Below are 55,804 nucleotides of genomic sequence, written 5' to 3'. Positions count from 1 at the left end.
AACAGAATGCTATCGCTGCATAGTTGAACAGTGATGTTCAGCAGTGTTCAGCGTAAATGTATCAGCAACAAAAGGTCGCCTTCTCTCTTTCCCAGATCCCGGTGGAAGCTGAGATTGGCTAGACGCAGCTTTTTCCGGCGAAACCAGCCTCCTGCCCAATAGGGATCCCATCTATACAACCCAGGGATCCAGTGAGCGGCGCTGTTGGCTCCAGAGGGATCCCATTGGTTGAGACGGGCTTTCTCTGGGTTGACTTTGAGGGGATGTTCTGGGGCTTCCCAACATGAAGATGACCCTGAGGAAAATGCAAACTACTGTTTCAGTTTCCACATACTTCTCCACATCTCGAAGGTTTGCTTAGAGATTGAGCTAGAGTGTTTCCAGTGGGTTCCTGTGGTGGGCCGCCTTGTTAGGAGGGCAAGACATGAAAGTTGGAGATCGGGTGCGGGTGCGTACCAGCGTGATTGTCTATCACCACCCGGAACATCGCAATCAACCTTTTGACCTCAAAGGTATGGAAGGGGAACTGAAGGCCGTGCTTCGGGATTGGAATGGCCGCCCGATCAGCGCCAACTTTCCCTTTCAGGTGCAGTTTGACAACAAGTTCCGTGCCCATCTCCAAGCTGATGAGCTGGAGGTGGTGGAGTCGGCTGGTTCTGGAGAGTCTGCTGAGACGGCTGCCTAGTTGAGGCCCAGCAGCGTGCGGTTGGTTTCCAGAATCGGCCTGATCAACTTGGTTTCTTCGGGGGTGAGGTAATTGGCTATCACTTCTTGCAGAAAGCGATAGGTGGCCTCGCAACTGCGTTGGGTGCGGAAGGCCCGCATTAAGGTCTGGAACCAGTAGAGAAATCGATCTTTGTAGCGTTGCTCATCGTCCAGGAGCATGGCCAAAGCCGAGAGGCGCAAAACCCGCACGGTGTCAGCCTTCCACTTGTTGCTGAAGTCTTCCACCCCTCGCATGAGCAAGTAGGGATCCAGCGCGCGCATTTTCATCTCCACATCCCGGATGATCTGGGCTTCCGCCGCCTGGATCTTGCGATAGGCGCTCAGGCGTAGGTCAAAGGAGGCTAGATAGGTCTCCATGAACTGCAGCTCCTCATCCCTGAGATAGCGCCCGTCGGCAGTGATGCTCAGTTCGCGCAGTTGAGTCAGCATAGGGATCCCTGGGCAAGCTGGAATGAGAGTGGAAAAAACACCACCTATCCTGGCTGACGGCACAGCCTTGGTCTCTCAATCCTATCCCCAAACTCCCGGCCAGAAGAGCGGGATTGCAGGGATCCCCGGCAACCCTCTCAGTCAGGTTAATATTAATTAACAGTCTGTTGCTGCAAGAACCCACCCGACCCCAGATTGTTACCCATAGGTCACCATCTGCGAGTTCGATTCAAAAACACCCTTTGGGAGGAAACACTTCCGTGAGTCAGAAAGGTAAAAACAAGAAATGGAGAAGCGCGGGGTTATATGCGCTACTGGCCATCGTCTTGATCTCTTTAGCCACCACCTTCTTGGGTACCCGCCCGGCTGAGCGTTTGGAGATCAGCTACTCCGACCTGATCAGCCGTGTTGAACGGGGCGAGGTCAGCAAAGTTTTGGTGGAGACGGCCCCGGATGGTCGCCAAGTTGCCATTGCCGAGGCAGAAATCAACAACCGCGCCACCCAAGTGCAGGTGAATCTGCCCCCCCTTACCCCTGAGTTTGAGAACACCCTGGTTGCCAACGGGGTGGAGCTGGCGGTACGCCCTGTTCAAGAGGAGGGGCTACTTGGGCGCATTCTCAGCACCTTCTTCCTGCCGGTTTTGCTCTTGCTGGGGCTCTTTTTCCTGCTGCGGCGGGCTCAAAATGGCCCAGGCAGCCAAGCTCTCAACTTCGGCAAATCCAGGGCACGGGTGCAGATGGAGCCGAAAACCCAAATTACCTTCAACGATGTGGCCGGCATCGATCAGGCCAAGCTGGAGCTGGCAGAAGTGGTGGATTTCCTGAAAAATTCAGAGCGCTTCACCGCTTTGGGAGCCAAGATCCCCCGCGGGGTATTGCTGGTGGGCCCGCCCGGCACAGGTAAGACCCTGTTGGCCCGCGCCGTAGCCGGAGAGGCGGGTGTGCCCTTTTTCTCCATTTCCGGCTCCGAGTTTGTGGAGATGTTTGTTGGGGTGGGGGCCTCGCGGGTACGGGACCTGTTCGAGCAAGCCAAGCAAAATGCTCCCTGCATCGTCTTCATCGATGAAATTGATGCAGTCGGTCGCCAGCGGGGAGCTGGCTTGGGGGGTGGCAACGACGAACGGGAGCAGACTCTGAACCAGCTGCTCACCGAGATGGACGGTTTTGAGGGCAACTCCGGCATCATCGTCATTGCGGCCACCAACCGCCCGGATGTGCTGGATGCGGCGCTGCTGCGGCCTGGCCGGTTCGATCGCCAAGTTACGGTGGATCGCCCCGACTTCCAAGGCCGCCTGGAGATCCTCAAGGTGCACGCCCGCGGTAAAACTCTGTCTGCGGATGTGGATTTGGAGAAGTTGGCCCGCCGTACTCCTGGGTTTACCGGTGCCGATTTGGCCAACCTCCTGAACGAAGCAGCCATTCTGGCAGCCCGCCGCAACCTCACCGAGATCTCCATGGACGAGATCAACGACGCGGTGGATCGGGTGTTGGCCGGTCCGGAGAAGAAGGATCGGCTGATGAGCGAACGGCGCAAGGAGTTGGTGGCCTACCATGAGGCGGGCCATGCCCTGGTGGGATCCCTTCTGCCCAACTACGATCCCATCCAAAAAGTGACGATCATCCCCCGGGGACAAGCAGGTGGCCTCACCTGGTTCATGCCCAGCGATGACGACATGGGACTAACCACCCGTGCCCATCTGAAGAACATGATGACCGTTGCCTTGGGTGGGCGTGTGGCCGAAGAAGTGGTCTACGGAGAGTCGGAGATCACCACGGGGGCAGCCAGCGACCTGCAACAGGTGGCCCGCATCGCCCGCAACATGGTGACCCGCTTCGGTATGAGCGATCGCCTGGGAAATGTAGCCCTAGGTCGCCAGTACACCAACATTTTCCTGGGCCGGGAAATCGCCGCAGAACGGGATTTCTCGGAGGAAACAGCGGCCCTCATCGACGAAGAGGTGCGGCGGCTGGTGAACGAGGCCTACCAACGGGCCACCTACTTGATTCGGGAAAACCGTGCCCTCTTGGATCGGATCGCCCGTCGTTTGGTGGAGGCCGAAACCATCGATGGGGAAGAGCTGCAGGCCATCATCGACAACTCTGAGGTGGTGATGCTGCCCCCCGAAGAGGAGCCAGAGCCGCTGACGCTTCCTATGGCCGTCAACGCCAGCGCCTAGTCTCTTGTCCCCAAGCTCAAACTTGGGATCCCTGCTTTTCCTCTTGAGGAGAGAGGGATCCCACTGTTTTGTATGATTTGCGCTGGGAGAGGGGGAGTCCACCCTAGCCGGCAACAGCCGAACCCAACAAAGTCCGGCTCGCCTCTGCTTCCAGGGGCTGAGGCTCGTAGATTTTCAGCACGTACTCGGCTACCATGCGGTCGGTGTTGAAAACGGGGTTGAGGGTGCGGATCGCCTCCTTCATGCGGGCAATCCAACGACGTGGGATCCCTTTCTCATCCCGGTCGTAGAACATGGGGATCACCTCATACTCCAACAAGTCGTAGAGGGAGTTGGCGTCCAAGTCGTCTTGGGCAGCGGGATCCAGACCTTCGATTTCTTGGCCAATAGCCCAGCCATTGCGACCGTTGTAACCCTCCGGCCACCAGCCATCCAGTACCGACAAATTCAATCCCCCACTGAAGCCCACCTTTTGCCCTGAGGTGCCGGAGGCCTCCAGAGGGCGTCGCGGGTTGTTCAGCCACACATCAACCCCCTGCACCAAATTGCGAGCGACATAGGCATCGTAATTTTCGATGAAGGCGACCCGGTTGGCCACCTCAGGCCGGTTGGACCATTCCACCACCCGCTGAATCAGGCGCTTGCCCCCTTCGTCCCGGGGATGGGCCTTGCCGGCGAAGATAATCTGTACAGGGTACTCTTTGTTGGTGAAGATGCGGGTAATTCGCTCCAGATTTCGCAGGATCAAATCTCCTCGCTTGTAGGTGCTGAAGCGGCGGGCAAACCCAATCGTCAAGACCTTGGGATCCAGCAACTGGTTGACCGCTTGGATGCGCTCATTGCTTTCGCCGCGATTGCGCCGGGCCCGCAACACCCGGTGACGGGTAAAAGACACCAGCCGCTCCCGCAGAGCCTCTTTGCGCCGCCACAGTTCTTCATCTGGGATCCCTTCCACCTTGGCCCACAGTTCCGGGTCTGACACCCGCTCCGGCCAATCGGGGCCCAAGTACTGGTCGTAGAGGTTCCAGAAGAGGGGGGAAACCCAGGTACGGGCGTGAACCCCATTGGTAATGGAGCTGATGGGCACCTCATCCACCGATCGCTCAGGGTAGAGCACATGCCACATTTCGCGAGAAACCCGTCCGTGGAGCTTGCTTACGCCATTGGCTGCCCGCGCGTACCGCAAAGCCAGCACCGTCATGTTAAAGCGCTCCCAGGGATCCCCGGTGCGCCGAGCTCCCAAGGCCAAAAATTGTTCCCGCGTCAGGCCCAGTTGAGGCCAGAAGGAGGCAAAGAACGCATCCATCTCATTGGGGCTAAAGGCATCGTGGCCAGCCGGCACCGGTGTATGGGTAGTAAACACACATTTTTCCCGCACCTTGGCCTCCGCCGTCTCGAAGGGGGTGCCCCGCGCCACTTCCTCCCGCAGCAACTCCAGCGTCAGGAAAGCAGCGTGCCCTTCATTCATGTGATAGACCATGGGATCCAAACCCAACTGGCGCAGCAGGCGCACCCCACCGATACCCAGGATGCACTCTTGGGCAATGCGAGTATCGGTGCTGCCCCCGTAGAGGTGGGCGGTAATCCAGCGGTCGATGGGGTCGTTCTCCGGCAGGTCGGTGTCCAGCAGAAAGAGCGGCACCCGGCCCACGTCTGCTCGCCAGGCCCGCGCCTTCACCAACCGCTGCCGCATCGCCACTTCCACCAACAGAGGGCTGCCATCCGGCTGACGCACCAGAGTCAACGGCAGAGACTCAAACTCAGAGTCTTCGTAAAGCTCCCCCTGCCAGCCATTGTTGTCCAGGCGCTGTTGGAAGTAGCCCTGACGGTAGAGCAACCCGATGGCCACCAGGGGCACTCCCAAATCCGAGGCCGACTTGAGGTGATCGGCAGCCAACATACCCAGCCCGCCAGAGTAGGTGGGCAAAGACTCGTGCAAGCCGTATTCGGCACAGAAATAGGCGATGGGACGCTGCCAGTCGTAGGTTTTCATGGTGCGCTTGGCCCAGGTATCCTCAGCCGCCATGTACTGCCGATAGGACTGCACCATCCGGTTCAACGTGTTGAGGTAGTTCACATCGGTGGCCAAGGCTGCCAACCGCAAGTAGGAAACCTCCTCCAGCATGCGCACCGGGTTGTGGGAGGTTTTTTCCCACAGGGCGGGATCCATTTCCCGGAAAATGGTGAGGTGATCCGGGTTCCAGGTCCACCAATAGTTGCGGGCGATCTCGCACAGGGGCGTGAGCGCTTCCGGCAGCACCGGACAACGTTCGGGAAAAGCAGGAGCTAAGGTGGCAATGGACATAGGACAGATACCTGGGGTTAAAGTTATGGGCTCGAAAAAGAAGAGGTAGAGGTCGATCCTGGTAAACGTATCTCAATTATTATTGAGCCGATCCTGAGGATTCTGAGGGGGGAATTCAAGATCTCTACAAAATCTTCAGGGGACGTAACCCAAATTTTCCAGGGCTTCTCCCGATCTTGCCACAGCAGCGCGGAGCCTTCAAAAGCAGCGTTCACAGGCAGCCCAGCTTTCGATTCCGGCAGAAGCTGCCCGTCTAGAAGCTGCCCGTCTATCTTCAGAGATGGTGCAACGTTAGAGTTAACTCAAAGTTAACAAAATCTACAGAACCCCAACGAACCCTTGGGGAACCCCTCCGGTTCAATTAAAATGCTGCTTCTCATAAGCTCTTAAAAACTGCAGCCGCTTTTGCTACCAATCGATGATTTTGTTGGCTTCTCCCTGAAGTTGAGCCCTAACGTCCTTCCACCACTGCCAAGGTGGTGTTGCGGTAGTAGTGGCTGAGGATCTGTTGGTAGGAGTAGTTCTGGCTGGCCATCCCAGCCGCTCCCCACTGGCTCATGCCGACGCCATGTCCGTAGCCGCGCCCCTGAATCTCAAAGAAAGCCGGGAATGTCCCTGCCACAGGAGCCAGGCTGGCCGTAGTGGTGGCCTCTCCGCGTGGACTAATGGCAATCTTTGTGCTGCGCAACCCAAGAGCCCGACGAAAATCGCCGGCATTGAGATCTTTGATCCCTTGGGATCCCGTCAAGCGCACCGTGATTGCCCGTCCCCACGGGGAGCTGCGCAGTACCTCCACAGAACGAATGGCACCGATCCCGGCAGCCAACTGCTGAATCTGCTGGGCAGGAACGGTGGCCGTCCAGCTAAACACGGGTGAGTGCTGATCGAAATCCGGCACCCCCTGTAAGTAGGGCCGCGACTCTAACCAGACATTGCCTGCATCATCCGTATGTCCCCCCGCAGAGGAGTGGAAAACCGCATTGATCAACTGCCCCTGGTAGATGAGAACCTGCCCGGCGGTCTCACGGGCAGCCGCTTGGGTACGGCTGGATTCGGCAGCCACTCCCTTGTAAACCTGCCAATCAATCCCGTTTCCTAAGTCAAAAGGCTGCTGGGAACGGCGACTGCGGTGGTAGAGGGCATAGGTGCGGGAGGCCACGGCTTGGGCTTTAAGAGCCTCCATGGGAAAACGGTGTCCCATCTCGCTGCCCACCACGCTGGAAACGTAGTCTTCCAAGCCAACTTGGTTGATGGCAATCACCCCACGCTCGCCGGGGATCAACTCCACCAAGCCACGGTACCAATTCTGGTCGATAAACACTAACCCATCGGAGGTGGTGGGCTGTAGGTAAAGACGTTCTCCCTGTTGGCCGGCCAAACTGACTGCTGAACCCGAACGGCTGGCCTGCAGCGGTTGCATGGCCTGCACCTCTGCCAGCGGCTGTCCCTGGGCATTCAATAGGCGGGCTCCGGTAGAGCTGCCGACGGTGACCTGGGGCTTGTTGACGGCAATACCTACCCGCAGCAGCACCCGTGCCTGCACCGGAAAGGTCAAGCACAGCCAAGCCCAAACCAGAAGGGCAATACTCCTAAGCCAAGCTGATGGGAGAGGAGAGAAGGAGAGGGCAATAGTCACACACCAATCCTCTGGGAAAGAGTATCACAGCCGGCGAGGGATCCCGGACAAGTCGGGTTCTCAGAATCTGGACATAACCAACCTCAACACCTCAGGCAGCCACCGCCCCTCGGACAGCCTTTTTTGGGGCTGGTGCAGGACGCGAGTGAGGACCAGCCGAACCCGATATGACAGTATCAAAAACCTCTGGCGGATGCACGACCCCAGCCCGTTCTTTTTGCCCCCAATTTCTTCCTCAGGTTGTGCGCGGGATCCCGCGCCGGCGGCAAAACCACTGCTGCAATAGGCGGCGACACTCGGCCTCGCAGACTCCGCCGATGACCTCCGGGCAATGGAAGCTGGCGGCAGAAGCTGGCAAATTGAGCACGCTGCGCAGTGCTCCGGCCTTGGGATCATCGGCGCCGTAGATTACCTGGGCCAGCCGCGATTGGCTGATTGCCCCCGCACACATGGGGCAGGGCTCCAGGGTCACATACAGCCGACAGCCCTGCAGCTGCCAATCGCCCAAGCGCTGCCCTGCCTGCCGTAGGGCCAGAATCTCCGCATGGGCCGTGGGATCCCGATCCCGTTCCCGCCGGTTGCTGCTCAAAGCCAGCAACTTTTCCCCTGGCCCCACCACCAGAGCGGCCACCGGCACCTCTCCGGCTTCTCCCGCTTGCTCAGCTTCTCGCAAGGCCAACTGCATCCAGGCGCGGTGGCGCTGCCACGGATCCCGCCCTTGTGGCTCGGAGGAATGGAGCATACTCGGATCCCCGATCATTTTGGGCGTTTCGAGCACTGCCTCTGTCCGCAAGATTTGCTAGGGTAAGCACACATACCCCGAACATCCAAAAGTAAAGAGTAGGAATAGATAGAATAGACCAGGAGTGAACTGGGTCTTGATGGCGTAAGTCGGGGGAGCGGGTTCACGCCTTTTGAGTCTTGGCGATACGGCTTAGCTTTGGGAGGGAGCATGGCGCGGATTCTACGGCATACACTTTTGGCGATGGCTCTGTTTGGTGGAGGCGTCGCAGGTGGGGTCTGGCTATCGTCTCGAGCGGGGCAGGAGTGGTTACAGCAAACTCCCCTGATCACTTGGACGCGACGGGCCGGTGAGGGAGTGGGATCCCTTTTGCCCTGGTCTGAGCCCCGCCCTGAGGCTGCGAATTCTGCTCCTCCGGCCGATGCTGTCCGGCCTTCCAATTTTATTGCTGCAGTCGCCCAAAAGGTCGGCCCAGCGGTGGTGCGCATCGATGCCACCCGCACCGTGTCGAGGGGGGTCAACCCAGAACTGTTCAACCAGCCCCTGTTTCGCCGCTTCTTTGGGGATCAACTACCGCAGTTGCCGCAGGAGTTTCGGCAAGAAGGCACCGGATCGGGGTTTATCATCGACGCCAGTGGCCTGATCCTCACCAACGCCCATGTGGTGGAAGGCAGCGAGCGAGTCAGGGTTCACCTGCTGGATGGGCGCACCTTTGAAGGAGAGGTGAAGGGCTCAGATCCGGTTACCGATATCGCAGTGATCAAAATTGAGGGGGAGAATCTGCCCACGGTTACCCTGGGTAACTCTGACTTGGTGCGACCAGGGGATTGGGCTATTGCCATTGGCAACCCGCTGGGCCTAGACAATACCGTGACTGCCGGGATCATCAGCGCCGTCGGGCGCTCCTCCGGGCAAATTGGAGCTGTCAACAAGCGGGTGACTTTCCTGCAAACGGATGCGGCCATTAACCCCGGCAACTCGGGCGGCCCGTTGCTGGATGCGGAAGGGCGTGTGATTGGGGTGAATACGGCCATCTTCCAGCGAGCTCAGAGCGTCGGCTTTTCCATCCCCATCAACCGCGCCATGGACATTGCCGAGCAATTGATCCGGAATGGTCGGGTAGAGCACGCTTTCTTGGGCATTCGCATGATCACCCTCAACCCTGACATTGTGGCGCGCCTCAACCGCGACCCCGCTCGTCCCACCACGCTGACAGTGGAAGAAGGGGTCTTGATCGGGCAGGTGATTTCGGGATCCCCGGCTGAGGAGATTGGCTTGCGGGAGGGGGATGTGATCACTGAAATCAATGGGCAGGCCATCCGCGATGCCGAGCAGGTGCAGCAGTTGGTGGAAGCCGCTGGGGTGGGCAATACGCTGACGCTGCGGGTCATCCGCGATGGACAAGCGCGCACCTTCCAGGTGAAAACTGGAGTGCTGCCCGTAGACTTCTAAGCAGTTTTATGTGCCGTCAATTTGATCCCCGTGACACAATGGCCCTAGAGGCGGGGGTCAGGTATGGCTTGGGCAGTCGGCGAAAGACTACAGGGGGGGCGCTACCGCATTGAGGCCATCTTAGGAGAGGGGGGCTTCGGCATCACCTACCGGGCCTGGGATAGCGTTCGTGCCGACCAGGTGGTTATCAAAGTTTTGAACGACAGCCTTCGTGAGGATCCCGACTATCCCCACTTCCAGCAGAACTTCATGAATGAGGCGCTGCAACTGGCCCGCTGCCGCCACCCCCATGTGGTGAAGGTGGAAGAAGTGATCTGGGAGCAGGAGCGCTGGTGTATTGTCATGGAGTACATCCGCGGCCAGACTCTGCACCAGCTTCTGCGGCAAAAAGGGCCATTGCCCCTGCCGGAAGCCCTGCGCCTGACGCGGGAGGTGGGATCTGCCCTGATGGCCTTGCACGAACAGGGGATCCTGCATCGGGATGTGAAGCCATCCAACATCATGGTGCGGGAGGGATCCGGGCAGGCAGTTTTGATCGACTTTGGCCTAGCTCGCGGCTACACCCAAGGTCTGATCCAACGCCACACCTCCTACGGCACCGATGGCTATGCTCCTCTAGAGCAATACGACAGCTTGCGCCGCCGCGGCGCCTTCACCGATGTCTACGCCTTGGCAGCAACCCTCTACACGGCGCTGACGGGGATGGTGCCTATGTGTGCGCCAGTGCGGGCCACAGGCCGCCAGTTGGATACCCCTCGCAGCCTTAACCCCAACATTCCCGAGGTTGTGGAGGCTGCCATTCTCAAAGGGATGGCTCTCCACCCCGAAGAGCGCCCACAAACCATGGCCGAGTGGCTGGCCCTGCTGCCGGGAGCGGCCTCTCAAGAAGAGAAGAAGCCGCTGACCTTTGAGCCCGCCATCCGCACTCAAGATCTGCGGCAACTGGAGCGGCTTCTGGCCCCGCAACCCCAAGATGAGCTGGAACAGCTCCTGGCCCAGCACTCGGCAGAAGAGCTGGAGCAAATGGTGGCGCCCCCTACCCCTGCCACGACAAAGAAAAAAGAGGGGGCATCCGGATCCCTGGTTTCTCCCGAAGTTTGTCTAGAGGGACAGGGATCCCTGCCCGCTACTCTCCCCTGGCCAGACTGGGTGGGAGAAGCGGCTCCTGCCCTACAAGGGCTGTGGGATCGGCTGCGGGCTGGCCAGTGGGGGGAAGCCGATCGCTGGACGACGGCTCTAATGTTAAAGCTGGGCGGGCGATCCCAGGTGGGCTTTTTCGATCCCAAGGATGTTGAAGCTTTCCCCTGCCCGATGCTGCGGCTAATCGACCAACTTTGGACGCAGGCCAGCCATGGACGCTTTGGCTTTACCGTCCAGAAGCAGCTCTGGCAGGAGTGTGACTCGGAGAAAAGGGGAGGGCTCAGCTCGAGATCCTTCTCGGCCTTGCCCCGCGAAGAGTGTATGGGAGAGAAAGTGGGCTGGCAGATCCAGGGCCGCTGGCTGGAGTACGGGGAGCTCAAAACCAACTTGGAAGCGCCCAAGGGCCATCTGCCGGTGGGCTTTTTCTGGGGATACTCGGGGGGGTTACGCGCAGCCCTGCTGATGCTGGATCGGGCGGTATTGAAAAAGTTCAAAGCCTGCCTGTAAAAAACTTCCCCCTCCTGGGGATACAAAGCCAGAACGGCGAAAAAAGGGAGAGTGGACGCCTATCCCCTCAAGAAATCGAGGAGGATTGCCGGGCACTCTTCTCCAAAAGGGAGGTTGCCTGAGGGCTTTCGCGAACGGCCAGTCCCAAGTGAATCAGCGCTGTCTCAACAGTATTGACCTGCTCTGCCAAAGCTTTCCACCCTCTTGCTTTTATGCCGTAGCGCTTACTAAAGTAAGCTCGAGCGGCTGCAAAGGAAGCAAAAGCTTTTTTTAGGGTCGCTGCTGTCCAGGGCTTGGCATTCAGCCGTAGCCAATTCCTTTGACCTTGCTGCTGTCGCTCGGCAACAAGCTGTCCTGTCAACTCAAGGAGCTCAATATAGTTGCGACGCGAGGCCGCGATTGCCGTTTCAAGGCTCTCGATGAGACCCATGGTTATCCTCCAAATTCGCTTGATAAATATCCTGCTCGTTCTTCTGAAGCAACTTTCTAGAACCCGTAGAAGGCAGGTTAGCCTTAAAAATAGCCATGATCCTGTTCAGGTAACTTTGCAGTGAGCTCCTAATCTCTGGAATGGGAATGTAGTTTACCGCGTTCTGAAGCTGGTCAAAGATATGTTTAAGTTCCTTCAGAGCTAAAATGGCACGGCTGACGATCTCCTGGACTTGCAGCTGCTCTTCTGCAAGCTCTCTTATTCTATTGGCCAGCTTCTGATTTTCGTGTTCTTTCTCGACGAGCAAATCTAAAGCTACTTCCTCGCTCTCTTCTATTCTACGCTTAAGTTTTAGGTTTTGCTCTTCCAGAAATTCAATCTGCTCGATTAATAAACCTAACTCGCGCAAAGAACTAAATTCAATACCTCTGCCCACGAGAAAGTTAACAATTTGGTCGCTGCACTCTTGTCTTTGAAGCTGTAGTTCTGTGAGTTTAGGCTCTGCCAATTCCTTTAAGACTCTATGAGCTATTCCTACCCCCAGGAAATCGCCGTCGCCATGTCCAGGAATACTAACCCTCAAATGCCCGCGAACAGCTTGCGTGGGATGTCTGGCACGACGACGGACAATCTCCCAGCCCCACTTTCTTGCCTGAGACAAAATGTCTCGTTTCCGCCAATTTCTTGAAGACTGAATAGTGGTTTGAATCTCTCTCTGCTCCTCTATAACTTCTTCCCGCCTCTTAAGGAGATAGCCAAGCTCGTCTTCTCTGAGACAATCCATAGAACAGAACCTTAAGTGAAACTTCCTTACCTAGTCTACTCGGTTTTCACGGAGACCTGGGCTGATTGTACGGCAAAACCTCACCTCTCAGAAGCTATTGACGTTAAGAAATACTTAGTAGTTTTTCTAACAAGGTTTCTAAGTAACAACACAGCGGCAGAGCGAGCCAGCTCTGTAAAAAAACTCCCCTCTCCCCTTGGGAGAGGGGCTGGGGGTGAGAGGGTGGAGAGCCTTAGTAGCGATGCACCAGCTTATTGATGGGCTTGAAGATGTCGGCCTCAAACCTCTTGCCCTTGAGCATGCGGTTCCAGTACAGCCAGGGCAACAGGTGCACCTTGGCCAAGTACATGGAGTAGCGCTCCCGCGTTGGATCCAGGGGGAAAGAGGGAGCTAGCTTCCCGTCGTAGGCAAACTCTGCCATGATCAGGGAGTTGTAGCCGGTGATCAGGGGGCAGCAGGTGTAGCCGTCGTAGCGGGCCGGCAGCGGCTTGGACTGCATGGCCGCCAAGAGGTTTTCCGCCAGCACCGGCGCCTGCTTGCGGGCCGCGGCTGCCGTCTTGGAAGTTGGCAGGGAAGAGGCATCCCCCAAAGCAAACACGTTGGGGTAGCGGGGATGCTGCAGCGTCCATTTGTCCACCTCCACCCAGCCGCCGGGCCCTGCCAGAGGGCTGCGCTTGACAAAGTCCGGGGTGCTCATGGGCGGAGCCACGTGGATCATGTCGTAGTGCAGGCTCACCTCCTCTTTGCCGCCGTCGGTGGTGACTTCAAAGATGGCCTCCCGGGTCTCGGGCCGGATGGCCTTGAGGTTGTGCCTGAACTTCACCTGGATCCCGCGGCGCTCCACCACCTTCTCCAGGGCGGCGCTGTATTCGGGCACCGCGAAGAGGGTAGGGGTGGCGGTGCAGAAGATAACTTTGGTGTTGACGCCAACGCCGCTTTTGCTCTTGAAAACGTCGTCGGCCATGTACATGATTTTTTGGGGCGCGCCGCCGCACTTGATGGGAGTGGCAGGGTAGGTGAAGATGGCCGTGCCCCCCTGGAAGTTGCGGATGGTCTCCCAGGTGTAGGGGGCGTAGTCTTTGGAGTAGTTGCTGGTCACGCCGCCCTTGCCCAGCGCCTCCGGCAAGCCCTCGATCAGGTGCCAGTCAATTTGGATGCCGGGGGCCATGATGAGGTAGTCGTATTCGATAACTTGGCCATCCTCGGTGATGACGCGGTTGTGATCCGGATCCAGCTCGGTTACTCGCGCCTGGATCCACTTGGCTCCCCTGGGGATCACGGTTTTTTCATCGCGCACAAACTTGGCCAGCGGCGCAATACCCCCACCCACCAACGTCCAGCCGGGCTGGTAGTAATGCTTGTCGGATGGCTCGATGATGGCAATGTCGAGGTTGCGCTGGCGCTCCAGCAACTGGGCTGCTGCGCTGATGCCGGCTGCCCCTCCCCCGACGACGACAATCTGATGGCGGAGAACCGACGCGGACCCCTTCGATCCGATCCCTTGCACCTCAGAGCGCGCGCCGTTTTGCGGCACTGCTGCTGACTGCGCCTGGAATTCCCTTGGCTTTGTAGTCGGTACCACGATAACTCCCTCTAAAACTCAAAACGGAAACAAAAAAAAAAGAGACCGATAGACCCGTCGGCCATATTAAAAACAGCAAGAGAGCCAACCAACCCATCCAAGAGCCCGGACAGGTCAGCTAGCATGGGAGGCCGAAGCACTTCGGCTCCCCACAAGCTCTAGCTAATCATACTACCTAATAAGAATATATTCATCCTTTCTATCTATCTATCTGTCGAGAATTTTCAGCAAATCTTAGCCGCCTCCTTAAACGTTGTTGACGCTTGCCTTAGCAAGAGCTGCTCGGGGAGCGTTTTACTGGGAAGGGCAGGCGGCATCCGCTAGGCTGTCAGATGGAGGAAGGTCGGCAGCTCGTCCTGCCGTTGTGTTGTTGTAACTCAAGATTCCGAACATGGCCAAACCTTCATCCCCTGAGCTGCTCCCGGCCCTTGCCTGGCATGCCCTGCCGGAGGAGCAAGCCATCCAGCAGCTCCTCGGAGAGGAGCTCTCTTTGCCGACGCTGTTGGAAAAAGGCCTCTCCCAGGCGGAAGTGGAGCGGCGGCAGAAGCAGTATGGCCCCAATGAGCTGAAGGCCAAGGCAGCTACCCCCGCATGGGTCAAGTTTCTGCAGCAGTTTAACCAGTCGCTGCTCTACATCCTGATGGTGGCCGGGGCGATCAAGGCGTTCCTAGGCTCCTGGCGCAACGCCATCGTAATCTGGGCGGTGGTGGTGATCAACGCTCTCATCAGCTACATCCAAGAGTCCAAGGCGGAGGAGGCGATTGCCGCCCTGGCCAAGTCGGTGGTGACGGAAGTAACGGTGATGCGGGAGGGGCAGAAAGTGCGGGTGCCCTCGCGGAAGCTGGTGCCGGGGGATGTGGTGCTCTTGAGCTCGGGAGACAGGGTGCCTGCCGACCTGCGCCTGGTAAGCGTGCGCAACTTGCAGGTGGACGAATCGGCCCTCACGGGAGAGTCGGTGCCGGTGGAAAAACGGCTGGGATCCCTCCCCGAAGACACGCCGTTGGCCGACCGCCAGAACATGGCCTATGCCGGCAGCTTCGTCACCTTTGGCCAAGGGGCGGGGGTGGTGGTGGCCATCGGCAACCAGACCCAAACAGGCCGCATCTCCAAGCTGATCGAGGAAGGGGGATCCCTGCAAACTCCGCTGACGCGCAAGTTTGAGGCGTTCAGCCTGACCTTGCTGAAAATTATCCTCACCTTGGCGGCGCTCACCTTTTTGGTGGGCCTGGTGCAGGGCCAAGCGGCAGTGAGTGTCTTTGAAGCGGCAGTGGCGCTGGCGGTGAGCGCTATCCCCGAAGGCTTGCCGGCGGTAGTTACCGTAACCCTGGCCATTGGGGTCTCCCGCATGGCCCGACGCCACGCCATCATCCGCAAGTTGCCGGCGGTAGAAACCCTGGGCAGCGCCACGGTGATTTGCTCGGACAAAACCGGCACCCTCACGGAAAACCAGATGACGGTGCAGGCCATCTACGCCGGATCCCAGCTCTACCAAGTTACGGGCAGTGGCTACAGTCCTCAGGGACAAATCCTGGCCCAGGAGGGGGGTGATCCAGTGGAAGTGGAGCGGCTGCTGGCGTTACAGGCTTGTCTCTTGGCCGGCTGCCTCTGCAATGACACCCGTCTGCAACCCAAAGACAACGGCCAGTGGGAGGTGGTAGGGGATCCCACCGAGGCGGCTCTGCTTGTGGCAGCCCAGAAGGGGGGTCTGGATCTGGAAGAACTGCAGCGCCGCCGCCCTCGCCTGGACAGCATCCCCTTTGAATCCGAGTTTCAGTACATGGCCACCCTGCACCGGCTGGGGCCAGAAGAGCATTGCCTCTATGTCAAGGGATCCGTAGAGGCTCTCTTGTCCCGCTGCCATAGCCAGATGGGATCCCAGGGGGAGATCCAGTCTCTAGAAGAGGAGCGGATTCGCCAGCAGGTGGAGGCCTTGGCACGGCAGGGGCTGCGAGTTCTGGCCTTTGCCCAAAAAACCGTCCCCAGCAGCCAAACTCGGGTGGATCACCCCGATCTGGAAGGGGATCTGGTTTTCTTGGGATTGCAAGGAATGATCGACCCGCCGCGGCCAGAGGCCATTGCGGCAGTGCATTCCTGCCAAACGGCTGGGATTCAGGTGAAGATGATCACCGGCGACCACGTGCTCACGGCTCAAGCCATTGCCGAGCAGATGGGCCTGGGGGGTGGAAAACCTGTGCAAGCCTACAGCGGTCGAGATCTGGAGCAGCTCAGCCCGGAGGAATTTGTGGAAGCTGCCAATCGGGGATCCGTCTTCGCGCGGGTGGTGCCAGAGCAAAAACTGCGCCTGGTGGAAGCTCTGCAAGCGCGGGGGCAGATCGTGGCCATGACCGGCGATGGCGTCAACGACGCTCCGGCCCTAAAGCAAGCAGATGTGGGGATTGCCATGGGGCGAGGCGGCACCGAAGTGGCCAAAGCTGCTGCCGACATGATCCTGACCGATGACAACTTCGCCTCCATTGAGGCAGCCGTTGAGGAGGGGCGCACGGTTTACAACAACCTGCTCAAAGCCATTGCCTTCATCCTGCCGGTGAACGGGGGGGAATCGATGACGATTCTCCTCAGCGTGCTGCTCAACCGCGAGCTCCCCATTCTGGCCATTCAAGTGCTGTGGCTAAACATGATCAACTCCATCACCATGACGGTGCCTCTTGCCTTTGAGCCGAGCACAGGCCGAGAGATGACTCGCCCACCGCGGGATCCGGAGGCCAACTTGCTCTCTCCTAGGCTGTTGCAGCGCATCCTGCTGGTGTCCGTGTTCAACTGGATCTTGATCTTCGGGGTTTTTGAATACATCGAACAAACCACCGGCAACCTTAACCTGGCCCGCACCATGGCCATCCAAGCGTTGGTGATCGGGCGCATCTTCTACTTGCTCAGCCTCAGCCAGGCCATTCCTACCCTGTTGGGCCGTGGACGTGCCAGCCAATTGGAGCGCCATGAGCGCCTCATGGATACAGCAGCCATTGCCATCGGCATTGGGGCGGCCATCCTGCTGCAGATCCTCTTCAGCCAGTGGAGCCTGTTCAACATTATCTTCGACACAGCACCCCTGTCTTGGGAGCAATGGGGCTTTTGTTTGCTGGTGAGCTTGCCACTCATCGTTGTCTCAGCGGTGGCCAATCGAGTGGATCCTGAATAAATAACTTGCTTTGGGCAACTCGCGCTCACTGCGCTCCCATCTGAAGAAGTGCCGAAGAGGGGATCCCTCAGCCACTACTCAGATGTAGCCGGCCTCTGCCAAGAGATAAAAATGCCTGCTGGCCTAGGTCTGATGGCATCCAGCTTCACACCGCTCTGGCTGTCTTTTCGACCGATTTGCGCAAGGCAATCACCATCTCAGCGGCGGTTTTTTGGAAAGTCGAGCCTGTTTTCTGGCTGTGATCAGAGTTTGGGGCAGCCGACGAGTGGGGATGAGGCTGTAGAAAGCGGTGAGTCGGATCTACACCGCGGTACTACCCCCAAGGCGATCTTTTGTCAGCTCCATCCACAAAAGCCCCAGCACTCTTCAGGGCTTGAGTTCTTTTTGCCCCCATCACCTTTTGGCAAGAGCGGGAACATCTCTTGAGTGAGAAGAGGCTTTTCCTTCCGAGCTGCCGGCTCAAGGAACAGGAGAAAAACCTGTCTTCAAAAAAGCCTCCGACTTTCGGTTGCAGGAGTACATCACAAGGGTATGATCTTAAGAGAAGGATGTAGGACATTAAAAAATGTCAGATATACCACCACAACCTTTAACCGGGAAGGCTCTGCTGCAGAAGGTCGAAGCTTTGGGGCATCTTCCACGCCGAGAAACGGCAAAGCGATGTGGCTATGTAACCATGACCAAGACCAACAAGCCTCGCGTCAACTTGAATGAGTTCTATGACGCGGTGCTGGCAGCAAAAGGTCTGAGCCTCAGCCCAAGTTCCAGCCGGGACAAGCGCGGTCGTGAGCCAACCTTTCGGGTCAGCGTTCACAAAAATGGGCAGTTGATCATTGGGTCGGCCTACACCGAAAAAATGAATCTCAAACCCGGGGATGAGTTCGAGATTCAGCTAGGTTACAAGCACATTCACCTCAAGCAAGTGCTAAACGGCCAGGTGGTGGAGGAGTCAACCCCAAGTAAAGAAGCTTCCCCCAAAGCGACTCGCGGTCGCCGGAAAAAAACTGCTGGGGCTTGAGCCGCTGCCGGGCCGGGAGTGAGGAGAAGGGATCCAGTTGACGAACTGTCACTGTGTGGCTTTCTTCTTGCCTTGCCCTCTTTAAGATGGGATCCAAAGCCTAGGTTCACCGATCTTGCTGACCCTAGATAAGGATCCCTATGCAACAGAAGGTTCAGCCACCCCTCAAGTTTTTGCCACCGCGATTGACGCCTTGGGTCGTTCGTTTTGCTCAAGCAGGCTTGCCCTTTTGGTTGCGATGGACCAAAGGGATCCCTCGCGTTGAAGTGGAGGGGGGAGAGCGTTTGGCTCAGCTTTATCAGCAGTTTGAGGCGGGCAAGATTCGCCTGTTGGTGGCGTTTCGACACCCGACCCTCGATGATCCCCCCTGCTTGATGTACTTGTTTGCCCATCTTCTGCCGCAGGTGGCCCAACGCCAGGGGATCCGCTTTCGGGGCCGACCCCACGTTTTGTTTGTTTATGACCGCGGCCTACCTCTGTGGCTGGGATCCGTTGCCCGTTGGGGCTTGCCGCGCTTGGGCGGGATCCCGATTTTGCGAGGCCGTCTGGATCGGGCAGGGCTAAAAAGTTCTCGTGAGCAGTTTGTATCGGGCCGATATCCGCTGGCGGTAGCTCCAGAAGGAACGATCAACGGCATGAGCAGTCTTCTCAACCCGTTGGAGCCGGGGGTAGCCCAGATGAGCTTTTGGGCGGTGGAGGATCTGCACAAGGCGGGACGGCCAGAGCAGGTGCTGATCCTGCCGGTGGGCCTTCGCTATTCTTACCTGAGGGATCCCAGTGCCGCTCTGAATAGATTGCTCAGCCGCATGGAGGCCGATTGCAAGCTGCCGCCCACGCGCTCGGCTCACGCCGGTCAAGCCTTTTTGCTGGCCCGTATTCTTCGCTTGGGAGAACACCTGCTGCAAGTCGTGCAGACCTTCTATGAGCGCTTTTATGCCCCTGCCCTTCCTGCTGCAGATAGAGCCCAAGTTAAAGAGGGGGATCTGTTGGCGCGTCTTCAAAGCTTGTCAGATCTGGCCCTGCGGGTGGCCGAGCAACATTTCGGCCTAGAGCCTCAAGGAGACTTAATCGAGCGGCGGCACCGCATCGAACAGGCGGGCTGGGCCTGGATCTACCGCGAAGATATTGCCGATATTGCTGGTCTCTCGGCTCTGGAGAGGGGGCTGGCCAATCGAGTGGCTGCTGAGGCCAGTTTTCACCTCTGGCACATGCGCTTGGCGGAAACCTTGATGGTGTTTGCGGTGCGCCCTGTACCTGAGCAGCCCAGTTTGAGTCTGGATGAGTTGGCGGAAACTGCCCTGCGCCTCTGGAGCCTGTTGGCCTGGATCAAAGGAGAAAATCCTGTTGGAACTGCTCCCCCCCGCTTGGGACCCCGCCTGGCCCGTTTCAGCATTGGGGATCCCCTCTCGGTTTCCGAACGCTGGCCCGCCTACCAGGCCAACCGCCGACAAGCCGTACAAGCCCTCACCCAAGATTTACAAGCAGAAATGGAGCGGCTTATCAAAGGGATCCCGTGCTCCCCTGCGGTCCTCCCTGCTGTCTGACATGCCTAGTCGGCTCAGGGGCAAAAAGTGTAACAATTCCTGAGACATCTTGTGAGATATTTCGTGAAAGTAAAACGAACTTTTGCATTATCTGACAAGCAGGTGAAGGAAAAGGGAAATTTTTGGCTCTTGGGGTAGAAAGGGGGCAGAAAGGAAGTGAGGCTCGTTGACTTGGTCTATGTCTGATGAGCTGCTCCGCGCCATCCGCAGACGCGACCTAGAGGCCGCCACTTCAGCCGTGCAGCACTTGCGTTCTCGCCATTTAAGTGAAGCTGTGATCACCTCGATGGTGATGGTGGCCGTGGAGCGGTTGGCATGGGATGAAGGCGACCGGGCCGCCGCCAGTTGGTTACTGCGTCGCTGCTCCAGACGACGGCGCTGAAGGGATCCCTGCCCACATTGATTGTCTCGGGCCGTTGCTCTACGAGCTGTTTCAAGAACGCTGGGCCGAGATCCAACTCGGTCATGGGGTGGAAGGAGGAGTGCTGGAGCTGGCTTTTGAAAAGCCGACGGCTTTGTGCATGCTCTACGCCGACGGCTTTGTGCATGCTCTACGACGGCTACCTGACAGTGGCCACCGAAACTTGGCACCTGCATTTGTGCCTGGAGGAGCACCAAGGCGGCCCCTACCGCAAGACCCCACCCGAGCTGCGCCGCAAAAGATGGGTTAGCCGCGCCGCTCTCTACCGCCGTCTCAATCCCCAGAACCAGCCCCGCAGGTGGGGGATCCAGACTGTCTGTCGCTCCAGCCGTTGCTATCCTTCCCGCAACTATCAACCGGTTGTGGAAGCTCTGGAATCTGCCCGCCGAGAAGTCAACCTGGATGTACCGGTCATAACCTCAGGTTGTCTAGAAGTTTGCCAACAGCGACCGGTGGTTTTTTACTCTGGCGACCGCACCTGGTACAAGCGGGTTACTCCGCCAGTAGCGGGACAACTTGTCCACGAGCACCTGCTTAGGAATTGTCCCCTAAAAGCCCATCTTTTCCCAGGAGATTAGCCTATGGTCAGCCTACAGCCGCTTGTTCAAGCCCTTCCCGAAGCTCCTCGCCGAATCCCAGCCTCTATTTGGCTACAGGCTACCCAAGACTTGGCCCAGCCTATTCACCACCCTTGGCTGCCTGAGCAATATCGCCTATACCTGTACGCTGCCCTTTGTTGCTATCGGCATCATTGCAGGCACCAGGTTAACTCGCCAAAGGGCGGTCATCAGCGCTTTGATGATTTGGCTGGCTAACCAAATCTTTGGCTACACCTGGCACAGCTATCCCCGCACCACACCACACGCCCCAACCCTCTAGTTTCCTGCGGTGGAGCACAGCATGCAGACCTGCCGGGACAGCAGAGCAGACCTGTTGCAGGAACTCAGTTTCGGTGAAGGCATCTGTGTACTCGATGGCGAGCACCGGCTTGCCGGCTTTCGTGAAAGGCTGCCAAAGATCGCACCACCCCTCTGCAAAGCAGGACTCACTCACGGCAAAGTCGAAATAGGGCTCTAGAGCAGCCGCTTGTTCAGGATCGTTTTTCAAGCTGACCGCCAAACCGCGACGATGGGCTTCCTGGGCCAGCCAGCGATTGAACTGGAGTTGGTGAGCCGGTGCGAGGGCAAAGCCGGTGGGGTTCAGGTAGCCGTCCACGTTGTCCGGGTCTACACCGTCAAATCCCTTCTGCACCGCCAGATCAAGCCTCGCGCTCAGGATTGGTGCCAGGATGTCAAGGGCGCGAATGTCCACCCAGCGTTCTCTGTCCCAGCCTTCGTAGGCTGCGCCCAGTACGCTTTCCGGGTACAACGCAGCGTCTGGTCGCCAATCTTCCCAACTCCCGGCTGAAAAATAGGCAACAACGCGGGCACCCGACCGCTGGAGCAGAGCAACAGTCTCCGGGGGCGTGTCAAATAGATCCAAGACATAGACCTCTACCCCCGGCTGGGGCGCTGTAACCGGCTGGCTCAACTGGTAGAGCCACACCGCTTCCTTCTGGGGATGCCAGCGGCTAGTCAGGCCACAGCCAGCCGCCAATGCAATCAACAGGGGCAATAGATCGCGATTCATTCCTGTATCCACCGGCAGCTTGCTAAGAAAACGGTGGCCTGCTCCCTCTCCCCTTTATTCTAGGACATCCCACCCATACCCAAACTTTTAGTCCTAGCAAGCGAGAAGAATTTGGTACCCCAGTCATCTCATCTCAATCCTAAATGACTACAAAGTTTGCCTTGACCTTAACTTTATGCATATGCATTTCTGATCCCTTCTAGGGTAAACTCCTGGCAGAAAACCCGGAACGGATCCGGAGACCTGGGAGACAACCATGCCTTTTTACGTGGGTTTGCGGCGCCATGCCCTGCAAGGTTTTATTTTCTCTACGCTAACAGCTCTACTTGTCCAGGCGGGGCCAGCTCGGGCCGATCTGCCAGGGACAGCGGATCCTCCGGGGCTCAAGCGCTTTGCAGGATCCAGCATTGTGTTTCAATCGCGGGCCGATTACGACCGCTTTAAGTTGGCCCTTGAAAAAATCGTCTTCAGTGGCGCGATGGGAGCTGTGCAGCCCTATCGGTCTCAAACTGTCGAGGGGCGTCGTATCACGACCTATTACCGACTGCCGGAGCGGGTTGTCCCTCTCGAGGCACTGCTCAACTACGAAACCGAACTGAAAGAGTCTGGCTTTGAGATCCTCTTCTCCGGCTTGGGGGAGGAGATTGAGACCCTTGGCTACAACAACCAGATTGCTCACGAGATCCTCAATATGAAGGGCACCTACAGCACGCCGGAAGAACGGGCCCAGTGGCCGTTTCAGAACGCCAGAGAAAACACTGCTGCCTATTTAGCCGCACGTGGCAAGTCCCCCGAAGGCGATGAGCGATTCGTGAGCGCCTACTTTGTGGTCAATACCGATGACTGGGAGATCACCCGCGGCAGTGGGCAGATCCCGACCGGGATTACTCTGGGGCGAGTGGATGTCGTCGATGTCAAGCCCCGCCAGCAACGCCTGGAGCTGGTTGAAAGCATCACAAGCGGCGAGATCAATCAAGCCATCAGCCGCGATGGCCGGATCGCCCTCTACGGCATTCTCTTTGCCTATGACTCGGATCAGATTGAAGCGGCTGCCGAGCCCACCCTTGCCGAGATCGCCAAGCTGATGCGCGAGCGCACCGACCTCAGCATCCTCGTGGTCGGTCATACCGATGCAACCGGTAGCTTCGACTACAACCTAGGTCTCTCGCGGCGCCGGGCCGAGGCGGTTGTCAACCGGTTGGTTCAGCTGGGTATCGAGCAGCGCCGCCTTTATCCGGTTGGCGTGGGGTTCTCTGCTCCTGTGGCCAGCAACACCACTGAGGAAGGCCGGGCGAAGAATCGCCGCGTGGAGTTGGTGGATCTGGCCGGTGGCAAAATCCCCTAGAGGGGAGTTTCCAGGTCTTGGGGCAGGACGGGTATCGCCGAAAGTCTGGACACTGCGGCTGTGGCGAACTAGCTTAGAGGCAACTCTTCATTTCTAGGCTATTTCAAGGGGTGGGATCCATGCTTAAGCCCAGTCTTTTGTTCTCCGGCTCGGCGCTGTTGGGTTTGCTGTCTTTGCCGTTTTTGATCGGCGAATGTGGCTGGTTGGCCTCATCTCGTAAGAGCCAGAGTCCTGTCACTGAGGCTTCTCTACAAGCTTGGGAGCACTCCCTGCCCTCATCCCAGGCCTTGTTTGAAGATGAACCAGGTTCTGAATCTTGGCTCATGCGGCAAGCCCAGCTGCAAGAACGGGTACAGCAGCTTGAGCAGCGCTCTCTCGCTCACCAGCAGCAGGCTCATCAGTTGCTGGTACAGCAGGCAGCTCCCCAGCCCGCCGGGGTTGTTGGCCGTTCCAACCCAAGCCTTGCCGTGCCGGCACGGCCTCGGCGTCAGGATCCCACTCTCTCTCAATCCTCTGCTCCCAATCCTCTGCTCCGGCGGATCTTCCCAATGAGCTGGCGCGGCTAACCCAGTCCATCCAACAGGAGCCGGGAAATGCGCAACTTTATCTGCAAAGGGCGCAATACTTCTGGCGGGAGTCTCAAGAAGATCCTGCTGCTTTACCGCAGCCTGAGCATGCTTCTGCCATTGCTCGCTTGATGCGCTCTGCTCTGCGGGATCTGGATATTGCCATTGCTTTGGATCCCTACCTGGCTGAAGCCTATTTGCTCAAGGCCAAAATCCAACACGAGCGTTTGCAAGAACCTGAGCAGGCTCTGGCGACCTTGTCTCCCCTGGATCGGATTGCCTATCACAACCCGCAATTGCACTTGATCCGCTCCCGCATTTGGGCCGAACAAGGCCATCTGGAATCGGCATTTGATGTGTCTCACCTGGCCATTGAGCTGGCCAAGCAAAATCAAAGTGCTGCCGATCTTTTCGAGGCCTATGTCCATCGCGGCCTGATGTGGGCCAGCATCTGCGACTTCAATTTGGCCGTTCAGGATTTCAGCCGGGCTATCGAGGTGCAGCCCCAGCGGGCTGAAGGTTACTACCACCGCGGTATGGCGCGCGCTTACCAGGGAGAGGATAGGGCTGGTGCCGCTTCCGATTTGGGTAGCGCTTTGATGTTGTGGCAGGTTTCGGGCGGGGGATCCCCGGGGCTGCTGGAATATGTAGAAGCGGTGCGGAGGGAACTGTTGCGGTAGCTCAGCTCTGGCGGGGTTTTTGCTGAGGATCTGAAGCGCTGGGTTTGGGGTCTTTGCCCAGGAGCATTTGGCAAGTTCGTCCAAGCCAGGCCAGGATGGTAGAGCCATCTGTTACCTAGGGGGGCTTGAACGCCCCCCTGAAGAGAACCCAGCCAAGTGATGAGCCGAAGACAACTGACCATCTCCGTATCCTCTGTAGCCCTGGTGGTGGCCACAGGGATGCTGTTGTTGCTGCTGTGGCAACTGCGCAGCTTGGTGCTGACCGTGATGATCGCGGTGGTGGTGGCGGCGGCGCTGGCTCCTTTGGTGGATCTGGCCGAGCGACTACGCATCCCCCGCTGGTTGGGGGTGGTAGGGGTGTATCTGAGTTTAATTGCCGGGATTGCCGGCTTGGCTCTGCTTATTGGCCCGACGGTGGCGACTCAGACCCAGCGGTTGCTGACGAGGCTGCCTTTCTATCTGGAGCAGTTGCAACTGTTGGTGGATACCTGGATTGCCGATCTGGCGGGGGTGGATCCGGCGGCGCTGGACTACCTAAACCAGTTGCTCGACCCTCAGTCGTTGATGAGCTGGGCGGTTCGCTCGGGACAACGGGTGCTGGTGCAGTCTTTCGACTTCACCCGTGGTTTGCTGGGCGGTCTGCTGACCATGGTGCTGACCCTCTTCATTTCCGGCTACATGCTGGTGAGCGGCTCTGACTTGGTGCGGGGCTTGGTGGAGTTGTTTCCCTATCCCTGGAATGAGCGGCTTGCTGAGCAGGTACACCCGATGGCTCAGCGCATGGGGGGCTACATCCAGGGGCGGGTGCTGGTCTCTGCCATTTTGGGTGTGATGATCACCGTCTCGCTTCGCTTTCTCGGCCTGTCGGAGTTTGCTCTGGCGCTGGGGGTGATCGCTGGGTTTACCAACCTTATCCCCTTCATTGGGCCGGTACTGGGATCCCTGCCCGCTTTGGTGGTGGCGATTGTGCAGGGGGGCTGGACTTTTTTGTGGGTGCTGATCCTATACGTTGCCGTTCAAAACCTGGAAACCTATGTGTTGGATCCTCTGTTGGTGGGATCCTCGGTGCGGGTGAAGCCCTTGTATCAGTTGCTGGCGGTGCTGGGGGGCACCCAGTTGTTGGGTATTGTTGGGGCGGTGATCGCCCCCCCGTGGGTGGCGGGTATGGCGGTGCTGCTGGAGAACCTCTATCTGAAGCCCAAGCAGGAGGCAGAGGTTCGAGCCAGGCTGTATGCTCGGGCCACCGAGGCTGCTGGTTCTTTGGCTTTGCCGGGGATGGATCCTGCCGACGCGAGCAGCCCAGAGCCATCTTTTTCCTCTCGTCCGAATGACTCGTCAAACGAGCCGGAAGGGTTGCCACAGGAAGAAAGTCTCTCGCCTGCCGATCCTGTAGCCGGAAGAAGTCCCTATTAGCAAGCTTCTCATCTATTCGCCTCTCTCCGCTCTCGGAGAAGGGCTATTGTGGTTGCTGGATAAGGGGCGCATCTCAGCGGTGACGGGCATCGAGGATGAACAGAGCACTACCTACGACGAACAGGAGGCTGGCTCCTATCCCCAGCAGGGTTTGGACAACCTTGAGATTGAGAAAGGCTGGAGCTGCTGGATCCCACGGAGGGGGGTCGCTACCCAAGGTCATCACCTCGCTCGCCGCAAACAGGCTGCTCCCCAGCAAAAACAACCAACTGGCCAACTCGTAGCGGTGGTTGCCTCTCATGTCTTCTCCGACTGCAAGTGTTCGTAGGCTTGAGCAGCGGCGGCCATTTCCGCAGCCTTTTTCGAGCGACCTTCACCGCGGCCCCAGCACCGCCCTTGCCCCCAAACTTCCATGGTGAAATGAGGGGGATGCTCCTGGGCGGCCACCAGGCGGTATTCGGGCAGGCTACCCCAAAGGCGTTGGGTCAGTTCTTGCAAGGCTGCTTTGGGGTTGCGCCGAGTGGGGTCTTGGAACCATTGCTCCACTCGTCGGTGTAAGTAGGGATCCAGCCAGGGATGCAGCCTGGGCAGCGTGTAAATACCCCAACTGAGATAAAAGGCTCCCAGGAGAGCCTCGAAAGCATCCGCCAGCCGCCGACCCCGCCCGGCCAAGTCGTTTTGCGAGCTGGATCCCACCTCGAGGTAGCGATCCAAGCCGTGCAGATCCGCCAGTTCTGCCAGGTAAGCATCGCTGGTCAGGTCGGAGCGAATCGCGGTCAGCTCTCCCACCGACAGATGGGGATAGGACTGAAACAAGAATTCCGTAACCAAAATTCGCAGGACAGAATCCCCCAACAACTCCAGCCGATCGTTGTTCCGTCGGCCATCCAGAGAAGGGTGAATCAGAGCCTGATCCAGCAGATCCCAACGCAGTTGTTCCAGCAAAGCCGGATCCCTGAATCCAAGGCGGGCCAGCAAATGCTCCAAGGCACGGCGACGGGGCGGGATCAACTCAACCATACACTCAGGTGCTGACGTTGCCTTAGCGGTCAGAACTGCACAGCTTAGGCCCATTTTGACCTGAGCCATCTCACCCAGGCCGGGATCCTCGCTCGGGCGAGAAGTTAGCTATGCTACAAAAGTAGTATAGGCTTTTCGAGGGAGGATCCCTGCATGCCCATCCGCGCCCATTCCCCCATTCCCACGACTCAGATGGAAGTGACCAGCATTCGGCTGGAACGTGAGCTGAAGCAGCGACTGAAGGCGTTGGCCGGAAATCAGGGTTACCAGGCCCTCATACGGGAAATTCTTTGGAGTTATGTCCTGCGTCACTCTCAAGGGGCTGCCACCCTCAGTCCTGAGGATATTCGGGCCAGCTTCCCGGCCACGGCCCACCAAGCCCAATGCTGTGCTCTCACCGGACGGGCCATTCAACCGCAGGAGCCAATGTTGCTGGGGTGGACCACCGATGGAAAGTTCGTCGCCCTTAGCTCCTCCTGCTTTTAATCTTTGTTTTGGGGTCTCTCTCCAGTTTGCGAAGGGATCCAACCGGCACGAGTGCCCATCCGTTTAGATGCCACGAAGTTCTCGATATTTTCTGGCCCGTTCCTCGGCTGGATCGGGGGCTTGAGCTTTGGCAACTGCCTCCTCCAGTTGGGCCATCACCGTCTCTGCCGGTTCAGCGGAGCGGACGACGTAAAACATTAGGTTAATGGCTTCGTTGGCCGTCAGTTTGAGGGTTTCTTTTCCCTTGGGCACCAGCGCGATCTTGCCATCTGTGGTTGTGATGGCTGTGTGGGATCCCTTGGCCAGAATCTCCCCCGCTTTTTCCAGAGTGACAAGCATATCCGTAGCTCACAGCAGCAGGACATCTACTATCCTACCGAATGTCTTGGGGCAACTGCTCCAGAGGGGCCCAAGCCATTTGGCAGATTAGGTGTGTTCAAAGGTGTTCCCATGCTCCGCCAGCCAAGCATGCAAGTGGGGAAACAACTTTTGATTGGCTCCCGGGAAGGGAAATTCCGACAGTTCCGCCGGGCTGACCCAGCGCACCTCGCTACATTGCAGGGCTTGGGCTTCTCCGCCCAGGTAGCGACAGATAAAAGCGATAAGAGTAACGGTGAAATGGGTATAGGCATGTTCGACGGTGGCTAGCGGCGCGACCACCTCGATATCGATGCCGATTTCTTCTTTTACCTCCCGTACTACACACTCGGCAGCCGTTTCTCCCGGCTCGATTTTGCCTCCGGGAAACTCCCACAGCCCGCTGAGCATTGAGCTTTCCAGTCGTCGATCGATAAGGATTTCTTTTCCCCGCAGAACAATGGCAACCGCGATTTGCTTGTGAGGACGAGAGGCACGGGGTGCAGACATAGGCAATTGTTGGTGTTGACCTCGATTGTAGGCGCTGCAATCCGCTTGCCAAGGGCACTGGCCACAGTGAGGCTTTTTGGGACGACAGACGGTAGCTCCCAAATCCATCAGGGCTTGGTTAAAAGCCCGTGGCTGCACGGGATCCAACAATTGCTGGGAAAGCTGCCACAGCAGGGACAGACACTGGGACGGAGGCTGTTGCAAAGCCACCAAGCGAGCCAACACCCGCTTAACGTTGCCATCCAAAATGGGCAAAGGCTGATCGAAGGCAGCGCTGAGAATGCCGCCGGCTGTGGTGCGCCCGATCCCCGGCAGAGCCAGCACCTGCTCCAAATCCCTGGGGAACTCGCCGTTCCGTTCCCGCACCAGGATTTGGGCGGCTTTGTGCAAGTTCAGGGCCCGCCGGTAGTAGCCTAGGCCCTCCCACAGTTTCAGCACCTGCTGCTGGGGGGCTGCCGCCAGTGCTGGGATCCCAGGCAGGGTTTGCATCCAGCGCTGAAAGTAGGGGATAACTGTTGCCACCTGGGTTTGCTGTAACATCACTTCCGAAACCCAAATGGCGTAGGGATCCCGGGTGCGGCGCCAGGGCAGATCCCTTCCGTGGTCACGGTACCAACGTTGAAGAGACTGCCGCAAGCGTTGCAAGAAAGCCTCGTCCCACTCCCCTCCTTTGCTCGGAAGGCTGGCAATGTAGGAAAAACTGACCTCGGCTTCTGATATGGGCTGAGACTCAAGCTGCGTAAGCAAAGTGCAAAGCCCACCAGATCAGGGCCGAAACCACACCGGCCACAATTCCTGCCGAGATCAAAACGACAATTGGGCTATCTGCCCCCTTGAACTTCATAATGCCGCGATTGTAGTCAGCCATCCTTGCCTCCTACCAGCTCTGGCGTTGGGGTTGTCAGGGATGTTGATCGGGATCCAGATCTGCCAGCTCTATTCACAGGGAAAGCTGTGGCGAAGATGTCCCAGTAGAGGTGCTCCGAACCGCCGGCGCAAACATGCCTGGGGAGAAGCACCGTCCTCGGTCATGCATGATACAACCTTAGCATGGAACAGACTTTGACCCTGGTGATTTGGACTGTTTGGAATAACCAGAAGCTAGGCAACCCGCAGGACTAACCGGTCTGCTTCCCACTGTCGAAATAGGTTGAGAAGGTGGTCGGCTCTCTCTTCATGGGCAGCCAGGATCTCAGCGCCAGAACGGGCTTGATTGGCCAAGGGCAGCAGCAGCTCCACCACTTGGTAGCGGGTAGAGGCTATCATCTTGCCCGGGATGCGGGCGATAGGCCAGAAAATATCCATCTTCTGGGTCAGGATCTGGGCCGGATCCAGCTTGCCCAACAGATCTGAAAAGGGGATTTTTTGATCCCAGTAGCGCACGCTGCCATAGCGGACGAACAAGGGGTTGAGTTGCCAGCGGGAGCTCTTAAAAAATTCGACTGTAAAGGGATCCCAGTGGTCCACCTTTTTCCCTTGATGGCAACACCAGAAGAGATTTTGCGTGTGATACAGAGGCTCCAGATACTCCATGACCCGCAGTTGGTCGATGCGAGCAAGGACCTCGTAGCGGCGATGGAACTCCGGGTGGGTGGCGGCAATCAACGGCCTGGCATTCCAATAGTCCAAGTAGGGGGCTACATCGATAAACTCCAGCCCGGCTTGGGCAAGCAAGTCGGGAATCTCGCCGATGTCGAAAGGAATATCATTGGCATGGAAGAAATTATCGACAATGTTTTCATCTTGTCCATAGTATTCTTGGTGAGCCTTGGCGTGCTTGGCCAAAAGGGAATTGGGGCTGGCTCCCTTCAGCAGTTGCCGCACAAATTCGATCTTTTCTGGGGTTGCAGGTGGGGTGATGCCCAACAACTCCAAGGCTCGCCGAATGCGGTACAGATGCCAACGGCCTGAACGGTTGTAGAGCATCAGCGCCATCACCCCATCGGGAGCCAACCGCGATGCCAGATTGCTCAAAGCCTTCACCGGATCTGCAGTGTGGTGAATCACGCCGTAGGAGCTGATCATGTCGAAGCTGCCTTCGGGCCAAGTAGAGGGATCCATCAGATCCCCGTACTGCACCGAACAGTTGCGCAGGCCGTGGTGCTTAATTCGCTTTTGGGCAATCTCTAGGGCCGGGCGGCTGATGTCAATCCCGACCACCGAACCATAGCCGGGGTTGCTGGCGGCAATGCCATGCACCTCCCAGCCGGTGCCACACCCTGCCACCAAAAACCTGGCTCCTGCGGGCTCTTGCAGCCTACGGGTGCGGGCGTACTGCGCCAAGGTATAGCTGCCCAGACTGGAGAAGCCCTCAAAGGGCCGGTCGTAAGGAATAGGAGGATAGGGGAAAGTCTCGTACTGGGCCTGCACTGCCTGGGTAATCTCGGCTTCGCTCACCAAAAGCACTTCCTCCCACGCGTTCCCCCCCATCCTAAGGTCTTCTTGACGCTTTGAGCCGGGAGATCTTGCTGGGTTGCCCGTCTGAGAACCTGGCCCTTCACAGCCTGGTTGTAAACCCCGCCGGAGGCAGAGCGGGCGGGACGGAGTCCTCACAAAACCGAGTGAGGCAGGCGACCCTCTGCCGAGCCGTTGGCTAAGGCCCTGCCAGAGCGTGAGTTGCCCGCTTGTAGGCTTCCTCCAGCGTCTCTGCCAAGGTGGGGTGAACGTGCACCAAGCCGGCCAGTTCTCGCACCGTGGCCCGGCGAGCAATTGCCTGAGCCGCCTCGTGGATCAAATCCGCTGCATGTGCCCCCAAGATGTGGGATCCCAGCAGTAGGCCGGTGCTCTTGTCAAAGACCAGCTTGACCATGCCCTCTGTCTCTCCCGAAGCAATGGCCTTGGAGTTGCCGCCAAAGTAGGTGCGCACCGTGCCCACGCTGTAGCCTTCCTCCTTGGCCTGAGGTTCGGTCAGCCCTACAAAACCCATTTCCGGGTGAGTGAACACCGCGGCCGGAATGCTCAGGTAGTCCATATAGGCGGTACGGCCACAGATGTTTTCCACGGCCACTCTCCCCTGGGCTGCCGCTGCGTGGGCCAACATCATCTTGCCGGTCACATCCCCAATAGCCCAGAGGTGAGGCAAATCGGTGGCCATGCGGCTATCGACGGGGATGAACCCCCGTTTGCCGGTGTCGATGCCCAGCTCGGCCAAGCCCAGCCCCTCTGAGACCGGGATCCGACCGGCAGCCACCAAGCAGCCATCCACCTGCAGCGTCTCGCCGTTGGAGAGGTGAATCGTTACTGGCTGGCCAGGGATCACCTGCTTGGCCGTGATCCCCACGTAGGTCTGGATTTGCCTGGGCTTAATCAGCACCCGCTGGGCCAGGCGGGCAATATCGGGGTCAAAGGCCGGCATCAGGGTCTCCAGGGCTTCGATGAGGATGACCTGGGATCCCAAGGCAGTGTAGATGTCGGCAAACTCCTGGCCAATGTAGCCACTGCCGATAATCGCTAGGCGCTCCGGGATCCACTCCAGCCGCACCGCCTCGTCGCTGGTGAACACCGTCCGGCCATCCACCTCGATGCCAGGGGGCACAAAGGGGCGGGAGCCCGTAGCAAGAATAACATCCTGCGCCGTGTAGGTATAGGATCCCTTCTCTTCCTGGACTTCCACCTGCTGGGGTGCCACCAACTTGCCCCGCCCTCTCAGGATTGTTACCCCCAGCCTCTCCAGGGAGCGGGTCATGTCGGCGCGGATTTTCTCCACCACCTGGGCGGCATGGGCGGCAATCGCTCCCCGGTCAGCCTGGACGGATCCCACTTGGATGCCCAGCCCAGAGCTATGTTGCAGTTCCCGCAGGCGTCCTGAGGCGGCCAGCAGAGCCTTGGAGGGGATGCAGCCGCGGTTGATGCAGGTGCCGCCCATTTCTGCACCTTCAACGATGGCGGTCTTCAGGCCAGATTCGACCGCATGTAAAGCAGCGCCGTGGCCGCCGACGCCGGCACCGATGATGATCAAGTCAAAATCGAAGCTCATGGCGAGATTGGATAACCGGTGCTTCATTCTCTCATCTTGTCGGCCTTCCCAGAAACCAGGCTGAGAGCACCCAAACCATGGGGTAGCATAGGGTCGCTTGTAGCTGGGGGGGAGCGGGGGTACGCATGGAACTCCAAGCTTTGATCTTCGATGTGGACGGCACGCTGGCGGACACGGAGCGGGATGGTCATCGCGTGGCCTTTAACGCTGCCTTTGCCGAGGCAGGGCTGGACTGGCACTGGTCGGTGGAGCTCTACGGCCAACTCCTGGCCATTACGGGGGGCAAAGAGCGCATTCGCCATTTCGTTGCAACCTGCCAGCCGCCGCTACCCCCTGGTGAAGATTTAAATGCCCTCATTGCCCGGCTGCACCAGGCCAAAACCCGCCACTACACTGCCCTATTGGCCCAAGGGGGGATCCCACTCCGCCCAGGGGTGAAGCGCCTCCTGCAGGAGGCCAGAGCTGCTGGGATCCGCTTGGCCATTGCCACCACCACCACGCCGGAAAATGTAACAGCCCTTTTGGAGCACACACTGCCGGAGAGCCTAAGCTGGTTTGAAGTGATCGCTGCCGGCGATATTGTCCCCGCCAAAAAACCTGCTCCCGATATTTACTTCTACACCCTGGAACAGATGGGGCTGCCCCCCCAGGCCTGCCTGGCCTTTGAAGACTCGGAGAATGGGCTGCGCTCGGCCCAGCAGGCCGGTATTCCCACTGTGGTGACGGTAAACGACTATACCCGGGATCAGGATTTTTCCGGGGCAGCTTTGGTGTTGGATCACCTAGGGGATCCTGAGAATCCCTTTCGGGTGTTGGCGGGAACGGTGGGATCCCACCGCTACTTCACCCTGGAGTTGGCCTGCCAAGTCCATGCCCAAGCCATTCCCTCTGAGGTGGGAAACTGATGTCAGCAGCAGAGCTCCCAGACCTGCAGCAGCGCCTAGAGGCCCATCTGCGCCAGGTGGCCCAGCCGCGGGATCCCGACTGGTCGCCCCTGGGCCATCAGCAGGTGGAGCGCTACATCCAAGAGCAGCTTTCTAAGTGGGGATCCCTGGAGTCCTTCCCCTTTGAGGCCGGTGGCCGCCTGCACCGCAACTGGATCTTGAAATTGCCGGGATCCCGTTCTGGCCGCCAACCCATCCTCATCGGAGCCCACTTTGACGCTGCCCCGGCAACCCCTGGAGCAGACGACAACGCCAGCGGCATAGCGGTGTTGCTGGAGTTGGCCCGCCATTTTGCTGCCGAGCCGGCTTCTTCTCCGCTGTGGCTGGTGGCCTTTGACCTGGAGGAGCGGGGAATGGTGGGCAGCACAGCCTACGCCCGCTTTCTTAAACAGCAGCGCCAGCCCCTGCGGCTGATGCTCTCTCTGGAGATGCTGGGCTACCGGGATCCCGCCCCCGGATCCCAGGACTATCCCGCCGGCCTTGAGAAGCTCTACCCCAACCGGGGAGATTACATCGGTCTCATCGGCAACTGGCCCACCTGGGGGGATCTGCTCAAGCTGCAGCGTGATTTTCAAAAAGTGGGGATCCCTTGTTGCTGGCTGCTGGCCGGGCAGCGGGGCCTAATCCTGCCTGCCACTCGCCTGAGCGACCACTCCCCCTTTTGGGATGCGGGCTACGCCGCCGTTATGGTTACCGACACCGCCTTCTTGCGCAACCCTCACTACCACAAGCTGAGCGATACCTTGGAAACCCTAGATCCAGATTTCCTGACGGGGGTCTGCCAGGGCTTGATGGCCGGGATCCGCTTGCTGTAGCTCCTCCAAACCCCCCAGTCATTCCGGCAGCAAGTAGCATGCGTTGAATCCCAACTCCCCTCTCCTGGAAGGAGGCCAGGGGTAAGGATGGAATTGGCATCCTCAGTACGGAGATTTCTCCAGGGGGTTCGCGATTCTGCGACCGAGTCCTTTGCTGAAGAGGGGAGACAATAGACGAGAGTAGTAAGACGAGAGTAGTAGCAGGGAAAAGGTTAAAAAACCTGCCTTGGCACTGTAAAACTCAGCAGGAGATTGCGTATGAGCGCTTTTGCCCAAGCTCCCAAAAAGTGTGCTTCCGCCGCTTTCAAAGAAGAGGGCAAGCTGCAAGAGTGTATCCAGCGGCTTTTGAACCGTGGCATTCCCAACGATCGCATCTCCATTATTGGCCGCAACTTTCAAACCGAAGCCAAAATTACCGGGTTTATCACCCGCAAAGAGGTGGTTCTGGACGGTCTGACCAATGGGGCCATCTATGGATCCCTGTTCGGATCCCTGCTGGGGCTGCTCACTGGCGTGGGGGTGCTGTTCATTCCCTTTTTGGGGGCAGTGGTGGCCGCTGGGCCTCTGGGAGCCGCTTTGTTGGGGGCAACGGGCGGCGCTTTGTACGGAGCACTGGGAGCGGGCCTGGGATCCGCCCTGATTGCCTTGGGTATGCCGCAGGAGAAAGCCGCCATCTACCAAACCCGGGTACAGGCGGGCGAGTTCTTGTTGGTGGTGCAAGTACCGGAAGAGAAGTCGGGCGAAATTTACTGGCTGCTGCAGAGTGCTGGCGGAGAGGAAGTTTCCATTGCCGACTTGAACTTGCCCGGTGAGCCAGAGGGAGACTTAACCCCAGAGAGCATCTCGCCGGAAATCCGCGCTGACCTCTCGGAAGAAGCGCAGCAAACCTTTGTGGAAGCCTACAACCAAGCCAAACAAGAGAGCAATAACTCCACCCATGCACTCCTCAAAGCTTGGGAAAAGGTCAAGCAAATTTTCACACGAGATGAGAAAGGGATCTTCTCCAAACGCAAGCCCTAGCCCAAAAAGTTTCCGAAGTAGCGAGAGCACAGTAAAGCGCCATCTCGCCGCTCTGCCTGTACGTGTTCTGGGTCTGCTCCAATTTTTTAGCTGCAACCTTATATCCTGAGAATAGCCCGAAAAACTCTAACCTAACCTTGCAGGGGTGAGCCTATGGCTGCGAGTGACTTCAAGGATTACTACAAGATCCTGGGCGTCAGCAGAGATGCCTCTGCCGAGGAAATCAAGCGCGTCTATCGCAAGTTGGCCCGCCAGTATCACCCCGACGTGAACCCCGGCAACAAGGCGGCAGAGGAACGCTTTAAGGAGATCAACGAAGCCTACGAGGTGCTCTCTGATCCAGAGAAGCGGCGGCGCTACGACCAGTTTGGGCAGTACTGGCAGCGGGTGGGTACTGGTTCTGCTGCTGGAATGCCGGGCATGGAGGGCTTCGCCCAATACGCCAGCTTCGAGGAGTTTATCAACGAGCTGCTGGGCCGTATGGGCTCCCGCCGCAGCGGGTTCCAGGGCTTCGCCGGCGGCTTTGGGCCGTTTGTCTCGGTGGATTTGCCGGGGCAGGATGTGGAGGGCACTCTGGGTCTCAGCTGGGCAGAAGCTTTCCACGGCACCCAGAAACGGCTGAACCTAGATGGAGAAACGCTAACTATCCGCATTCCCCCCGGCGCTAAGCCGGGCAGTCGCATCCGCGTCAAGGGCAAAGGCCAGGTCAGCCCCTTTGGCGGGCCAAGAGGGGATCTCTACCTCACTTTGGAGCTGCCCCCCCATCCCTTCTTCCGCTTTGACGGAGACAACCTCCTCTGCGAGCTGCCCATTACTCCTGACGAGGCGGCTTTGGGAGGGACGGCGGAAGTTCCCACCCCTACGGGTCGCGTGCAACTGAGGATCCCTGCCGGGGTAGACAGCGGCCAAACCCTGCGGCTGCGCGGCCAAGGCTGGCGGGATCCCCAAGGCCAGCGGAGCGACCTGCTGGTGCGGCTGAAGGTGGTGGCACCCAAATCCCTTTCCCAGACCGAACGGGATCTCTACGAAAAGCTGCGGCAAAGCCGTAGCTGGGATCCCCGCGCCCACTTGCAGGAGGTGAGTCTATGAGTTTGGCCATTGTGCGGGTAGAAGAACGGCTCTATACCTTCGAGCAGGCCACGGAACTGTTGGGGATCCCTCCCCACCTGCTGGAATGGCTGCTGGCCCAAGGCTTAGTGGAGGCCGAGAGCAGCTACCTGACCCCCCAACAGCTCAGGCGGTTGTTGCAAATGAGCCGCCTACACCGAGACTTGGGGCTTAACTGGACGGGGGCAGCGATGGTCTTGGACATGGCTCAGGAAATTGCCCGGCTCAGGGGGCAACTGCGCCACTACCGCGGATTTTGAGGCTGCCCAGCTAACCCATCAAGGAGATAAACTTCGATGAACCCTATGGAACAGATCATCCGACGTAGCCAAGTGGTGGGCCTGCTGGCCCTCGATGGCAGCACTGCTACCGCATTGGGTACCGTAGAAGAAATCTGGGTTGACCCAACAGGGCGGGTATGCTACTTCACCAGCCAGCAGGGGTACACCCCCCTGGAGCAGATTTCTCTCATCGGGCCAGACGCGCTGCTGACCTACTCTACCGTTTTTGCTACCCCCCTAACCCCCATCAGCTCTCTTTACCGCCGCACAGTGCGCATTGGGAATCGAGAGGTCGGCTGGATTGAGGATTTTCTCTTTGACTGGGAGACTGGAGCGATTGCCGCTTATATTCTGGGTGGCAGCATTGCCGAGCCTTGGGGGGGGCGCGCCGTTCTCCTGCCTGAGGATGTGGAAGCCATTGATGTGGACGCGGTGGTGGTTAAGGAGGATGCTCCGCAGCGGCTGAAATCGGAAGCGGAAGGCTTAAAGAACTTTTGGAGCGAAAAATCTCGGCAGGTGAAACAGCTTATCCAGCGCATGGGGGATCGCCTCAAGGCGTTGGTTGGCCCACAGGATCCGCCGGAGGTGGTGCGCGTTAAGGTGAAGCAGGTGCGGGACGAGCTGGCCAAAGGGGGCAAGTTCGATCTCTCCCTACTGGACGAGGCGGCAGAGTTTCTGCAACACAAGTGGGAAACCTGGCAACATCGCCTCAGCCGCGCCGCTCAGCGCATGCAGGCTGCCCTTCAGGCTGCTTGGGAGAAGCTGACCGAATAGCAAAGAATGACTCTGCAACCTCTGGCCTGCGGTCGCCTCAGATGCTGCACATTTGCTTCCCAACTGCTTCCCAACTCCCCTCTTCCTCTGGGAAAGGGGCTGGGGGGCAACAGCATGAGGTGCTTGGGGAGTCCGTCCCACTGCTCGACCGGAACTGTTGCAAGCCAGTCCTCGACCAAACCCAGCTGACGGACGGCGGCTTTTTCGGCTACGATCTAAGATCGCTGTCAATGCTCGGATCAGGTTTCAAGACCCCCGCAGGGCACCTGTACGGCAGGGAGAAAGATGACTTACGCAATTGTGGAAACCGGCGGTAAGCAGCTTTGGGTGGAGCCGGGGCGTTTTTACGAAGTTGATCGCCTGGCGGAAGTGGAGGAGAACAGCCCCTTCGATTTGTCTCGTGTGCTGTTGATCAACCACGAGGGACAAATCACGTTGGGGCATCCCTACGTTTCGGAGGCGGTCGTCAGGGCACGGGTTTTACAGCATCGGCGCGGCGATAAAATCATCGTTTACAAGATGAGGCCAAAGAAAAAGACCCGCAAAAAGAGGGGCCATCGGCAACCGCTGACCCGTCTGCTGATCGAGTCTATTGAACTCAATGGGGTGCCCCTAGCCACGGCACCATCCCGTACGGAAGCGGCTCCAGAGTCTAACCCAGAGGCAGCCCCTTCGGCAGTGGCGACAGGGATCCCTGCGGATGAGGAATAAACTCTGAACTCAGGTGTCCTGAATCCCGATTTTTTTATCTCGTTTCTGTTGATCACGCAGTTGCATAGGAGGCGTTATGGCTCATAAGAAGGGAACGGGCAGCACTCGCAACGGTCGAGATTCCAATGCCAAGCGGCTGGGGGTGAAGCGCTATGGGGGCGAGCTGGTGCATCCCGGCCACATTCTGGTCAGGCAGCGGGGCACCAAGTTTCACCCAGGGGTGAACGTGCGCATCGGCGGCGACGACACCTTGTATTCTGTGGTCACCGGCATTGTGACTTTTGAGCGCTATGGCAAGTGGCGGCAAAAGGTGAGTGTCTACCCAGCTGAGGTGGCTGCCCAGTAGGGAAAGGCCCAGCTTTGAAACTGCCTGGGAGAGTTTCTTCCGCAAGAGAAGATTCTCGCTTCTGTCGACCAAGCTGCTTGCCGGGCTGAAAACTGTCTGCTCCAGAGCAGACAGGGTTTTGCTGTTGCTGATTCCTGAACTTTTTTCGTTCTTGAGGATTGGGGCCAGCCGGAAGAGAAGAGGAGCTAGGGATCCCTGCCCCTTCGAGGGCGAAAATGGCAAAAGCGTGGAAGGCAGAAAGCTGATGCGGGTGTATTTGTTTCGCTGGGCAGGGTTGCTTCACCTCATTGCCGGGGTGATGTACCTCTACTGGCGACTGACAGCCGGGCTGATGGATTTGGGATCCCTTTTGTTTTGGGGGGCAGAGCTGTATGTTTGGCTGGCAGCGGTGGGCTTCACCCTCAGCCGCTATCCCCAGGTGCCGAGAGAGACGCTCCCATCCCCGGAGGTTCTGCGGCGGTCGTTTTTCCAATTGCCGCGAGTGGATGTGCTGGTGATGCGCCAGTGGGATTCCGTAGAGGCAACCCGGCAAACAGTGCTTTCGGCTCTGCACCTCGACTACCCGTGGGAGCGGTTGTTTGTCCACATTGTGGATCGGGTAGAAGATGAGGAGATGGCCAAGGCGGCGCGGGCCATTCCCTGCGAATACTGGGCCTGCCCTAGCCCCACAACCGACCCCCTGGCTTACGCGATGGGATCCCCTCACATCCAAGGGGAGTATCTGCTCCTGGTGCAGCCGGGCCATTTTCTTGAGCCGGACTTCCTGTGGCAGACCTTGCCTCACTTTTACGACTCGCCGGAGCGGGCTCCAATTGTCAACCGAACTGGCTTTGTGCAGGCAATGCTGCGCACCCTAGGCCAGCCCAGAGCCGTTCACCCACTGCAGCAGCTCTTGGCGGTGGGATCCGAAGGGTATCAGGCGGCACCCCTGTTGGGTTCTGGCTGTCTCATCCGGCGCAAGGCTTTGGAAGGGATCCCGCAGATCGACATTCGCCGCCCTGTGCAGTTGGGGTGTCAGATGCACTGCCGTGGCTGGCAATCTCAATTGGTTCGCCAAACCCAGGTTACGGGTGTTTTGTTGCCCTTGCGCAACCGCCGCGTTGCTTTGCTGGCTTTGTTTTCGGCCTTGAGGGAAAATCCCTTCTGGGGCAAGCCGACCACGCAGCAGCAGCGCTTTCAATACCTGTGGCTGGCCCTCTGGGCTGCCGGTGGGATGGCGGAGCTGGTCTACTTGGCGGTGCCGATGGTCTTTCTCTGCACGGGGTGGATGCCGGTGCCGGCCTTTGACCGGGTCTTCTTCGCGTGGTTTTTGCCTTATGCTCTCCTGGGGCGCATCAGTTGGCTCTTGGCCTTTCCCCCGCATTTGTGGGGGGCAGCTTGGCAGTCGGAACGGCAGACGGGCAGCCAGTTTTTTCAGTCCATCCAGGCGCTGGTGCAAAGTCTGCAGGGAGTGCCCCCCTATCCCGAGCAGCCTTCCCAGCTCTCCTTAGGACCTCAGGCTCTGGCTATTGTGCTGACTTTTCTGGCTATGGGGGTGGGATCCCTGCGTTTTGCCGGCAGTTGGGATCCCTCTTGGCCTGAGCTGCTGTTTGGCTTGGTCTGGGCCTTCTACAACCTGATGATCCTGACGGTGCGCCCCGACGATCACGATTTTGCCGGCTTTGCTTTTCCCAGCAGCAGCGCCGCTGCGGCGACAGAAGAGAGCGCCGACCCATAGGCTGCCAAGCCAAGACAAGTTCATCGCAAAACCAAATCCCCACATCCATTCAGCTGCTGCATGGATGAAATGGCAGGCTGCCGCGGCAGATGGTGGGCAAACGCTATGCTGTGAGAAGTGTAGGATAAGTGGATCGGCACAGGTTGTCTCCAACTCTCCGGGGAGGTGTACCGGTGGAGAGGGGGGATCCCTGGCCAAGTCGCCCCTCCTGTTTGCAGGATTGAACGCGGTCTTCTAGGTTCAGAACGACACACCTGTGGAGTCAGAGAGACCCCCCCTTCGACTGCTCCCCCTGGGTACGGATCCCCGTCAACAGGGCTGTGCCTATTGGCTGGAGATGGGATCCCACCGTTTGCTTCTCGATTGCGGGTTGCCCGCTCCTGCCCTCTTTAAGGCTCTGCCAGGGATCCCGGATGCGGTAATCTGCAGCCATGCTCACTTTGACCATGTGCAAGGGCTACCTGCTTTTCATCGTCGTTACCCTCAGGTACCTCTCTACGCCACGCCGGTGACTGCTCATTTGGCCGCTGGTCTGTGGGAGTGTGGCGTTTGGCCAGGCTACGACCGGGACATTCGCTTTCCCCCCTTTCGGGCGCTGCCTTTGGGCCGGGCGCGAGAGATTTTGCCCCATCTGATGCTCACTTTCTTTGCGGCTGGGCATCTGCCGGGAGCGGCGGCAACCCTGCTGCAAAATACCCAAACCACTCCGGCCCAAGCCTGCGTGTACACGGGCGACTGTTCCCTGGCCTCAACTCGCTTTGCCCCCGGCTTGGATCTCATTGCTTTGCGCCACTGGCAGCCGGACGTGTTGCTCATCGAGGCTTCGCTGGGATCCACCCGCCATCCACCCCGTCGTCACCTGGAAAATCGCCTGGTGGAGCGGTTGCTCAGCGCCTTGGAAGCGGGGCAAACGGTGCTGTTTCCCCTGCCAGTGTTGGGGTTGGGGCAGGAGCTGATCTTTCTCCTCAAAGCCCACCACCGCTTTACCCAAGCCTCCCAAGAGCTCAAGATATGGGTGGCGCCGGGGCTGGCGGCAGGCTGCAATCTCTACGAGCGCTTGCTCACCTACCTGCCGGAGCCGGTGCGCAATTTCGCCACCTACCAGCCCTTGTTCTGGGAAGACCGCCTGCAGCCGCGGGTTCAGCCCCTTACCGAAGCGGATCCTCTGCCCCAAGGCTTGCTGCTGTGCGACGCCGATGCCGGGCCTGAGGCTTGGGATCCAATTTGGTCGAGGTTGTTGGCCCAACCGCAGCGCTCCTGTCTGCTGGTGCGGCTGCCGGAAGTGGAGCTGGCCACCCCGTTTGAGCGTTGGCCGGCGCCGCTGCGCTCCCGCATTGCCGTTGAATGGATAACCTGGCACAGCCACAACGATGTCGGGCATCTCACCCAGATCATCCACACCTTTCGCCCCCAGCATTTGGTCTTGGTTCACGCCGACCCCAAGCAGGCTCAGGATCTGGCGGATCTGCCGGAGCTGTGCAATCGCTACCATGTCCACTGCCCTCAGCCTGGGCATTGGCTGGAGTTGCCCGATGGGCACCTACAAACCCCAGTTAGGCTCGCGGAGCTGAAGGCCGGTTCCCCCGCCGAGATCAGGGATCCCCCTTTGCGCTATGAGGGGGAGGTGGAAGAAGTTTGGCAGGAGCAGGGGTCGCCGCGGACTTTGGCGGGGGTACAGGTGCGTCTGCCGCCCCAGATCACCCAGGATCCCCGTTGGCTGGCCTGGGCCGATACCGGCCTGGTGGAAGCCCGCTGGCAGGGATCCGAACTGGTGCTGCGCGGCCTTTCTCCACGGGAGCTGATCCGCCCGGCAGAGGCTGCCCCTTCTCCAGCAGGGATCGTGCCGCGTCCAAAACAGCCTTCTGTATCCAGTCATCACGGTGGCAAAAAGTGCCAAAATTGTCGCTTTGCCCGCCAGATCTTGACTTCCCAAGCCCAAGCCTTTCGCTGCGATCAGGAACGCTCTCCCCTCTACCGCCTCAGGGTGGATCCCCAGGGGAGCTGCCCCTACCATCAGCCGCAGGAGATCCGCTCTTCCGGTTAGCCGTCAAGCCAGGGAAGCCCAAAGGCTAGAATGGGGCAAGTCGCGGTGCCAACCATGCTTGAGCAAGATTCCTGGGCAAATCATCGCCGTGGGCCGGTCGGATCCCTGGAGCGCCCAGCCGAGGCCTTGGCTGCGGCCAGCCCGCCCGTAGTGCAGATGGTTGGGGTGAACAAAGTCTATCCACTGCCGGAGGGCAGTTTTCAGGCCCTCTACGATATCGACTTGGCGATCCAGCCGGGAGAGTATTGCGCCATTATGGGGCCCTCTGGATCCGGCAAATCCACCCTGATGAACCTCATCGGCTGCTTGGATCGGCCCAGCTCAGGGCGCTACTGGCTGGATGGGGTGGAAGTTTCCACCCTGACCGATCGCGATTTGGCCCACATTCGCAACCAAAAAATCGGCTTTGTCTTCCAGCAGTTCCATCTCCTGCCCGTCCTGACAGCGCTGGAGAACGTCATGCTGCCCTTGGCCTATGCTGGGATCCCGGAGCCGGAGCAACGCCGGCGGGCCAAGCAAGCCCTAGAACAAGTGGGCTTGGGGAGCAAACTGCAGCAGCGTCCGGCCCAACTCTCCGGCGGCCAGCAGCAGCGGGTGGCGATTGCTCGTGCCATTGTCAACCGACCCCAACTGTTGCTGGCTGATGAGCCGACTGGGGCTCTGGATAGCCATACCGGCCAGGAAGTGCTGAACCTTTTTGCGGAGCTCCACCGGCAGGGCATCACCCTGGTCGTGGTCACCCATGACCTTGAAGTAGCCCAGGCCGCCCAGCGCATTATCCGGGTTGGGGATGGCCGTTTGCTGGATTGAGAGGGATCCGCCTGGGGGCAGTTGGGTTCAGGAGAGTTCCCAGTTGCGGTGAACTGGCGTGCCGGATGGATCCCTGGCCTCACTTTGGGTGAAGGTCGAAGGGAATGTCTTAAACGGGCATGGGATAACCCTATCTAGGATGGCCCAGCTTGGGCTACTCTAAACGCAACTGAGGGCTTGGGAAGAGGATCCGTCCATGAAACTGATCGAAGATATCATCCGGTTTTTGGAAACCCGCCTGGAAGAATTTCTCAGGGCCCACCCTGAGATCGAGCTGCAAGCCCTCGATGAGCAGTTGCGCCAGCAGGAATCCGATACCCTGCGGCTGTTGCAGGAAAGCCGCGCCCAAGAGGAAGCTCTCCAAAAAAGCATTCTCAACTTGGCTGAGGAGATCAAAACCTGGCACTTTCGCATTGAGAAGGCGCAGCGGGCCAATCGCCCCGATCTAGCCGAAGGAGCGCGACGCCGGGAGGCTGAGCTGTTGGAGAGGGGCAGCCAGCTATGGAGTCAAATGAAGGCCCAAAAGGAGAAAATCCAACAAATGGAAGCGCTGCTGCCGCAAATTCGCCAGCGCCGCCAAGAAGTGAAGGCTAAGCTGCAGGAGGTAAGAGCCGCGCAAGCCAAAGGCATCGACAACCCGGACCGGAATTTCAGCCCTTGGGGAAAACCTTTCGAGGCTTGGGATGAATTGGAAGAGCAATTTCGTCAGCTAGAGGTGGAAAACGAATTGAATGACACGAAGAGGAAGGTGCGGGAACAGCAGCGGCGGTAACAGCCTGACCCAAAATCTTGTTAGTTTGCTAATGTTGAATCCAGTCGCAACAGCCAAAATCGAGCTGGGCGGAACTTGTGATTTAAGCCCTTGGTCTCAAGAGCCATAGCCACATCATTTCCAGAACTTTCTCTGGCACCGACCGGGAAGAAAAGTCTCTCCTCTCCCCCAAGAGTGATACGCTATTGGGCATGAATGAGTTGTATCTGAATCACCCCACATTTGGTCTGCTCTACAGCCTGTGTCAGGTCGACGAAAATCAGGCTCTCTTCACCACTCTCTACGCCCAAAGGCTCTTTTTTCGGGTTTACTTCAGGCCGCCGGATAACAGCGGGGATCCTGCTGCCATGGAGGAGTTGGTCTTCGATCCGATTAGCCGTAATGAGGCTCGCCAGCTCATCGAAGAGCAAATGCGCCTGCTGCGCCGTGCTGCCCGCCAAGATGAGCTAGAACAATTGCAGTTGATCTACAAGCAAACCTTTTCCTGACAGAGGGTTTTCTGAAGGTCTTGCAGGGCTCAGGACGAGGGTTTTGTTCCTCAGATAAGATAGCCACCTAAAACTGAGACAGAAAGCGCAGGTCGCTGGTATAAAACAGGCGGATATCCTGAATGCCGTGGAGGAGCATGGCCATCCGCTCAATGCCGATCCCTGCCGCAAATCCGGTGTAGCGCTCCGGGTCGTAGCCCACCGCTTGAAATACATTGGGATCCACCATGCCGCAGCCGAAGATTTCCAGCCATTTCGAGCCAAAGCGCACGTCCATCTCAGCAGAAGGCTCGGTAAAGGGAAAATAGCTGGGCCGAAAGCGGGTTTCTCGCTTGCCCAATAGGCGGGTGATGAAAGTGTTGAGGGTGCCCTTCAGGTCGGAAAAGGTGAGGTTCTCGCCCACCGCCAAAATTTCCATCTGGTGAAACACGGCGGAGTGGGTGGCATCCACGGTATCGCGGCGCATCACCCGACCGGCATGCACAATGCGCAGCGGCGGCTGGTGTTGCTCCATGTAGCGCACCTGCACCGAGGAGGTTTGGGTACGCATCAGGTAGCCATTGGCCAGGTAGAGGGTATCCTGCATATCCCGCGCCGGATGGTCGGCAGGGGTGTTGAGGGCCTCGAAGTTGTAGTACTCCGTCTCGAGCTCAGGCCCATGCACCACGGTGTAGCCCATTCCCACAAAGATATCGAGCATGCGGTCGATGGTGGCCTGCAGCGGATGGATCCGCCCCAGAGGCCGACGGGGCCCGGGCATAGTGACATCCAGGCGCTCTGCTTCTAGGCGGGCCAGCAGTTGAGCTTCACCAAGGGCCTGTTTGCGCTGCTCCAGACTGGATTGGAGGGCCTCTTTAAAGGTGTTGGCCAAAGCGCCAATGGCAGGCCGTTCTTCTGGGGGCAGCTTCCCCATTCCCCCCAAGATTTTGGAGAGCTTACCTTTCTTGCCCAGGTAGTCGATGCGGATCTGTTCCAGAGCCTCCAGACCGTCAGCTTGTTCCACTTGGGCGAGGGCCTCGCTTTGCAGGGTGAGAAGCTGTTGGCGAAGCGTGTCTTTTTCGTCTTGCATGGGGCCGATTCCAAGGGCAGAAGGGATCCCTGGGGTTGTGAGGAATCCCTACAAAGGTATCACAGCAGGGAGCTCGGTCGCGCCTTTGCATCCGATGGGGTTGGTCGGCAGCAGGGGGAACCCTTTTGGGGAACTAGCTCTGAGGCGCCGAATCTGGCAACAGACACCCCAGAGCGTCACACCCTGCCGGTCCCTCTGCTGCCAAGGTAAAGTTGCGGTCGTAGCGGGCCAGGGCCGCGAAGAAGTTATCTGTCCGCCGTCTCTTTTTGACCTCGGCCACCAGTCGTTCGTAGGTGGGCTTGTCGATTTTCTCAAAAGGCAGGCGGGGGAAGGGGGCATCGAAGCGGGCCAGCAGCGCTGCGCTGATGTAGCCCTCGTCGTCGCGGATGGCTTCGTAGATACGGGATCCCAGAGCTTCCACCTCGTCCTCCCGCAGCTCGATGGTGGCGGAGGTGTTGTGGGTGGTGTAGTACTTCTGAACCTGCATATAGAAGTCAAACTGGGCCAGGGCCGAGAATTGCTCGATCTCGATCTGGCCAGCACCGGGCAGGTTGGCCCATTCTACTTCCACAGGCAGTTCCACCAGCCATTCGGTACAGCGGGGATCAAAGGGGTCGTTGAGCAAGTTCCCGTTTTCATCTTTGTCCGCCTGGGCAGGTACCACCGAGTAGCCATAGTCCAGACAGGCCAGCGCCACCGGGTCATTTTTGGCGAAGGTAATGCGGCGGATATAGCGTTGGGCCTTGGGCGGGTGCCAACCGGGAGAGGCGTTGGTGAGCAGCGACTTGGTGCCGGCGGGCTGAACCGTGGTGCAGCGGTTGGGGCGGCGCAGGCCGTGGCGATCGCAGTAGTCCCACACCACGCGGTGGACGATCTCCTTCCAGCGGCTGAGGTATTCCCGCTCCTGCTGCTTGAATTCCTTCCCGATGGGGGTATCGGGTCTCCCTTCCTGCCACCAGCGCAGCCATTCAACCCCAAAGGCTTTGACGCAAAAGTCGAACAGGCCTGTGAACGAGACGCCGACGATGGGATCCCATTCCCGCGAGCGCTGGAAGCGAGGTTCCACAAAGTGGTGGTGGAGTAGGGCTGCCACCGTGAGAGCTCCCGCTGTAAAGGCGTCTTCCTGCTCCTGCCGGTTGTGGGGATCCAAACGGTTGAGGTGGATCTCGGCCAAGTTGCAATGGAATGTGTGGCCAATAATCTCGCCACAGTTGTGGACAACAAACCCATTGGCATCAAAGCACGCTGGGCCGGGGACAGTACAGTCATACACCGGCTCTACCCCGTCTGCCTCAAGGGCAGCAACCGTCACAGCAAACCGCTCTCGGTTGAGCTGGCGCTTGTAGCCATTCAGCAGTGCCTCTAGCTTTTGGGCTTTGTGCGGTTCCCGAAAGCCGACCCATTCCTGGAACAGATGCAAGTTGTCGTTGGCAATAACCAATTCGTGCTGGGCTTTGCAAGCGTATGGTGCAGGTTGGCGAGCACTGTTCGGCAGCAGGCGATATCCAGCAGGACGGCGATTCTCATACAAAACTGCAATGATGCCCAGCCGCGCCAGCATGCGCTGAACCGCTTTGAGGGTACCCAGATGGCTTTGAGAGAGCCGCACGCTAACCCCTTTCTCCTGATTACCTTGCACGCTGCCATCCGCATCAAAGAGCCCGCACAAGAAGCCTCGATGAAACTGGAAGCTGGTGGCTTCGAGCGCCTCTGTCATCTGCTTTTGTCCGGGCCTCATGCCGAACTGGGCCGCCAGTTTTGCCAACCCCCTGGAGCCGATAACCCGCAACCCAAGCTGCGCATAGTGATATGCCTCTGGCTGGCGGGGCTCGTAACCCACTGCCGTTTGCAAAAGCTGAATCGCATACTGGCTCATTTCGGCTTGGGTATCTTGCCAATAGCGTAATAAAGCCGTGTCGTTCCACGGGGTTGCCGTAAGGCTACCGTCACCCAGCAAATTCCCCAAAAGCCAGCCTTCTTCCCAGGTACCCGCCCCATCCCACGGGGTGAGATCGCGATGGTTGTGCAGCAGGATGCGGTCGCCCGGTTGTAGGCTTTCTGCCGGTACCCACTCGGTGTATTGTGCCTTTTGGGTTTGAGCGGTGACTTTGAGAACCCGATGGTTGCCTGTCAGCCGCAGAGAGAACCCTTCCTTGGTCAAAAGCTTCAGCACAGGCTTGGTACCGGAGTAGAAGAACCCCTCCGGTGTGGTACTGAATAGTTCTCCATTGACATAGGTGCTGTGCTGCTTCCCAATCAGGTCTCTCACCTGGCGCGGCCCATCGCCCGTGTGCACCCAGGTATCGGCTGTCACGCAGGGATTCAGCCCATAGCGCCACAGGCGATCCTGAAGTTCCTCTTCCCCTAGGGAGGGATCCCGTCCCTTTAGCCATTCTCGGGCCGTTCCTGCCTCATAGGCTTTGAGAAAGTCGGGTTTTAGGTCGGGTGGGATAAGGTCGCAATTGGCCCGTGCTACGGCTTCCCCGGCCCACTGGATGGCCCCCTCGCCTGAGTAAAACTGCTTCCGCACGGCCTCAACACATTCTTCCCGCGTCGGCTTGCGGTGAAACACCCGCGTGTGGTTGGCCATGCGCAGGGCATCTCGCTCGGGATCAATTCTCCAGTTGCCGTTTTCGTCCTGCTGCCAGAGGTTGTCTTTGGCGGTGGATCCCAGCTGGTCGTCGGCAGCAAACTGACGAATGCCAGCGCTACGACGAATGTTTCCCGCCACCACCACCACCGCCGCCTCGTCGATGAGCAAACAGCACTCCACCGAGTTCAGTTGCCGACCTACCGCTCTGTTGAGGATGGCGGCACAGCGCTCGTACAAGCCGGGCAGCTTAATGGGGTTGGCTACGCCCCCAAACCCTTTCAGCCGCTCCCCAGCCGGGCGGACATCGCTCAAGTCCACTGTCACTTCCACCTGGCCCCCAAAGCTGGGATCCGACGCCAGCTCCAGCAGCGCTTGGTAGGACTCCACCCAGCCGCGGCGGCTGTCCCCCACCTGGATGTGCACCTGGGATCCCTGCCGTTGGATGCGGGTGTGTTCCTGCCGCTCTTCGGGAGGGGTGGCGCCGATGGATCCCTTCACGTGAACCTGCAGGCGGTTGACAATGGGGGGCAACTGGCGGATGAACTGGGGTTCCAGCACCGCTCCCGTGCCGCAGCCCATCATGGCCAGATCCATCATCAGGCCAAAGGCCCGCCAGTCCACCACCGCCAAACTGGTGCAGTTGTAGGCACCGGAGAAGTTTTCCGGCTTCTGGATCCAGTCGGTGCCCATCACCCACAAGGCTCGACCGGAGATCAACGCCTTCAACTGCTGCTGCATGCGCTCTACCAGCTCCCGCTCCTGAGGGGTGAAGCGCCCCAGCCGGGCGATGTCGGCCAAGGTGCGCTCGCAGACATCGCCCCAGGTCTCGCGGCTGCCATCCGGGCGGCGACGGCTGTAGGTGCGGTAGAACACCGGGCTGGCCGCCGGGGCTGTGGCCGGAAACTCGCCCAGAGGCAGGGATCCCGTCGTTTCAGCGGGATCAAGTCCCTGTACTTCTTTGCTCTGTTCGCCTGAGCGGGACGAAGTCCACACCATAGCCACACCTCTTCTGCAAAGCTCGGTAGTTCCGACTCTTGAGCGCCGGTTGGCAACCCCGCCGACCCAATGCCCAACCACGTTATCACAATCTTCAGGGATCCGGTGTTGTAGGTAGTGTTGTGCTCTGAGAAGATCTTTAAGAGCCTCTAGGGATAGGGCAGGCCCGCTGTCTGCCGGGGGAGCCGCAAGGGAACGGAAGGCCCGGCAGAAGGGCTACAGTGGAGGAGAGGGATCCCAAGTTAAGGGGCTGCTTGTCGTCTTCAACGGCACCTTCCTGGGCCTTCTCCCCAGTGAGAGCTGTGTAAGGAGTTGTATCGTCATGACCAGTCGCCTGCGCATCGGTAGCTTGTGGGGGATCCCCTTTTTCATCGACTACACCTGGTTCCCGGCGGCCCTCCTGCTGGTGCTCTCCTACGGGGTGTTGACGGCGATGGGGTTGTTTCTTTCTCTGCTGGCCCATGAGTTGGCCCACAGCTTGGTGGCCCGCGCCTATGGGGTACGGGTTAACTCGATAACCCTATTTATTTTTGGGGGTATGGCGGCGATTGAGCGGGAAGTTCCCCGCCCCCTTGGGGCTTTTTGCGTGGCGGTGGCAGGCCCTCTCCTCAGCTTGGGTCTGTTTGTGCTCTTCAGCATGGCCCGGGCTTGGGCTGTGCCGGAGTCGATGCTGGCCTCAACCCTCACCAGCTTGGCTGCCATCAACCTGACGATTGCCCTGTTTAACCTGCTGCCGGGCCTGCCTCTGGATGGGGGGCAAATGCTCAAGGCGGCCATCTGGGGTTGGACAGGGGATCGGCAAAAGGGTATGCTGTGGGCGGCCCGAGCCGGCCAGGGGGTGGGCTGGGGTTTGGTGGGGCTAGGTCTGCTGGTGGTATTTTGGGGGAGCCTCAACGGCCTCTGGGTGGGGTTGATCGGCCTGTTTATTTTGAACACCGCCCGCCGCTACAGCCAGTACGCGCAACTGCAGCAGGTGCTGGCCCGCCTGAAAGCTGCAGATGTGATGACCCGCCAGTTTCGGGTTTTGGACGCGAACATGAGCCTGCGGGAGTTTGTGGATCGCTATCTGGTGCCTTCTTCTCTCAGGCCGGAAGCCCCAACTCAACCGGCGGAGGTTTATTTTGCTGAGGAAGATGGCCGCTACCGTGGGCTGGTCAGGCCAGAATTGCTCAACGACATCGAGCGCAGCCAGTGGGATCGCCTCACCCTCAAGGCTATTCTCAAGCCGATGGAGCAACTGCAGGGGGTACGAGAAGAGACCCCCATTCCCCAGGTAATTCAGATGATGCGCCAGGCAGAACCCCGCCGCATTTTGGTTTTCACGCCCGCCGGCGCCATTGCTGGCTTGATCGACCGGGGGGATGTGGTGGCCATGGCTGCCCGGCAGTTGGGGGTCGTGCTGCCCCAAGAGGTGGTGCAGCGGGTGCGCGATAGCGAAGAATGGCCCCCTGGATTTCAGGTGGAGGACAATCTGGCCGGAGAGGGATCCCCCAGTCTGGCTTGGCAGGGATCCCCGGATCTGCGCAATGAGCCTTAGGGGGATGTCTGGACAGGGAGCAGCCCAAGGTACCTAGGTTCTCCCTCTACCACAAAAGGGGTTGGGATCTGCAAGGTGGGGAGAGAAGACCAAGAAAAGTAGTCTCAGATACTATTTCCGGGAGACCCTCTCCATCTACAATTAAGACTGTTCTCCATCAGTTAAGAATTTTGAACCGCTCTCCTCGTCTTTTGCCCGCCTACACCCACCGACTGAGCAACGGGTTAGGCGTTATCCTTCATCCCATCCCCATTGCCGATTCTGTAACCGTTGATGTCTGGGTACGGACAGGCGGACGCCATGAGCCGCCAGAGTGGCTGGGCCTATCCCATTTTTTGGAACACATGGTGTTTAAGGGCAGCGAGCGGCTGGCCCCTGGTGAGCTGGATTGGGCCGTGGAAGGACGGGGCGGAGTTACCAATGCTGCCACCGGCCAAGACTACACCCATTACTACATTACGGTGGCTGCTGCTGACCTAGCGGATACCCTGCCCTACCTGGCAGAGGTGGTTTTGCGGGCCGGGATCCCAGATCTGGAGTTTGAGCGGGAGCGGCAGGTGGTTCTGGAGGAAATTCGCCGCGCCGCCGACAACCCTGATTACACGGCCTATCAGCTTTTGATGCAGACCGCCTATGGGGAGCATCCCTATGGACGACCGGTGTTGGGCACACCGGAAAGCTTGATGCAACTGACCCCTGAGGTGATGCGCGCTTACCACCGCGCTTGGTATCGGCCTGAATCCATGACGGTGGTGGTGACGGGTGGCATCGATCCCGAGCGGGCGTTGGCCTTGGTGGAGGAGCAGTTTGGCAGCTCTGCTGCTGGGCCAGCACCGGCCAGCCCCCCCATCCCGCCCCAGCCTCGTCCCCAAGGGATCCTGCGCCGGGAGAGCGACCATGCCCGCTTGGAGCAAGCCCGTCTGAAATTGGCCTGGCCTACCGTTGGCATTGACGATTGGCAACAAGCCTGTGGCCTGGAGATGTTGGCTTCTCTGCTGGGAGATGGCCGTACTTCGCGGCTGGTGCATCTGCTGCGGGAACAGCGGGGCTGGGTGAGGGCCATTGGCTGTTCTTCGCTGGTGCTGAAGGAGGGGGGACTGTTTTGTATCGGCGCTCAGCTGGAGCCGGAGGATGTAGCGCGGGTGGAGGCGACGATCCTGCACGAGATCGAAAAGCTGCAGCAGGATGGCATCGGCCAAGCGGAGTTGGATCGCACCCGGCGTATGCTCACCCATGAGTTCCTGTTCTCCGCCGAGTCCCCCAGCCAATTGGCGGGCATCTATGGCTACTACGAGACGTTGGGCGGGGTGCAACGCATTCAAGAGTACCTGGAGCTGGTGCAATCCTTTACTCCGGCTCAGATCCGGGAGTTGGCCCAGCAGTACTTGTCTCCGGAGGCTTATGTAGTCACCGTTCTCAAGCCGACTGCCCTGGGTACAGCGGCGGCTTCGGAGCTGCAACTGGCCTGTCGGTGAGTGCTGCCTCGACGCTCTGGACTCTTGACTTTCGGATTTTGGACGGGATCCCTTGCCTGCATGAACTCTGCTCTGCTTGCCACCCAACGTGGCCGTTTACAGCGCGTCCTTTTGGCCAATGGCATCACGCTGTTGCTGGGCCAGAACCCAACGGTGGAGATCTTGGCTGCCCACTGTTTTTTCCGCGGCGGCAGCCGGGCAGAGCAACCGCAACAGGCGGGGGTGAGCCACTTGATGGCGGCTGTCCTCACCAAAGGCACGCATCGGCGCAACTCCCAGGCCATTGCTGCTCGGGTGGAATCGCTGGGGGCCTCGCTATCGGTGGACAGTTCTGCCGACTCTTTCGAGGTGAGCCTGCGCTGTGTGGCTGCCGATTTCCCGGAGTTGCTGGATTTGCTTGCGGAGACGCTGCGGGATCCCAGTTTTCCTGAAGAGGAGGTGGCGCGAGAGCAGGCGTTGATGCTGCAGGCCATCCGCGCCCAACAGGAACGGCCCTTCAGCTTGGCTTTCGAGCAGGTGCAACAAGCCCTCTATGGGGATCATCCCTACGCTCTGCCGGGGTTGGGACGGCTGGAAACGGTGGGATCCCTGACCCGCGAGGATTTGGTAGCCTATCACGCGGCCTACTGTCGTCCAAATGGAATGGTGATGGTGGTGATCGGCCCAGAGCCGCCGGAGCAGATGGCTGCCCAGGTGGAAGCGGCTTTGGGAGACTGGGTTGTTCCCGGCCCCTCTCCAGAGGATCGGGATGTTCCCCTGCCCCCTCTGAGGGATCCCCAACTGCTGAGGTTGCCCCAGCCCACTCAGCAGACAACAATCTTGATTGGGTTTCGCGGATCCCCTGCTGCTTCTGCGGATTATCCGGCCCTGAAGTTGCTGGCCACCTACTTGGGGAGCGGTCTGTCCAGCCGTCTGTTCGTGGAACTGCGGGAGCGCTGTGGCCTGGCCTATGAGGTCTCGGCTTTTTTTGCCACCCGTCGGGATCCCGCCCCTTTTGGGGTTTACATGGGCACTGCAGCAGAGAACACCCAGGTGGCTCTGGAACGCCTACAAGCAGAAATCCACCGTCTGCAGGCCAATCCGCTCGACCTGGCAGAGGTGGAAATGGCGCAGCGCAAACTTCTGGGCCAGTATGCCCTCAGCAAACAAACCAATGCCCAGGTGGCTCAACTGGCGGGCTGGTACGAGATTTTGGGCTTGGGCATGGAGTTTGACCGGCAGTATTTGCAGGGGGTCAGGCAACTCACCCCAGAGCAGCTCCACCAAGCCGCAAAAACCTACCTGACCAACTCGGCCATTGCTCTGGTGGGGCCGGAAGCCGCCTTGGCAGAAGTTGAGCCGGTGTTTTATGGTCGTTTCGATTCAAACTAGGACACTGCACCCACACCTAAAACGTTGGTTGCGTCGTCGCGTCAGCGTTGCGGAGCAATAATGCATAATGCATTGTGCCAGAAGGCTTTTTTCAGTAGCCCAGGTGTCTCACCCTGGCCTGAAGTAACCATAACTCTGGATTGAGGTCACGATTGTGGGTCAATCTCGAGATGTCCAAGAAAACGATGGGGATCGTTTCTGAATAGCAGCCCTCTGAGAAAACTGGCGTTTTTCCTTTCTTTATCTTGCTTGAGCTTTTTGTGGCTGGTAGGCACAGCAGATCATCTGCAGGGGATACCCAAAAAGAGGGATCCGTGCCGCTTGGGCGGCTGGAAAAGCGGTTTTCCTTTGCGTTTTGCCCCTACTGGCGTCCCTTTCGGCGGCCCCTGCGTACCCACCACGGACTGTGGTCCGTGCGCGAAGGGATCCTGATCCGACTTACAGATCGGGAGACAGGCTGTCAGGGATATGGGGAAATTGCTCCCATCCCTTGGTTTGGCAGCGAGACCTTAGAGCAGGCTCTGGCGTTTTGTCGGCAGCTGCCCCCTCTTTTGTCGGAGGCGTATATTTTGGGGATCCCAGAAGCACTACCGGCCTGCCGGTTTGGGTTGGAAGGCGCTTGGCTGGCCTGTCGGGATCCCGATTGGTTGAACAAGGATCTCTCTCTACTCTCTTTCTGTGAACTTTTGGGGGAGACCCTGCCGCCGGAATCTTACAAGGACTCCTACAAGGACTCCGTCCCACTCACGCGGTCGGTGTACAAGCTCAAGGTAGGGAGGGATCCCATGCAGCAGGAGTTGGAGAAGCTGGAGCAATGGCTGGAGCGGTTGCCGCCGGGATCCCATCTGCGTTTGGATGCCAATGGGGGGTTAACGCTTGCGGAGGCCCACCGGTGGCTGATGGTTTGTGATCGGCTTAACCAGGCCTCGCCGGTCAAGATTGAGTTTTTGGAGCAGCCTCTGCCGCCGAATCAGCACTCCCATCTGGTGGAGCTCAGCCGCCAGTACCAAACCCCCGTTGCTTTGGATGAATCGGTGGCCTGCCTGGAGCAGTTGCAAGCGATCCATCGGTCAGGATGGAAAGGGATCCTGGTGGTGAAGCCGTCTCTGGTGGGCTCCTGCATTGCGCTGCGAGAGTATCTCAGCCGCCATCCCGGCCTGGATCTGGTCTTTTCTTCGGCGCTGGAGACTCCCATCGGCGCCTGGCACGGGTTGGCTTGGGCGGGATCCCTGCAAGCCAAAACCGCCTCTCCCCGGGCCGTGGGATGGGGGGTAGGGGAGTTTTTCCAGGAAGGGGATCCCCTGACCTTGACCCAGCTCTCAGCCCAGGAGCGGGCTGCCCTCATGCAGGCGGTGTGGGAGCGCTACAGCCGGCCCTAGACTGCGGCGGCCTGTTGTTTGGCGTATTCCTGCCGCAGATAGGCCTGGATAAAATGCATCAGCTCCTCCGGCTCGCCGTTCATAAAGGCCTCGACATTGTAGGTTTCGGCGTTGGTGCGGTGATCTTTGATCAGCTTGTAGGGATCGAAGGTGTAGGTGCGAATACGCCCCCCAAAGCCCTGAGTCACCATCTCGCCGCGAATCTCGGCCAGCTTTTGTCTGCGTTTTTCTTCTTCCATCTCGATCAGCTTGGCCTTCAAGATCTGGATGGCTCGCTCTTTGTTTTGCAGTTGGGAGCGCTCCTCGGTGCAGCGCACGGCAATGCCGGTGGGCTTGTGGATCACCCGCACCGCTGTTTCCACTTTGTTCACGTTTTGGCCACCTGCTCCACCCGAGCGGGAGGTCTCGAACTCCAGATCTTCCATCTTCAGCTCATACTCGCTTTCCTCTTCCAGAATCGGCATCACCTCTACGCCAGCAAAGCTGGTTTGCCGTTTGCCGTTGGCGTTGAAGGGGCTGATGCGCTCCATGCGGTGGTTGCCCTTCTCGGCAGAAAGATACCCATAGGCGTAGGGGCCTTCGATCAGCAGGGTGGCGGACTTGATGCCGGCTTCGGCACCTTCGGAGTATTCCGAGAGGCTGACCTTGTAGCCCTGGTTTTCGGCCCAGCGGGTGTACATTTTCAGGAGCATTTCCGCCCAGTCCTGGGCGTCGGTTCCCCCTGCGCCGGCGGTGATGGTGAGGATGGCACCGTTTTTGTCGTAGGGGCCGGAGAGCAGTTGCTGTAGCTCCCACTGGCCCAACTCCCGCTCCACCACTGCCAGGGATCCCGCTGTCTCGGCTAAGAGTTCCGGATCGGGCTCTTCTTGGAGCAGCTCAAGGGCGCTGGCGGCATCTTCCAGGCGATCCTTCCAGCGGTGCACCTGATCCCAGGAGGCCTTGAGGCTGTTGAGCTTTTGCAGGTGGCGGCGGGCTGCCTCTACATCATTCCAAAACTGCGGCTGCGAGGCTTCTTGCTCTAGGATGGCAATCTGTTGCTCCAAGTGGGGCAGGTCAAAGATAGTCCTGAGCGTTGCTCAGGCGCAAGGTGAGCGATTCTAGGGTGCGTCTTAGATCGGCAAGTTCCATAGAGAGCAGCAAGCTGTTTGCGCGTCGGATCCCATCCTAACCTGTGGGCCGGCAACTCAATCAAGGGATGGAGCCCTTCTGTGGGGCAGTTCCTGGCCGTTCCCATTGCAACAGCATTGCGATCCCTTGTCCATAGCAACAACCCCGCCAGAGGCAGGACGGAGTCCTTTGGCTTCTGCCGAAAGATCCCTGTTGAGGTGGCTCAAGCCTATAGCAGAATAAAGAATTCGGTTTCGGAGGCTGCGATGCTGAAGGTCTTTTCCTTGCTTTCCGGGCTGGTTTTGGCGGGAGGAGTGGCTGCTTTGGCCATCACCAATCCCACCTTAGAAGAGCATGCCTCTAACCCCCAAAACCCTGAACTTTGCTGAATTTACTGAGCTTTAGGCGGTTTGGCA

General features: G+C 58.8%; 50 protein-coding genes. 32 read left to right on the top strand and 18 right to left on the bottom strand.

Annotated elements, in window-relative coordinates:
• The first annotated feature begins 424 nt into the window (after window positions 1-424).
• Window positions 425-685 carry a ferredoxin-thioredoxin reductase variable chain gene (locus NW839_RS04660; RefSeq protein ID WP_414349997.1) on the top strand — a complete coding sequence of 87 codons (261 nt, stop codon included), beginning with the start codon at window positions 425-427 and terminating at the stop codon, window positions 683-685.
• Here the strand turns inward: NW839_RS04660 and NW839_RS04655 are convergent.
• Window positions 682-1,155 (bottom strand): phycobilisome protein, encoded by a 474-nt coding sequence (locus NW839_RS04655; RefSeq protein WP_414349996.1) that lies wholly within the window; start codon window positions 1,153-1,155, stop codon window positions 682-684. The two genes, NW839_RS04660 and NW839_RS04655, sit on opposite strands and share 4 nt — an antisense overlap.
• A 260-nt stretch (window positions 1,156-1,415) precedes the next feature.
• Here NW839_RS04655 and ftsH point away from each other — a divergent pair, with 260 nt between their 5' ends.
• Entirely contained in the window at window positions 1,416-3,332 is a 1,917-nt protein-coding gene (ftsH, locus tag NW839_RS04650; protein WP_414349995.1) for an ATP-dependent zinc metalloprotease FtsH, read from the top strand.
• Window positions 3,333-3,435: 103 nt separating this feature from the next.
• Here ftsH and glgP read toward each other — a convergent pair whose 3' ends face one another.
• From glgP to NW839_RS04635, 3 genes are all read right to left on the bottom strand, one after another.
• A complete protein-coding gene (gene glgP, locus NW839_RS04645) occupies window positions 3,436-5,637 on the bottom strand; it encodes an alpha-glucan family phosphorylase (RefSeq protein ID WP_414349994.1) in 2,202 nt (733 codons plus the stop codon).
• 451 nt (window positions 5,638-6,088) lie between these two features.
• Window positions 6,089-7,273: a SpoIID/LytB domain-containing protein gene (locus NW839_RS04640; RefSeq protein ID WP_414349993.1), complete on the bottom strand. Its 1,185-nt coding sequence runs from the start codon at window positions 7,271-7,273 to the stop codon at window positions 6,089-6,091.
• A 235-nt stretch (window positions 7,274-7,508) separates the two neighbouring features.
• Window positions 7,509-8,015 carry a nucleoside deaminase gene (locus NW839_RS04635; protein ID WP_414349992.1) on the bottom strand — a complete coding sequence of 169 codons (507 nt, stop codon included), beginning with the start codon at window positions 8,013-8,015 and terminating at the stop codon, window positions 7,509-7,511.
• Window positions 8,016-8,225: 210 nt separating this feature from the next.
• On the opposite strand from NW839_RS04635, the gene NW839_RS04630 reads away from it, so the two are divergent.
• A complete protein-coding gene (locus NW839_RS04630) occupies window positions 8,226-9,467 on the top strand; it encodes an HhoA/HhoB/HtrA family serine endopeptidase (RefSeq protein WP_414349991.1) in 1,242 nt (413 codons plus the stop codon).
• Between the two features lie 63 nt (window positions 9,468-9,530).
• Window positions 9,531-11,114 (top strand): serine/threonine-protein kinase, encoded by a 1,584-nt coding sequence (locus NW839_RS04625; RefSeq protein WP_414349990.1) that lies wholly within the window; start codon window positions 9,531-9,533, stop codon window positions 11,112-11,114.
• Window positions 11,115-11,181: 67 nt separating this feature from the next.
• On the opposite strand, the gene NW839_RS04620 is transcribed toward NW839_RS04625, so the two are convergent.
• From NW839_RS04620 to NW839_RS04610, 3 genes are all read right to left on the bottom strand, one after another.
• The gene (locus NW839_RS04620) at window positions 11,182-11,544 is read right to left on the bottom strand and encodes a hypothetical protein (protein WP_099812711.1); all 363 of its coding nucleotides are present in this window, start codon (window positions 11,542-11,544) and stop codon (window positions 11,182-11,184) included.
• A complete protein-coding gene (locus NW839_RS04615; RefSeq protein WP_099812710.1) occupies window positions 11,522-12,328 on the bottom strand; it encodes a hypothetical protein in 807 nt (268 codons plus the stop codon). The genes NW839_RS04620 and NW839_RS04615 overlap by 23 nt, the downstream gene beginning before the upstream one ends.
• 232 nt (window positions 12,329-12,560) lie before the next feature.
• Window positions 12,561-13,835 carry an FAD/NAD(P)-binding oxidoreductase gene (locus NW839_RS04610; protein ID WP_414349998.1) on the bottom strand — a complete coding sequence of 425 codons (1,275 nt, stop codon included), beginning with the start codon at window positions 13,833-13,835 and terminating at the stop codon, window positions 12,561-12,563.
• A gap of 466 nt (window positions 13,836-14,301) precedes the next feature.
• Here NW839_RS04610 and NW839_RS04605 point away from each other — a divergent pair, with 466 nt between their 5' ends.
• The 5 genes from NW839_RS04605 (at window position 14,302) to NW839_RS04585 (ending at window position 20,628) form a co-directional block, all read left to right on the top strand.
• Window positions 14,302-17,067, top strand: coding sequence for a cation-transporting P-type ATPase (locus tag NW839_RS04605; RefSeq protein WP_414349989.1), 2,766 nt, complete (start codon window positions 14,302-14,304; stop codon window positions 17,065-17,067).
• Window positions 17,068-17,632: 565 nt separating this feature from the next.
• Window positions 17,633-18,085: an AbrB family transcriptional regulator gene (locus NW839_RS04600; protein ID WP_011432404.1), complete on the top strand. Its 453-nt coding sequence runs from the start codon at window positions 17,633-17,635 to the stop codon at window positions 18,083-18,085.
• A gap of 140 nt (window positions 18,086-18,225) precedes the next feature.
• Window positions 18,226-19,629, top strand: a complete 1,404-nt coding sequence (locus NW839_RS04595; RefSeq protein WP_414349988.1) for a 1-acyl-sn-glycerol-3-phosphate acyltransferase — start codon at window positions 18,226-18,228, stop codon at window positions 19,627-19,629.
• Window positions 19,630-19,807: 178 nt separating this feature from the next.
• Window positions 19,808-20,011 carry a hypothetical protein gene (locus NW839_RS04590; protein WP_041436260.1) on the top strand — a complete coding sequence of 68 codons (204 nt, stop codon included), beginning with the start codon at window positions 19,808-19,810 and terminating at the stop codon, window positions 20,009-20,011.
• 83 nt (window positions 20,012-20,094) lie between these two features.
• Entirely contained in the window at window positions 20,095-20,628 is a 534-nt protein-coding gene (locus tag NW839_RS04585; protein WP_414349987.1) for a (2Fe-2S) ferredoxin domain-containing protein, read from the top strand.
• A gap of 187 nt (window positions 20,629-20,815) precedes the next feature.
• Here the strand turns inward: NW839_RS04585 and NW839_RS04580 are convergent, their stop codons facing one another.
• On the bottom strand, window positions 20,816-21,679 hold the full coding sequence (locus tag NW839_RS04580) for an endo alpha-1,4 polygalactosaminidase (protein WP_414349986.1): 864 nt from the start codon (window positions 21,677-21,679) through the stop codon (window positions 20,816-20,818).
• Window positions 21,680-21,935: 256 nt separating this feature from the next.
• Between NW839_RS04580 and NW839_RS04575 the strand changes: the two genes are divergently transcribed.
• The 4 genes from NW839_RS04575 to NW839_RS04560 all read left to right on the top strand — a co-directional run bounded on the left by NW839_RS04575 (window position 21,936) and on the right by NW839_RS04560 (window position 25,683).
• Window positions 21,936-23,024: an OmpA family protein gene (locus tag NW839_RS04575; RefSeq protein WP_414349985.1), complete on the top strand. Its 1,089-nt coding sequence runs from the start codon at window positions 21,936-21,938 to the stop codon at window positions 23,022-23,024.
• Window positions 23,025-23,143: 119 nt separating this feature from the next.
• Window positions 23,144-23,590 (top strand): hypothetical protein, encoded by a 447-nt coding sequence (locus NW839_RS04570; RefSeq protein ID WP_414349984.1) that lies wholly within the window; start codon window positions 23,144-23,146, stop codon window positions 23,588-23,590.
• A 131-nt stretch (window positions 23,591-23,721) separates the two neighbouring features.
• Entirely contained in the window at window positions 23,722-24,270 is a 549-nt protein-coding gene (locus NW839_RS04565; protein WP_414349983.1) for a hypothetical protein, read from the top strand.
• A gap of 159 nt (window positions 24,271-24,429) precedes the next feature.
• Window positions 24,430-25,683 (top strand): AI-2E family transporter, encoded by a 1,254-nt coding sequence (locus NW839_RS04560; protein ID WP_414349982.1) that lies wholly within the window; start codon window positions 24,430-24,432, stop codon window positions 25,681-25,683.
• A gap of 73 nt (window positions 25,684-25,756) precedes the next feature.
• On the opposite strand, the gene NW839_RS04555 is transcribed toward NW839_RS04560, so the two are convergent.
• Window positions 25,757-25,984: a hypothetical protein gene (locus NW839_RS04555; protein WP_414349981.1), complete on the bottom strand. Its 228-nt coding sequence runs from the start codon at window positions 25,982-25,984 to the stop codon at window positions 25,757-25,759.
• The gene (gene rnc, locus NW839_RS04550; RefSeq protein WP_011432396.1) at window positions 25,981-26,703 is read right to left on the bottom strand and encodes a ribonuclease III; all 723 of its coding nucleotides are present in this window, start codon (window positions 26,701-26,703) and stop codon (window positions 25,981-25,983) included. Before rnc ends, NW839_RS04555 begins: the two co-directional genes overlap by 4 nt.
• Window positions 26,704-26,856: 153 nt before the next feature.
• Here rnc and NW839_RS04545 point away from each other — a divergent pair, with 153 nt between their 5' ends.
• Window positions 26,857-27,189: a hypothetical protein gene (locus tag NW839_RS04545; protein WP_414349980.1), complete on the top strand. Its 333-nt coding sequence runs from the start codon at window positions 26,857-26,859 to the stop codon at window positions 27,187-27,189.
• A gap of 63 nt (window positions 27,190-27,252) precedes the next feature.
• On the opposite strand, the gene NW839_RS04540 is transcribed toward NW839_RS04545, so the two are convergent.
• The 5 genes from NW839_RS04540 to lpdA all read right to left on the bottom strand — a co-directional run bounded on the left by NW839_RS04540 (window position 27,253) and on the right by lpdA (window position 32,032).
• Window positions 27,253-27,528, bottom strand: a complete 276-nt coding sequence (locus NW839_RS04540; protein WP_011432394.1) for a hypothetical protein — start codon at window positions 27,526-27,528, stop codon at window positions 27,253-27,255.
• Between the two features lie 87 nt (window positions 27,529-27,615).
• Window positions 27,616-28,692, bottom strand: a complete 1,077-nt coding sequence (gene mutY / locus NW839_RS04535; protein ID WP_414349979.1) for an A/G-specific adenine glycosylase — start codon at window positions 28,690-28,692, stop codon at window positions 27,616-27,618.
• Window positions 28,693-28,786: 94 nt separating this feature from the next.
• Window positions 28,787-28,924 (bottom strand): hypothetical protein, encoded by a 138-nt coding sequence (locus NW839_RS04530; protein ID WP_011432392.1) that lies wholly within the window; start codon window positions 28,922-28,924, stop codon window positions 28,787-28,789.
• Window positions 28,925-29,157: 233 nt separating this feature from the next.
• On the bottom strand, window positions 29,158-30,453 hold the full coding sequence (locus NW839_RS04525; RefSeq protein ID WP_414349978.1) for a class I SAM-dependent methyltransferase: 1,296 nt from the start codon (window positions 30,451-30,453) through the stop codon (window positions 29,158-29,160).
• 196 nt (window positions 30,454-30,649) lie between these two features.
• Window positions 30,650-32,032, bottom strand: a complete 1,383-nt coding sequence (gene lpdA, locus NW839_RS04520; RefSeq protein ID WP_414349977.1) for a dihydrolipoyl dehydrogenase — start codon at window positions 32,030-32,032, stop codon at window positions 30,650-30,652.
• Between the two features lie 125 nt (window positions 32,033-32,157).
• Between lpdA and NW839_RS04515 the strand changes: the two genes are divergently transcribed.
• The 13 genes from NW839_RS04515 (at window position 32,158) to NW839_RS04455 (ending at window position 43,861) form a co-directional block, all read left to right on the top strand.
• Complete coding sequence (locus NW839_RS04515; RefSeq protein ID WP_414349976.1) at window positions 32,158-32,937, top strand: HAD family hydrolase; 780 nt, start codon at window positions 32,158-32,160, stop codon at window positions 32,935-32,937.
• Window positions 32,937-33,791, top strand: coding sequence for a M28 family peptidase (locus NW839_RS04510; RefSeq protein WP_414349975.1), 855 nt, complete (start codon window positions 32,937-32,939; stop codon window positions 33,789-33,791). Before NW839_RS04515 ends, NW839_RS04510 begins: the two co-directional genes overlap by 1 nt.
• Window positions 33,792-34,049: 258 nt before the next feature.
• On the top strand, window positions 34,050-34,811 hold the full coding sequence (locus NW839_RS04505; RefSeq protein WP_011432387.1) for a ChaB family protein: 762 nt from the start codon (window positions 34,050-34,052) through the stop codon (window positions 34,809-34,811).
• Between the two features lie 153 nt (window positions 34,812-34,964).
• Window positions 34,965-35,900 (top strand): DnaJ C-terminal domain-containing protein, encoded by a 936-nt coding sequence (locus NW839_RS04500; protein WP_011432386.1) that lies wholly within the window; start codon window positions 34,965-34,967, stop codon window positions 35,898-35,900.
• On the top strand, window positions 35,897-36,178 hold the full coding sequence (locus NW839_RS04495) for a chaperone modulator CbpM (RefSeq protein WP_011432385.1): 282 nt from the start codon (window positions 35,897-35,899) through the stop codon (window positions 36,176-36,178). The genes NW839_RS04500 and NW839_RS04495 overlap by 4 nt, the downstream gene beginning before the upstream one ends.
• 36 nt (window positions 36,179-36,214) lie before the next feature.
• Window positions 36,215-36,973: a photosystem reaction center subunit H gene (locus NW839_RS04490; protein WP_414349974.1), complete on the top strand. Its 759-nt coding sequence runs from the start codon at window positions 36,215-36,217 to the stop codon at window positions 36,971-36,973.
• Window positions 36,974-37,258: 285 nt separating this feature from the next.
• Window positions 37,259-37,684 (top strand): 50S ribosomal protein L21, encoded by a 426-nt coding sequence (gene rplU / locus NW839_RS04485; protein WP_414349973.1) that lies wholly within the window; start codon window positions 37,259-37,261, stop codon window positions 37,682-37,684.
• A gap of 76 nt (window positions 37,685-37,760) precedes the next feature.
• On the top strand, window positions 37,761-38,030 hold the full coding sequence (rpmA, locus tag NW839_RS04480) for a 50S ribosomal protein L27 (protein WP_011432382.1): 270 nt from the start codon (window positions 37,761-37,763) through the stop codon (window positions 38,028-38,030).
• A gap of 226 nt (window positions 38,031-38,256) precedes the next feature.
• Window positions 38,257-39,747 carry a cellulose synthase gene (locus tag NW839_RS04475; RefSeq protein ID WP_414349972.1) on the top strand — a complete coding sequence of 497 codons (1,491 nt, stop codon included), beginning with the start codon at window positions 38,257-38,259 and terminating at the stop codon, window positions 39,745-39,747.
• A gap of 256 nt (window positions 39,748-40,003) precedes the next feature.
• Window positions 40,004-41,791 (top strand): MBL fold metallo-hydrolase, encoded by a 1,788-nt coding sequence (locus tag NW839_RS04470; RefSeq protein ID WP_414349971.1) that lies wholly within the window; start codon window positions 40,004-40,006, stop codon window positions 41,789-41,791.
• Between the two features lie 54 nt (window positions 41,792-41,845).
• Window positions 41,846-42,601: an ABC transporter ATP-binding protein gene (locus NW839_RS04465; RefSeq protein WP_011432379.1), complete on the top strand. Its 756-nt coding sequence runs from the start codon at window positions 41,846-41,848 to the stop codon at window positions 42,599-42,601.
• A 196-nt stretch (window positions 42,602-42,797) separates the two neighbouring features.
• The gene (locus NW839_RS04460) at window positions 42,798-43,373 is read left to right on the top strand and encodes a TIGR04376 family protein (protein WP_011432378.1); all 576 of its coding nucleotides are present in this window, start codon (window positions 42,798-42,800) and stop codon (window positions 43,371-43,373) included.
• 191 nt (window positions 43,374-43,564) lie between these two features.
• Window positions 43,565-43,861, top strand: coding sequence for a PipX family protein (locus NW839_RS04455; RefSeq protein ID WP_011432377.1), 297 nt, complete (start codon window positions 43,565-43,567; stop codon window positions 43,859-43,861).
• 67 nt (window positions 43,862-43,928) lie between these two features.
• Here the strand turns inward: NW839_RS04455 and pheS are convergent, their stop codons facing one another.
• Together pheS and nrdJ are read right to left on the bottom strand one after the other, a co-directional pair.
• The gene (gene pheS, locus NW839_RS04450) at window positions 43,929-44,930 is read right to left on the bottom strand and encodes a phenylalanine--tRNA ligase subunit alpha (protein WP_011432376.1); all 1,002 of its coding nucleotides are present in this window, start codon (window positions 44,928-44,930) and stop codon (window positions 43,929-43,931) included.
• Between the two features lie 133 nt (window positions 44,931-45,063).
• Window positions 45,064-48,519 (bottom strand): ribonucleoside-triphosphate reductase, adenosylcobalamin-dependent, encoded by a 3,456-nt coding sequence (gene nrdJ, locus NW839_RS04445; RefSeq protein WP_414349970.1) that lies wholly within the window; start codon window positions 48,517-48,519, stop codon window positions 45,064-45,066.
• Window positions 48,520-48,841: 322 nt separating this feature from the next.
• Between nrdJ and NW839_RS04440 the strand changes: the two genes are divergently transcribed.
• From NW839_RS04440 to NW839_RS04425, 4 genes are all read left to right on the top strand, one after another.
• The gene (locus NW839_RS04440; protein WP_414349969.1) at window positions 48,842-50,056 is read left to right on the top strand and encodes a site-2 protease family protein; all 1,215 of its coding nucleotides are present in this window, start codon (window positions 48,842-48,844) and stop codon (window positions 50,054-50,056) included.
• A 170-nt stretch (window positions 50,057-50,226) separates the two neighbouring features.
• A complete protein-coding gene (locus tag NW839_RS04435; protein WP_414349968.1) occupies window positions 50,227-51,531 on the top strand; it encodes a M16 family metallopeptidase in 1,305 nt (434 codons plus the stop codon).
• 60 nt (window positions 51,532-51,591) lie between these two features.
• A complete protein-coding gene (locus tag NW839_RS04430) occupies window positions 51,592-52,902 on the top strand; it encodes a M16 family metallopeptidase (protein ID WP_414349967.1) in 1,311 nt (436 codons plus the stop codon).
• A 314-nt stretch (window positions 52,903-53,216) separates the two neighbouring features.
• A complete protein-coding gene (locus NW839_RS04425; RefSeq protein WP_414349966.1) occupies window positions 53,217-54,281 on the top strand; it encodes an o-succinylbenzoate synthase in 1,065 nt (354 codons plus the stop codon).
• Here the strand turns inward: NW839_RS04425 and prfB are convergent.
• Window positions 54,278-55,409 (bottom strand): peptide chain release factor 2 gene (gene prfB / locus NW839_RS04420; protein WP_414344353.1). Its coding sequence is split into 2 segments (ribosomal slippage): window positions 54,278-55,336 and window positions 55,338-55,409, totalling 1,131 coding nucleotides; the frame shifts between segments, so codons are not numbered across the junction. The genes NW839_RS04425 and prfB overlap by 4 nt on opposite strands.
• Before the next feature lie 245 nt (window positions 55,410-55,654).
• Between prfB and NW839_RS04415 the strand changes: the two genes are divergently transcribed.
• Window positions 55,655-55,777, top strand: a complete 123-nt coding sequence (locus tag NW839_RS04415) for a hypothetical protein (protein WP_414349965.1) — start codon at window positions 55,655-55,657, stop codon at window positions 55,775-55,777.
• Window positions 55,778-55,804: the final 27 nt, after the last annotated feature.

Source organism: Synechococcus sp. R5-15 (genome assembly GCF_047462035.1).
Taxonomy (GTDB): Bacteria; Cyanobacteriota; Cyanobacteriia; order Thermostichales; family Thermostichaceae; genus Thermostichus.
Note: the sequence above shows the minus strand (reverse complement) of the source record. Positions and strands in the feature narration are given on the sequence as shown.

What these genes read in the sequence shown, in the direction of transcription:
- NW839_RS04660 (WP_414349997.1), top strand. Translation starts at nt 425, where the DNA reads ATGAAAGTTGGAGATCGGGTGCGGGTGCGTACCAGCGTGATTGTCTAT.
- NW839_RS04655 (WP_414349996.1), bottom strand. Translation starts at nt 1,155, where the DNA reads ATGCTGACTCAACTGCGCGAACTGAGCATCACTGCCGACGGGCGCTAT.
- glgP (WP_414349994.1), bottom strand. Translation starts at nt 5,637, where the DNA reads ATGTCCATTGCCACCTTAGCTCCTGCTTTTCCCGAACGTTGTCCGGTG.
- NW839_RS04635 (WP_414349992.1), bottom strand. Translation starts at nt 8,015, where the DNA reads ATGCTCCATTCCTCCGAGCCACAAGGGCGGGATCCGTGGCAGCGCCAC.
- NW839_RS04630 (WP_414349991.1), top strand. Translation starts at nt 8,226, where the DNA reads ATGGCGCGGATTCTACGGCATACACTTTTGGCGATGGCTCTGTTTGGT.
- NW839_RS04625 (WP_414349990.1), top strand. Translation starts at nt 9,531, where the DNA reads ATGGCTTGGGCAGTCGGCGAAAGACTACAGGGGGGGCGCTACCGCATT.
- NW839_RS04620 (WP_099812711.1), bottom strand. Translation starts at nt 11,544, where the DNA reads ATGGGTCTCATCGAGAGCCTTGAAACGGCAATCGCGGCCTCGCGTCGC.
- NW839_RS04615 (WP_099812710.1), bottom strand. Translation starts at nt 12,328, where the DNA reads ATGGATTGTCTCAGAGAAGACGAGCTTGGCTATCTCCTTAAGAGGCGG.
- NW839_RS04605 (WP_414349989.1), top strand. Translation starts at nt 14,302, where the DNA reads ATGGCCAAACCTTCATCCCCTGAGCTGCTCCCGGCCCTTGCCTGGCAT.
- NW839_RS04600 (WP_011432404.1), top strand. Translation starts at nt 17,633, where the DNA reads ATGTCAGATATACCACCACAACCTTTAACCGGGAAGGCTCTGCTGCAG.
- NW839_RS04595 (WP_414349988.1), top strand. Translation starts at nt 18,226, where the DNA reads ATGCAACAGAAGGTTCAGCCACCCCTCAAGTTTTTGCCACCGCGATTG.
- NW839_RS04590 (WP_041436260.1), top strand. Translation starts at nt 19,808, where the DNA reads ATGTCTGATGAGCTGCTCCGCGCCATCCGCAGACGCGACCTAGAGGCC.
- NW839_RS04585 (WP_414349987.1), top strand. Translation starts at nt 20,095, where the DNA reads ATGGGGTGGAAGGAGGAGTGCTGGAGCTGGCTTTTGAAAAGCCGACGG.
- NW839_RS04580 (WP_414349986.1), bottom strand. Translation starts at nt 21,679, where the DNA reads ATGAATCGCGATCTATTGCCCCTGTTGATTGCATTGGCGGCTGGCTGT.
- NW839_RS04575 (WP_414349985.1), top strand. Translation starts at nt 21,936, where the DNA reads ATGCCTTTTTACGTGGGTTTGCGGCGCCATGCCCTGCAAGGTTTTATT.
- NW839_RS04570 (WP_414349984.1), top strand. Translation starts at nt 23,144, where the DNA reads ATGCTTAAGCCCAGTCTTTTGTTCTCCGGCTCGGCGCTGTTGGGTTTG.
- NW839_RS04565 (WP_414349983.1), top strand. Translation starts at nt 23,722, where the DNA reads ATGCGCTCTGCTCTGCGGGATCTGGATATTGCCATTGCTTTGGATCCC.
- NW839_RS04560 (WP_414349982.1), top strand. Translation starts at nt 24,430, where the DNA reads ATGAGCCGAAGACAACTGACCATCTCCGTATCCTCTGTAGCCCTGGTG.
- NW839_RS04555 (WP_414349981.1), bottom strand. Translation starts at nt 25,984, where the DNA reads ATGAGAGGCAACCACCGCTACGAGTTGGCCAGTTGGTTGTTTTTGCTG.
- rnc (WP_011432396.1), bottom strand. Translation starts at nt 26,703, where the DNA reads ATGGTTGAGTTGATCCCGCCCCGTCGCCGTGCCTTGGAGCATTTGCTG.
- NW839_RS04545 (WP_414349980.1), top strand. Translation starts at nt 26,857, where the DNA reads ATGCCCATCCGCGCCCATTCCCCCATTCCCACGACTCAGATGGAAGTG.
- NW839_RS04540 (WP_011432394.1), bottom strand. Translation starts at nt 27,528, where the DNA reads ATGCTTGTCACTCTGGAAAAAGCGGGGGAGATTCTGGCCAAGGGATCC.
- NW839_RS04530 (WP_011432392.1), bottom strand. Translation starts at nt 28,924, where the DNA reads ATGGCTGACTACAATCGCGGCATTATGAAGTTCAAGGGGGCAGATAGC.
- lpdA (WP_414349977.1), bottom strand. Translation starts at nt 32,032, where the DNA reads ATGAGCTTCGATTTTGACTTGATCATCATCGGTGCCGGCGTCGGCGGC.
- NW839_RS04515 (WP_414349976.1), top strand. Translation starts at nt 32,158, where the DNA reads ATGGAACTCCAAGCTTTGATCTTCGATGTGGACGGCACGCTGGCGGAC.
- NW839_RS04510 (WP_414349975.1), top strand. Translation starts at nt 32,937, where the DNA reads ATGTCAGCAGCAGAGCTCCCAGACCTGCAGCAGCGCCTAGAGGCCCAT.
- NW839_RS04505 (WP_011432387.1), top strand. Translation starts at nt 34,050, where the DNA reads ATGAGCGCTTTTGCCCAAGCTCCCAAAAAGTGTGCTTCCGCCGCTTTC.
- NW839_RS04500 (WP_011432386.1), top strand. Translation starts at nt 34,965, where the DNA reads ATGGCTGCGAGTGACTTCAAGGATTACTACAAGATCCTGGGCGTCAGC.
- NW839_RS04495 (WP_011432385.1), top strand. Translation starts at nt 35,897, where the DNA reads ATGAGTTTGGCCATTGTGCGGGTAGAAGAACGGCTCTATACCTTCGAG.
- NW839_RS04490 (WP_414349974.1), top strand. Translation starts at nt 36,215, where the DNA reads ATGAACCCTATGGAACAGATCATCCGACGTAGCCAAGTGGTGGGCCTG.
- rplU (WP_414349973.1), top strand. Translation starts at nt 37,259, where the DNA reads ATGACTTACGCAATTGTGGAAACCGGCGGTAAGCAGCTTTGGGTGGAG.
- rpmA (WP_011432382.1), top strand. Translation starts at nt 37,761, where the DNA reads ATGGCTCATAAGAAGGGAACGGGCAGCACTCGCAACGGTCGAGATTCC.
- NW839_RS04465 (WP_011432379.1), top strand. Translation starts at nt 41,846, where the DNA reads ATGCTTGAGCAAGATTCCTGGGCAAATCATCGCCGTGGGCCGGTCGGA.
- NW839_RS04460 (WP_011432378.1), top strand. Translation starts at nt 42,798, where the DNA reads ATGAAACTGATCGAAGATATCATCCGGTTTTTGGAAACCCGCCTGGAA.
- NW839_RS04455 (WP_011432377.1), top strand. Translation starts at nt 43,565, where the DNA reads ATGAATGAGTTGTATCTGAATCACCCCACATTTGGTCTGCTCTACAGC.
- pheS (WP_011432376.1), bottom strand. Translation starts at nt 44,930, where the DNA reads ATGCAAGACGAAAAAGACACGCTTCGCCAACAGCTTCTCACCCTGCAA.
- nrdJ (WP_414349970.1), bottom strand. Translation starts at nt 48,519, where the DNA reads ATGGTGTGGACTTCGTCCCGCTCAGGCGAACAGAGCAAAGAAGTACAG.
- NW839_RS04440 (WP_414349969.1), top strand. Translation starts at nt 48,842, where the DNA reads ATGACCAGTCGCCTGCGCATCGGTAGCTTGTGGGGGATCCCCTTTTTC.
- NW839_RS04430 (WP_414349967.1), top strand. Translation starts at nt 51,592, where the DNA reads ATGAACTCTGCTCTGCTTGCCACCCAACGTGGCCGTTTACAGCGCGTC.
- NW839_RS04415 (WP_414349965.1), top strand. Translation starts at nt 55,655, where the DNA reads ATGCTGAAGGTCTTTTCCTTGCTTTCCGGGCTGGTTTTGGCGGGAGGA.